The sequence below is a fragment of the Streptomyces sp. NPDC033180 genome, from assembly GCF_055577645.1.
The window spans coordinates 334,146-382,641 of record NZ_JBVIPU010000006.1; the positions used below are offsets into that span (position 1 = coordinate 334,146).

The 48,496-nt window shown below is 70.0% G+C and carries 49 protein-coding genes and 1 pseudogene (1 of these 50 running past the window's edge); 18 read left to right on the plus strand and 32 right to left on the minus strand.

Annotated features, from left to right (window positions below; all coding sequences use genetic code 11):
- Positions 1-11, plus strand: partial view of an NAD(P)-binding domain-containing protein gene (locus ACZ5WE_RS20090; RefSeq protein WP_467693714.1) — the end only. Its footprint begins 784 nt before the window's first position; only the last 11 of its 795 coding nucleotides appear in the window; its start codon lies off the left edge, out of view; it ends in the stop codon at positions 9-11.
- A gap of 79 nt (positions 12-90) precedes the next feature.
- Here the strand turns inward: ACZ5WE_RS20090 and ACZ5WE_RS20095 are convergent, their stop codons facing one another.
- From ACZ5WE_RS20095 to ACZ5WE_RS20115, 5 genes are all read right to left on the minus strand, one after another.
- Positions 91-492, minus strand: coding sequence for a nitroreductase family deazaflavin-dependent oxidoreductase (locus ACZ5WE_RS20095; protein ID WP_467693713.1), 402 nt, complete (start codon positions 490-492; stop codon positions 91-93).
- 619 nt (positions 493-1,111) lie between these two features.
- Positions 1,112-2,050: a sigma-70 family RNA polymerase sigma factor gene (locus ACZ5WE_RS20100; RefSeq protein WP_467693711.1), complete on the minus strand. Its 939-nt coding sequence runs from the start codon at positions 2,048-2,050 to the stop codon at positions 1,112-1,114.
- Between the two features lie 10 nt (positions 2,051-2,060).
- Positions 2,061-3,290, minus strand: coding sequence for an NAD(P)/FAD-dependent oxidoreductase (locus ACZ5WE_RS20105; protein ID WP_467693710.1), 1,230 nt, complete (start codon positions 3,288-3,290; stop codon positions 2,061-2,063).
- A gap of 80 nt (positions 3,291-3,370) precedes the next feature.
- Entirely contained in the window at positions 3,371-4,711 is a 1,341-nt protein-coding gene (locus ACZ5WE_RS20110; protein WP_467693708.1) for an AMP-binding protein, read from the minus strand.
- A gap of 103 nt (positions 4,712-4,814) precedes the next feature.
- Complete coding sequence (locus tag ACZ5WE_RS20115; RefSeq protein WP_467693707.1) at positions 4,815-5,201, minus strand: MerR family transcriptional regulator; 387 nt, start codon at positions 5,199-5,201, stop codon at positions 4,815-4,817.
- On the opposite strand from ACZ5WE_RS20115, the gene ACZ5WE_RS20120 reads away from it, so the two are divergent.
- Complete coding sequence (locus tag ACZ5WE_RS20120; protein WP_467693705.1) at positions 5,136-5,810, plus strand: NAD(P)-dependent oxidoreductase; 675 nt, start codon at positions 5,136-5,138, stop codon at positions 5,808-5,810. The genes ACZ5WE_RS20115 and ACZ5WE_RS20120 overlap by 66 nt on opposite strands.
- A gap of 25 nt (positions 5,811-5,835) precedes the next feature.
- Here ACZ5WE_RS20120 and ACZ5WE_RS20125 read toward each other — a convergent pair whose 3' ends face one another.
- The 10 genes from ACZ5WE_RS20125 to ACZ5WE_RS20170 all read right to left on the minus strand — a co-directional run bounded on the left by ACZ5WE_RS20125 (position 5,836) and on the right by ACZ5WE_RS20170 (position 18,668).
- On the minus strand, positions 5,836-6,732 hold the full coding sequence (locus ACZ5WE_RS20125) for an ANTAR domain-containing protein (protein ID WP_467693704.1): 897 nt from the start codon (positions 6,730-6,732) through the stop codon (positions 5,836-5,838).
- A 128-nt stretch (positions 6,733-6,860) separates the two neighbouring features.
- Positions 6,861-8,819, minus strand: a complete 1,959-nt coding sequence (locus ACZ5WE_RS20130; protein WP_467693702.1) for a TOMM precursor leader peptide-binding protein — start codon at positions 8,817-8,819, stop codon at positions 6,861-6,863.
- Positions 8,812-10,689: a hypothetical protein gene (locus ACZ5WE_RS20135; protein WP_467693701.1), complete on the minus strand. Its 1,878-nt coding sequence runs from the start codon at positions 10,687-10,689 to the stop codon at positions 8,812-8,814. The genes ACZ5WE_RS20130 and ACZ5WE_RS20135 overlap by 8 nt, the downstream gene beginning before the upstream one ends.
- Positions 10,686-12,068 (minus strand): SagB/ThcOx family dehydrogenase, encoded by a 1,383-nt coding sequence (locus ACZ5WE_RS20140; protein ID WP_467693699.1) that lies wholly within the window; start codon positions 12,066-12,068, stop codon positions 10,686-10,688. The genes ACZ5WE_RS20135 and ACZ5WE_RS20140 overlap by 4 nt, the downstream gene beginning before the upstream one ends.
- On the minus strand, positions 12,065-13,180 hold the full coding sequence (locus ACZ5WE_RS20145; RefSeq protein ID WP_467693697.1) for a thiopeptide maturation pyridine synthase: 1,116 nt from the start codon (positions 13,178-13,180) through the stop codon (positions 12,065-12,067). Before ACZ5WE_RS20145 ends, ACZ5WE_RS20140 begins: the two co-directional genes overlap by 4 nt.
- Positions 13,177-14,082: a thiopeptide-type bacteriocin biosynthesis protein gene (locus ACZ5WE_RS20150; protein WP_467693695.1), complete on the minus strand. Its 906-nt coding sequence runs from the start codon at positions 14,080-14,082 to the stop codon at positions 13,177-13,179. The genes ACZ5WE_RS20145 and ACZ5WE_RS20150 overlap by 4 nt, the downstream gene beginning before the upstream one ends.
- Positions 14,079-16,700 carry a lantibiotic dehydratase gene (locus ACZ5WE_RS20155; RefSeq protein ID WP_467693693.1) on the minus strand — a complete coding sequence of 874 codons (2,622 nt, stop codon included), beginning with the start codon at positions 16,698-16,700 and terminating at the stop codon, positions 14,079-14,081. Before ACZ5WE_RS20155 ends, ACZ5WE_RS20150 begins: the two co-directional genes overlap by 4 nt.
- Before the next feature lie 93 nt (positions 16,701-16,793).
- Positions 16,794-16,961, minus strand: coding sequence for a thiomuracin/GE37468 family thiazolyl RiPP peptide (locus ACZ5WE_RS20160; protein ID WP_467693691.1), 168 nt, complete (start codon positions 16,959-16,961; stop codon positions 16,794-16,796).
- A 604-nt stretch (positions 16,962-17,565) separates the two neighbouring features.
- Positions 17,566-18,084 carry a hypothetical protein gene (locus ACZ5WE_RS20165; RefSeq protein ID WP_467693689.1) on the minus strand — a complete coding sequence of 173 codons (519 nt, stop codon included), beginning with the start codon at positions 18,082-18,084 and terminating at the stop codon, positions 17,566-17,568.
- A complete protein-coding gene (locus ACZ5WE_RS20170) occupies positions 18,081-18,668 on the minus strand; it encodes a TetR/AcrR family transcriptional regulator (protein ID WP_467693688.1) in 588 nt (195 codons plus the stop codon). Before ACZ5WE_RS20170 ends, ACZ5WE_RS20165 begins: the two co-directional genes overlap by 4 nt.
- Positions 18,669-18,804: 136 nt before the next feature.
- Here ACZ5WE_RS20170 and ACZ5WE_RS20175 point away from each other — a divergent pair, with 136 nt between their 5' ends.
- From ACZ5WE_RS20175 to ACZ5WE_RS20185, 3 genes are all read left to right on the plus strand, one after another.
- Entirely contained in the window at positions 18,805-20,265 is a 1,461-nt protein-coding gene (locus ACZ5WE_RS20175) for an amidase (protein WP_467693686.1), read from the plus strand.
- Between the two features lie 65 nt (positions 20,266-20,330).
- Positions 20,331-20,651: a DUF3291 domain-containing protein gene (locus ACZ5WE_RS20180; RefSeq protein ID WP_467693684.1), complete on the plus strand. Its 321-nt coding sequence runs from the start codon at positions 20,331-20,333 to the stop codon at positions 20,649-20,651.
- Between the two features lie 22 nt (positions 20,652-20,673).
- Positions 20,674-21,171 (plus strand): SRPBCC family protein, encoded by a 498-nt coding sequence (locus tag ACZ5WE_RS20185; protein ID WP_467693682.1) that lies wholly within the window; start codon positions 20,674-20,676, stop codon positions 21,169-21,171.
- 74 nt (positions 21,172-21,245) lie between these two features.
- Here the strand turns inward: ACZ5WE_RS20185 and ACZ5WE_RS20190 are convergent, their stop codons facing one another.
- The 3 genes from ACZ5WE_RS20190 to ACZ5WE_RS20200 all read right to left on the minus strand — a co-directional run bounded on the left by ACZ5WE_RS20190 (position 21,246) and on the right by ACZ5WE_RS20200 (position 23,987).
- Complete coding sequence (locus ACZ5WE_RS20190; RefSeq protein ID WP_467693680.1) at positions 21,246-22,133, minus strand: SigB/SigF/SigG family RNA polymerase sigma factor; 888 nt, start codon at positions 22,131-22,133, stop codon at positions 21,246-21,248.
- Positions 22,134-22,166: 33 nt separating this feature from the next.
- The gene (locus ACZ5WE_RS20195) at positions 22,167-23,090 is read right to left on the minus strand and encodes a VOC family protein (protein WP_467693678.1); all 924 of its coding nucleotides are present in this window, start codon (positions 23,088-23,090) and stop codon (positions 22,167-22,169) included.
- 159 nt (positions 23,091-23,249) lie between these two features.
- On the minus strand, positions 23,250-23,987 hold the full coding sequence (locus tag ACZ5WE_RS20200) for an alpha/beta hydrolase (RefSeq protein ID WP_467693677.1): 738 nt from the start codon (positions 23,985-23,987) through the stop codon (positions 23,250-23,252).
- Positions 23,988-24,063: 76 nt separating this feature from the next.
- On the opposite strand from ACZ5WE_RS20200, the pseudogene ACZ5WE_RS20205 reads away from it, so the two are divergent.
- Positions 24,064-24,261, plus strand: a pseudogene (locus tag ACZ5WE_RS20205) (YciI family protein); the annotation flags it as partial.
- 126 nt (positions 24,262-24,387) lie between these two features.
- Here ACZ5WE_RS20205 and ligD (ACZ5WE_RS20210) read toward each other — a convergent pair.
- Entirely contained in the window at positions 24,388-25,401 is a 1,014-nt protein-coding gene (gene ligD, locus ACZ5WE_RS20210; RefSeq protein WP_467693675.1) for a non-homologous end-joining DNA ligase, read from the minus strand.
- The gene (locus tag ACZ5WE_RS20215; protein ID WP_467693673.1) at positions 25,398-26,069 is read right to left on the minus strand and encodes a DNA polymerase ligase N-terminal domain-containing protein; all 672 of its coding nucleotides are present in this window, start codon (positions 26,067-26,069) and stop codon (positions 25,398-25,400) included. Before ACZ5WE_RS20215 ends, ligD (ACZ5WE_RS20210) begins: the two co-directional genes overlap by 4 nt.
- Before the next feature lie 275 nt (positions 26,070-26,344).
- Here ACZ5WE_RS20215 and ACZ5WE_RS20220 point away from each other — a divergent pair, with 275 nt between their 5' ends.
- Genes ACZ5WE_RS20220 through ACZ5WE_RS20230 form a run of 3 tightly spaced genes read left to right on the plus strand, consistent with a single transcriptional unit; the run spans position 26,345 to position 29,437 of the window.
- Positions 26,345-27,226, plus strand: coding sequence for an SDR family oxidoreductase (locus ACZ5WE_RS20220; protein ID WP_467693671.1), 882 nt, complete (start codon positions 26,345-26,347; stop codon positions 27,224-27,226).
- Between the two features lie 54 nt (positions 27,227-27,280).
- A complete protein-coding gene (gene ligD, locus ACZ5WE_RS20225) occupies positions 27,281-28,192 on the plus strand; it encodes a non-homologous end-joining DNA ligase (protein WP_467693669.1) in 912 nt (303 codons plus the stop codon).
- Between the two features lie 60 nt (positions 28,193-28,252).
- On the plus strand, positions 28,253-29,437 hold the full coding sequence (locus tag ACZ5WE_RS20230; RefSeq protein WP_467693667.1) for a zinc-dependent alcohol dehydrogenase: 1,185 nt from the start codon (positions 28,253-28,255) through the stop codon (positions 29,435-29,437).
- Between the two features lie 10 nt (positions 29,438-29,447).
- On the opposite strand, the gene ACZ5WE_RS20235 is transcribed toward ACZ5WE_RS20230, so the two are convergent.
- On the minus strand, positions 29,448-30,248 hold the full coding sequence (locus ACZ5WE_RS20235; RefSeq protein WP_467693666.1) for a VOC family protein: 801 nt from the start codon (positions 30,246-30,248) through the stop codon (positions 29,448-29,450).
- A gap of 256 nt (positions 30,249-30,504) precedes the next feature.
- Between ACZ5WE_RS20235 and ACZ5WE_RS20240 the strand changes: the two genes are divergently transcribed.
- Complete coding sequence (locus ACZ5WE_RS20240) at positions 30,505-30,750, plus strand: DUF6479 family protein (RefSeq protein ID WP_467693665.1); 246 nt, start codon at positions 30,505-30,507, stop codon at positions 30,748-30,750.
- On the opposite strand, the gene ACZ5WE_RS20245 is transcribed toward ACZ5WE_RS20240, so the two are convergent.
- Positions 30,741-31,013, minus strand: coding sequence for a WhiB family transcriptional regulator (locus ACZ5WE_RS20245; protein WP_467693663.1), 273 nt, complete (start codon positions 31,011-31,013; stop codon positions 30,741-30,743). The genes ACZ5WE_RS20240 and ACZ5WE_RS20245 overlap by 10 nt on opposite strands.
- 195 nt (positions 31,014-31,208) lie before the next feature.
- Between ACZ5WE_RS20245 and ACZ5WE_RS20250 the strand changes: the two genes are divergently transcribed.
- A complete protein-coding gene (locus ACZ5WE_RS20250; protein ID WP_467693661.1) occupies positions 31,209-32,228 on the plus strand; it encodes a Gfo/Idh/MocA family protein in 1,020 nt (339 codons plus the stop codon).
- Positions 32,229-32,342: 114 nt separating this feature from the next.
- On the opposite strand, the gene ACZ5WE_RS20255 is transcribed toward ACZ5WE_RS20250, so the two are convergent.
- Positions 32,343-33,326, minus strand: a complete 984-nt coding sequence (locus tag ACZ5WE_RS20255) for an NADP-dependent oxidoreductase (RefSeq protein ID WP_467693659.1) — start codon at positions 33,324-33,326, stop codon at positions 32,343-32,345.
- 69 nt (positions 33,327-33,395) lie between these two features.
- Between ACZ5WE_RS20255 and ACZ5WE_RS20260 the strand changes: the two genes are divergently transcribed.
- Both ACZ5WE_RS20260 and ACZ5WE_RS20265 read left to right on the plus strand, forming a co-directional pair.
- Complete coding sequence (locus ACZ5WE_RS20260; protein ID WP_467693657.1) at positions 33,396-34,382, plus strand: GlxA family transcriptional regulator; 987 nt, start codon at positions 33,396-33,398, stop codon at positions 34,380-34,382.
- 53 nt (positions 34,383-34,435) lie between these two features.
- On the plus strand, positions 34,436-34,648 hold the full coding sequence (locus ACZ5WE_RS20265) for a hypothetical protein (RefSeq protein ID WP_467693655.1): 213 nt from the start codon (positions 34,436-34,438) through the stop codon (positions 34,646-34,648).
- A gap of 12 nt (positions 34,649-34,660) precedes the next feature.
- Here the strand turns inward: ACZ5WE_RS20265 and ACZ5WE_RS20270 are convergent, their stop codons facing one another.
- The 4 genes from ACZ5WE_RS20270 to ACZ5WE_RS20285 form a co-directional block, all read right to left on the minus strand.
- On the minus strand, positions 34,661-35,299 hold the full coding sequence (locus tag ACZ5WE_RS20270) for a disulfide bond formation protein B (protein ID WP_467693653.1): 639 nt from the start codon (positions 35,297-35,299) through the stop codon (positions 34,661-34,663).
- Positions 35,299-35,463 carry a DUF5993 family protein gene (locus ACZ5WE_RS20275; protein WP_467693651.1) on the minus strand — a complete coding sequence of 55 codons (165 nt, stop codon included), beginning with the start codon at positions 35,461-35,463 and terminating at the stop codon, positions 35,299-35,301. The genes ACZ5WE_RS20270 and ACZ5WE_RS20275 overlap by 1 nt, the downstream gene beginning before the upstream one ends.
- A gap of 101 nt (positions 35,464-35,564) precedes the next feature.
- Entirely contained in the window at positions 35,565-36,017 is a 453-nt protein-coding gene (locus tag ACZ5WE_RS20280; RefSeq protein WP_467693649.1) for a hemerythrin domain-containing protein, read from the minus strand.
- A gap of 160 nt (positions 36,018-36,177) precedes the next feature.
- Positions 36,178-36,789, minus strand: coding sequence for a dihydrofolate reductase family protein (locus tag ACZ5WE_RS20285; RefSeq protein ID WP_467693647.1), 612 nt, complete (start codon positions 36,787-36,789; stop codon positions 36,178-36,180).
- Positions 36,790-37,013: 224 nt separating this feature from the next.
- Here ACZ5WE_RS20285 and ACZ5WE_RS20290 point away from each other — a divergent pair, with 224 nt between their 5' ends.
- Together ACZ5WE_RS20290 and ACZ5WE_RS20295 are read left to right on the plus strand one after the other, a co-directional pair.
- Entirely contained in the window at positions 37,014-38,165 is a 1,152-nt protein-coding gene (locus ACZ5WE_RS20290; protein ID WP_467693645.1) for a hypothetical protein, read from the plus strand.
- A 71-nt stretch (positions 38,166-38,236) separates the two neighbouring features.
- Positions 38,237-38,737 carry a DinB family protein gene (locus tag ACZ5WE_RS20295; protein WP_467693643.1) on the plus strand — a complete coding sequence of 167 codons (501 nt, stop codon included), beginning with the start codon at positions 38,237-38,239 and terminating at the stop codon, positions 38,735-38,737.
- On the opposite strand, the gene ACZ5WE_RS20300 is transcribed toward ACZ5WE_RS20295, so the two are convergent.
- On the minus strand, positions 38,722-39,768 hold the full coding sequence (locus tag ACZ5WE_RS20300; protein ID WP_467693641.1) for a helix-turn-helix transcriptional regulator: 1,047 nt from the start codon (positions 39,766-39,768) through the stop codon (positions 38,722-38,724). The genes ACZ5WE_RS20295 and ACZ5WE_RS20300 overlap by 16 nt on opposite strands.
- 101 nt (positions 39,769-39,869) lie before the next feature.
- On the opposite strand from ACZ5WE_RS20300, the gene ACZ5WE_RS20305 reads away from it, so the two are divergent.
- The 3 genes from ACZ5WE_RS20305 to ACZ5WE_RS20315 all read left to right on the plus strand — a co-directional run bounded on the left by ACZ5WE_RS20305 (position 39,870) and on the right by ACZ5WE_RS20315 (position 42,246).
- Positions 39,870-40,475, plus strand: coding sequence for a DinB family protein (locus ACZ5WE_RS20305; protein WP_467693640.1), 606 nt, complete (start codon positions 39,870-39,872; stop codon positions 40,473-40,475).
- An 83-nt stretch (positions 40,476-40,558) separates the two neighbouring features.
- Positions 40,559-41,740, plus strand: a complete 1,182-nt coding sequence (locus tag ACZ5WE_RS20310) for a winged helix DNA-binding domain-containing protein (protein ID WP_467693638.1) — start codon at positions 40,559-40,561, stop codon at positions 41,738-41,740.
- Between the two features lie 98 nt (positions 41,741-41,838).
- On the plus strand, positions 41,839-42,246 hold the full coding sequence (locus ACZ5WE_RS20315) for a RidA family protein (protein WP_467693637.1): 408 nt from the start codon (positions 41,839-41,841) through the stop codon (positions 42,244-42,246).
- Between the two features lie 60 nt (positions 42,247-42,306).
- On the opposite strand, the gene glgB is transcribed toward ACZ5WE_RS20315, so the two are convergent.
- The 4 genes from glgB to ACZ5WE_RS20335 form a co-directional block, all read right to left on the minus strand.
- On the minus strand, positions 42,307-44,616 hold the full coding sequence (gene glgB / locus ACZ5WE_RS20320) for a 1,4-alpha-glucan branching enzyme (RefSeq protein ID WP_467693636.1): 2,310 nt from the start codon (positions 44,614-44,616) through the stop codon (positions 42,307-42,309).
- A gap of 31 nt (positions 44,617-44,647) precedes the next feature.
- A complete protein-coding gene (locus ACZ5WE_RS20325; protein ID WP_467693635.1) occupies positions 44,648-45,994 on the minus strand; it encodes a maltokinase N-terminal cap-like domain-containing protein in 1,347 nt (448 codons plus the stop codon).
- Positions 45,995-46,008: 14 nt separating this feature from the next.
- Entirely contained in the window at positions 46,009-47,730 is a 1,722-nt protein-coding gene (gene treS, locus ACZ5WE_RS20330) for a maltose alpha-D-glucosyltransferase (RefSeq protein WP_467693633.1), read from the minus strand.
- Positions 47,731-47,769: 39 nt separating this feature from the next.
- The coding region (locus ACZ5WE_RS20335; protein WP_467693632.1) for an alpha-amylase family protein at positions 47,770-48,496 on the minus strand (727 nt) is incomplete at its 5' end.

Genomic DNA, 48,496 nt, shown 5'->3' on the forward strand with positions numbered 1-48,496 from the left:
ATCTGAGGTAGCCCGGCCCCGGGGGCGGACGCGTACGCAACTGCTCGACCCACGCAACTTGCGTACGTATCCGCTCCGATGGCTTGTGCGTCAGACGCGTTCCAGGACGACTACCGGGATTTCCCGGTCGGTCTTGCGCTGGTAGTCGTCATAGGCAGGCCAGGTGGCGGCCATGGTCCGCCACATGTCCGGCTTCTCGTCCGGTCCGGCCGTACGCGCGCGGGCTGTGTAACGGTCGCCCTTCACCTGCACCTGGACCTCGTCGTTCGCTTCGATGTTGCGATACCACAGGGGAGGCTGGTCCGCTCCGCCGTTGGAGGCCACCACGAGCACATCGTCACCGTACGGCTGGTAGATCAGCGGAGTGCTGCGCTGCTCGCCACTCTTGCGGCCGACGGTGGTGAGGATCAGCACCGTAGTGTTCTGCCAGTCGTGACCTTCCGCGCCGTCAGTCGCCACATAACGCTCGACGTGCTCTTTACCGAACAGCATCTGCTGTCTCCTTCGTGTACGCGTGGGATTGTGCGGGTCCTGCCTTCGCTGACCAACTCTTCATGGTCACCCTGCGGTTTCCCAGCCGAACACGCGTCAATAGTCCCCGAACGACCCTGGGGTGTGACGGGGCCTGCCCGGTTCCGTACGTCCTCCAGCGCATCGACCTCCACCAGACGGCATGGACATCCGCGGCCTGGAGGTCATCGGGCACCTCTTCAACCCGTTCGCGGGCCACGAGGAGCCCAGTGAGAAATCGCCCCTTCTACCCGCTCTTTGCCGACTGAAGACACCGCAGAGGGAACTTCAGGCATATGGACGGCGTGCGGGGGTGGTGCGGCTGCCGCCCCCAAACCCCCGACCGTCAGGCCTCGTTGAGCGGAACATGGACGATGACGACATGAGGGATCTGCTTGCGGCTCCGGGCCAGGGACAACTGCTCACCGGTGCCTACTGGTTGGACTCTCCCGTACATGTGGGCGACGAATGCACGTGGTGCACGCAGTTGACGCAGGAAGGTGCCGCACACGTCCAACGGGCGCGCATGCAGGTCGAATGACGTATGTCCGCCCGTCCCGGTGACCCGGCACCGACGTTGTGGGGTGGTCCGGCCCGAGAGCTACCACTGGGCGATGACCGGTGCGTCGGGTTCGTGCTGATGCCACATCGCGGTGAGGCGGGCGAGTCGTTCCGCGGCGGCGAAGCCGTGCAGTGCTGCGACCCTGCCGTCGTCGATCTCGAACGCCACCGCGCCCACGACCCGGTCATCGAGCACGGCGAGCACCGCGGGCCAACCGTTGACCTGCCCGATGTGGATCGTGGGTGAACCGCCGGCCAGGCGCCGCTTCGCGGGGGTGGGTTTGAAGGCGTTGCGCATCATGCCGGCGATGCGCGCCGGGGTCTCGTAGCGCCACAGCGTCCGGGTGAGTCCCGCGCCGTCGGAGACCGCGGTCGCGTCGTCGGTGAGCAGCGCCACCAGGCGTTCGGTACGACCCGATGACGCGGCGGCGAGGAACTCCTCGAGGACCTTGCGCGCCGATGCCGGGTCGACCTCACCGCCGCCGCGGCGCGCGGCTGCGACCCGGCGCCGGGAGCGGTGGACGTGCTGCTGGCTCGCGGACTCCGAGATGTCCAGGATCCCGGCGATCTCGGAGTGCGGGTAGGAGAACACCTCGTGCAGGACGTAAGCGGCCCGTTCCACCGGTGAGAGCCGCTCCATCAGGGTCAGGAGCGCGAGCGACACCGATTCGCGCTGCTCGAAGGTGTCGGCCGGGCCGAGCATCGGGTCGCCGTCGAGAAGCGGCTCGGGCATCCAGGCTCCGGCCGCGCGCTCGCGGCGCACCGGTGCCGAACGGAGCCGGTCCAGGCACAGGTTGGTGACGACCTTGGCCAGCCACGCCTCCGGTACCGCGATCCGCTCCCGCTCCGCGGCGTGCCAGCGCAGGTACGCGTCCTGCACGACGTCCTCGGCGTCGGCCGCCGAGCCGAGCAGACGGTACGCGAGTGAGGCCAGCCTGGCCCGGCCGGCCTCGAAACGGTCAGCGACAGCGCTCTCCACGCGGACGACCCTATGCCGCGACGTTCTCGGGTGCGGCGCCAACTGCCCTGTCACCCAGGGCCGTTGCGTCGACAGCCGCTGTGTTCGCGGTCAGGCGGCGCTTGCGCTTCGGCATGCCGAAGGTCGGGTGCGAGACGGCCCACAAGCTGCCCCTGAGGATGCCCGCCTTGAGCCGCGCGGCCTTCCGGCCGCCCACGAACCAGGACTTCGCCCGTACGTCGCCATCGACCATCTGGAAGATCGCGTCGTGCCGCCCGAGGCTGATGTGGTTGCCGACGTAGGTCTTCTTGACGCTCGGAACCCGGCGTCCGGTCAGTCGTGCCGCGATCGCGTCCGTCGCCTGCATGTTGGTATGCCCCGCCGAGGCGCACGACATCGGCAGCGGCCGGCCGTTCGCGCCGATCGCGTACGCGCTGTCGCCCGCGGCGTAGACATCCGGGTGCGAGACCGAGCGCATGGTGTCGTCGACGACGATCCGGCCCTCCTCGGTGACCTCGAGACCGGCGGCTGCCGCGAGGGAGTCGACGGCGAACCCGGCCGTCCACACGACCGCGTCCGCCGGGTAGGAGGTGCCGTCCGCGCCGACCGCGCACGTCTCCCCGACGGACGCGATGCCGGTGTGCTCGTGGACGGTGATGGCAAGGCGGTCGAAGGCCTCGCGCAGATGGAGCCGGGCCGCCGGAGAGAGCCAGGCTCCCAGCTCACCGCGTGCGGCGAGCGCCACGGAGAGACCAGGATGCGACTCGGCGATCTCGGTGGCGGTCTCCATGCCGGTCAGGCCCTCGCCGACGACCAGTACGGTGCCGACTCCGCCCAGAGCGTCCAGGCGTGCGCGCAGCCGCAGCGCGGAGGGCCGGCCCGCGACGTCGAAGGCGTGCTCGGTCACGCCGGGGACGCCGTGGTCGGCCACCCGGCTGCCGAGTGTGTACAGCAGCGTGTCGTACCCGAGTTCGTCGTCGCCGTCCTCTCCGGTCACGGCGACGGTCCTGCGCTCCGGGTCGACCGAGGTGACCCGCGCCACGCGCAGCCGTACCCCTGTGCCCGCGAACACGTCGGCGAGCTGCTGGGTCGCGATGTGCCGACCAGCCGCGAACTGGTGCAGGCGCATCCGCTCGACGAAGACCGGCTCGCCGTTGACGACGGTGATGTCGGTGTCGGCGGGCGAGAGGCGGCGGGCCAGACTCCCGGCGGCGAAGGCCCCGGCGTATCCGGCGCCGAGGACGAGGATGCGGTGCTTCATGGTGTGGCTCCTGTCTGAATCGCTTGCCCCTTGAGCGGGACAGCGCGGCGATTCCTGACAGGAGTCGGGTGTGAGGTGGGTCACTGGACCCGATGGGTGCGCCCTTCGATGACGAGGTTGCCGCCCTCGGTGAGGTGGGCGTCGGCGCCGGTCTTGTGGAAACCGTCGGGGGCGAAGGCGCGGGTGTTCCGGTCGGGGGATTTGTAGTAGCCGCGCAGCGTGCAGGGGCCGCGCGTCCAGAGCTGCCCGGGGGTTCCCGTCGGGACGTCGTCGCCGTTCGGGTCGGTGATGCGGATCTCGTCCCCGGGAGAGAGCGGGCGGCCTTGCGTGTGCTGGATGACGTCGTCGGTGTCGGTGAGGCGGGTGAGGGAGAGCAGTCCCTCCGCCATGCCGAAGACCTGCTGGAGGCGGCAGTCGAGGGCCGCGGGGACGCGGGCCGCGAGATCGGGGTGGAGAGGTGCGCCGCCGATCTGGACGAGCCTCAGGCTGGAGAGGTCGTACCGGCTCGCGGGGAGGGCGTTCAGCCACAGGTGCGCGTCAGCGGGGCCGAGGGAGGTGATGGTGACCTTCTCGGTCTCGATCACGGGGAAGGCGCCGGCGGGGCCGGGGTCGTCGATCAGCACGACGGTGCCGCCGGAAGCGAGGGTGCCGACGATGCCGGGACAGCCGAAGGCGAAGTTGGACGCGGCCGGGAGGGCCGCGAGGTAGACGTCCTCGGGGCCGAGGCCGATGAGTTCGCCGGCGGCTCGGGTCTGATACGCGTAGTCGTTGTGGGTGCGAGGGATCAGATCGGGCCCGGGCGAGGTGCCGTCCGCCGGCAAGAGGAACGCGACGTCGTTGGGGTCGTACGTGCGGTCCGGGTCGCGCGGAGCGTCCAGGGAGCCGAGGGGGAAGAACAGGCATCCGCTGGGGGCTGTGGCGAAGCCTCCGTGCGTGCCATCGGGGCCGTCGAGGGTGAAGGCGCGGCGCAGACGAGGACGGTCGTCGCTGACCTCGGAGGCCATCTTGGCGTGGTCGTAGCCCTGGTGGACGGTGGGGCCCACGTAGGCGGCGGCCTCGGTGACATGGGCGAGTTGCCCGATATCTGCGGCGCGGTGCGAGGCGGGTGTCAGTACCGGGAGGGCACCGGCGCGCATGAGGGCGTAGACGGCGATGACGAACTCGGGCACGTTCGGAAGCTGGACGATGACCCGGTCACCCGCGCGGACGCCCCGGAGCGTGAGCCCGGCAGCCATGCGGTCGACGCGGCGGTTCAGTTCGCGGTAGGTGAGACGGCGTTCGCCGTGGACGAGGGCGGTGCGGGTGGCGTGCGTGCGGGCGTGCTCGGCGAGGAGTTGGGGCAGGGCGGCGCCCTGGTAGTAACCGCGGTCGTAATAGCGGCCTATGGTCTCGGGCAGGTGCGGGGTGCAGCCGTTCAGCATGGTCCAGACTCCTTCCGGGTGACGTGTGGAGATGTCGATCACGGCGGCTCAGACTTGCATGCCGGATGCGGAAGCGACAACCAACACTTGTTCCCGGAGTGCTTCAGGCGGGGACGGCCTCCTGGCCGGCTTCGTCGAAAGGGGGATAGCTCCCGCTGCGCGTCCGCTCGGCCGCGTCGATGTAGACGGCAAGAGCGTCGCGGGATTGAGCGAGCCTCTCCATCTGGTCGTCCAGCCGCTGCAGCCGTGACCGCATCGCTGCCAACAGCTCGGAACACCCGGGCAGCTCCGGGGCTTCTCCGACGGCGCAGGGCAGGACGTATGCGATGTCCTCGGAGGACAACCCGGCGCCGAACAGGTGCCTGATCTGCTTCACGCGCAGCACGGCGTTCTCGTCGTAGTCGCGGTAGCCGTTCGCCCTGCGGTGCGCCTCCGCGGACTCGGACTGATGGGTCAGGCTCTCGCCGGCGCGTTCCAGAAAGCCGGGCATCCCACAACCGTTTGGAACCGCACAGCCTCCAAGGCCGAGCAACTGGTGGACCAGGGCGCGCACTTGGCTCCAACGATCGGCGACGCGCTGAAGTCAGGGTCCTTGACGGTCATCTGCCTCACCGACTACGAGGCCGTGCACGCGTTGCTCGGCGCGAGCGATATCGCCCTGGGCGGCACGATGTTGGTCAATCTGACCTCGGGCGACTCGGCTCAGGCCCGCGAAGCCGCCCGTTGGGCGGAGCAGCGCGGTGCCCGTTACCTGGACGGCGCCATCATGGCCGTCCCGGCGGGGATCGGGACCGCCGATGCGGTGATCCTGCAGAGCGGGGCGGAGTCGGACTTCGAGACGCACAAGCCGATACTCGACGCGCTCGGTACCGTCACCAACCTCGGAGCGGATCACGGGCTGGCGTCCCTGTACGACGTGGCCGGCCTTGCCATGATGTGGAGCGTCCTGAACGCCTGGCTCCAGGGCACTGCCATGCTCAGGACGGCCGGTGTCGGCGCCGCGACGTACGCGCCGTTCGCGCAGCAGATCGCCGCCGGACATGGTGGGGAGCGATATCCCGTACTGATCGAGGAGTTCGGCAAACCCCGAACCGACTGACCGAGCCCGACACCGGGCATCGCTGCTACTGGTCGGAGGCGCGGGCCAGTTGGTGGAGGTCTTCCAGTGCGTCGACCAGGACGGTGTGCTGGTGCCACCTGATCCAGGTGCCGAGGGCGCGGCTGGTGGCGTCCAGGGCCTGGAGCTGCGTCTGGGTGAAGCCGATCAGGGGGCGGGCGTGGTGGGAGGAGATGACGCCGTGAACAGTGTCCTGTTCGTCGACGAGCGGGACACTGTGGCAGGCGCGGCTGCCGGCCATGAGGATCACTTTGCGCGTCTCGTCGTCGAAACCGGCCGATGACGCCACGTCCTTGACGGTGACCTGGTGGCTGGCGGCGGCGGCTCGTGAGCAGGCGGTGTTCCCGTCGACGAAGGCGAAGTAGTCGGTGAACTGCCGGGGCAGGCCCGCGTGCTTCGCCATCCGCAGAACTCCGTCCTCGACCAGCTGCACGTTCCCCATGTCCGTGCCCGTGACGGCCAGGACGCGATGCAGGGCGGCGCCGAGGACCTCGCCCTGGTTGGCTGCGTTGAGCGTGCCCGCCTCGAGCGCGGTCAGGTCGGGTATCGGATGCTGAGCCCGTCCGCCGAACCACCTCCTGGCCCCCGGCGCCGGTCCCGGTGTCCGGGCCACCGCGGCGGCCAGCTGGTGCAGCTTGATGTTGGCCCGCTGGGACGCCTGGCGCAGCAGCGTGAACGCCGCCTCCGCGTTCGCCAGGCGATAGCGCTCGACCAGGACACCCTCGGCCATGGCGATCCTGGGGCGCGCACGCGCCTGGACCTCCAGCTCGGACACCTGCTCGCGCAGCTGCTCGGCGGTGGCTCTCAGCTCTTCCGTCTCGCCCCTCGGGGAGGGCAGGTCCTGAGACGAGGGCTGGTCCTCGGGCGAAGGCGCAGCCGGAATGTTCGTCACGTCGTCTCCCATGGCGGCACCCTGCTCCGTCGTCCTCGTCGATCCTCACAACACCAGGGTGACCTTAACCCGGCGTGTGCGCGGTGTGACGACCCCCCTGAAACTCAGGGGTACGGAGAGGCCCCACCGGACTTCCCGGCTCAGGGAAAGGGATGGGGAAACGGGTTGAGTTCGGCCACGGTCGAGGGAGGAGCCGGGTCGCCGAGGAGACGTGGCACGTCGAGCAGCCGGGGCAGGCCGTCCACTCTGCGCATGTTGTGCCCGAACGTCATCGGCGCGGCACCGGGAACCACGACCTTGGCGCAGGCCAGCCCGCCGGCCCGCTGCTCCGAGGTGGTCTGGTCGACGACCAGCACGTCCAGGCCCGTCCGCAGGTACCGGTCGATGGCGTGCTCGACGTCCCGGGTGAGGTCGTCGCCGCTGATGGGGATGCTCCTGGCCGTCATCTCCTCCAGTGACCGTCGCTCGGGCGAGGAGAACAGGAACTCAAGCCGGGAGAAGACCGAGGGGTCGGCGTACAGCAACGAGTGGTCGCTCATGCTCTGCACGAGCGAGGAGTCCGCCGCCATCGCCTCCACCCGCTCGCGATGCTCGCCGTACGAGCGGTCCACGCTGGACAGGATCGGGCCCAGCTCGCACAGCGCGTTGAGCACGGCACGCTCGGGGACGAGATGGGAGCCGCCCGCGCACACGGCCCTGGCCCGGCCGGTGTTGTCCGTGCGGTCGACGGCGATGGCCCACACGCAGGGCAGCCCCTGCTCGACGGTGGTGTCAAGCACCGTTACGGTTCTCGACGTCTCTTCCTCGAGATGCGCGGCGAGCAGGCGGACCCGCGGATCACGGACCGAAGCCAGATCGATCCTGGGCAGTTGACGGCGCGCGTACCAGGCGGTCAGGAAGGCGTCGCGCTCCGCGACTTCGAGGAGACCGTAGAGGATGGCCTCTTCCAGACAGCCGCCCAGGGCGCAGCCGTTGGAGATCTCGTAGGCCAGTCGAGGTTCGTCCGGCCGCAGCAGATGGGCGCCGTAGTAGGCGTACGCCTCGGGCAGCAGCACGGGCCGGCGCCGGGCGAACGAATAGACCCAGACCCAGTGCATCGGCAGATCTTCGTGGAAGGGAGTGAAGGGGAAGCCGGGTGCCCCGTAACGCTCCGGCGTGTAGAGCCCGAGCGTGCGCGGGTCGACAGCGGTCTCCCGGATGTCGCGGTACGGGGCGTGGACGGTCGTCCGTTTGCCGCCCGCCTGCAGTCCACCCCACCGCTCCACAGCCTCCAGCACGGCGGTCGCCTCACTGGCGCGATAGCTGTCGCTGCGGCCCCACCCGGATTCCTCCGCCGTGTGTCCACGCATCGGCAACGGCGCCCTGGCGACGGGAAGCCCGCCTTCGTCCGCTGTGCCGACCTCTCTGATCAGGCCCGTCTCACTGTCGACGAAGGTGCTTACCAGCGTCCGGCGTTCGGCGGTCGCGTTGCGGATCCGGAAGGCTCCGGGCCGGGGCTTGGGCCTGGGACGCAGAGTGAGCAGGGCGCGCTCGGCAGTGTCCTGGGGGAGCTCTCCGCAGACCGGGCAGAGCGGTTCGGGCAACACCCGGTGGGTGCGCACGGTCAGGTCCGCCAAGGAGACGCGCAGCAGGGCCGACGCGGACCGGGGTGTGGTGCCGTCGACCAGTGCCGTGATCTCGTCGGCGACCAGCGCCGCGATGGCGTCGGCGGAGAAGGTGGTCAGCCACGGCGCCGGGCTGCGGGCCAGGGTGTCACGGTTGCGGTCCAGCACGGCGTAGCGGCCGGGGCGGTTGCGGCGCCGCCGCAGGTCGGCACAGGTCCAGCAGCCGGATGTGCCGGGGGCCGTCAGTGGTCCCACGACGACGTGGCCCAGTTCGGCGGTCACGGGAAGGGCGGGTACCGGGATGGCGGGCACCGCGCCGAGGGGCGTGTCCGTCCAACTGTCCGAGACAGGCACGAGCGCCACGAGGTCGTCGTACGCGTCCGGCCGCAGCTCCGCCGGATCGCGCAGCCGGACCTTCTTGTCCAGGGAGGCCGTCATGGCCTCCCGCAGGATGCCGTTCCCCAGCAGGCTCACGACCGGTGTCATCTCATGCATCGAGCAGCACCACCCTTCCGGCGCAGGGCAGGACCCGGGCCATCGCCGGGTCGTCGTCGAGGAGTTGGAGGATTGGCTCCCTGCCGGTGCGCCGCAGCGCGTCGATCACTGCGGCCGTGGTGACGTCCGCGGGCGGCGTCCACCCGCGGGCGCGGGCGGCCGGCTCCTCCAGGACCGCTCCGGGGAGCGTCCTCGACTGCGCTGCCGCCAGCAGGTGTTCGAGACCGTGGGACGCCGCCGCGGTCCAGCTCAGCGCGGTCTCCACATGGCGGATGGCCCCCTCCACCGCGCACCCCACGGTCGGCACCCCGGCGACACCCGTCAGGTCGTACAGACGGACGTCATGGCCGAGTGCGCCGAGCAGCCGGTGATACCTCCGGAGGGTGGGGTCCGAGGCGAGCGCCTTCTCGTCGATCGGCGTACAGGGCCGGTCGATCAGGTCAGACCGGCCGTCGGAGCCGGTGAACAGCTCGGCTCGGTGACGGGAAAGGACAGCGGCGGTCACCATCTGCGCCCAGTCGAGACCGGCCCCGACACCGGCTCCGAGGTCCCGCGCGTACGGGTGCGTGGCGCCGTGAGCGGCATCGTCGTCGACCAGCCGCGGTGCGTCGTCGCCCAGGCGCAGCCCCCAGCGCGGGCGGCGCCCAGCGGAATGCGGCGCGTGCGGTCCGGAGGCGAGCACCCCGTACCTGCCGATGGCCTTCAGGGCGGCCCGGTGCCTGGCCGAGGCGAAGTCCGGTCCGATTGCCGTCACCTCCACACGGTCGGCGGAGAACGGGTCCGCGACGACGGCACACATCTGCCGCAGCGGCACCTGGGGCAGGTCGGCCTCGCCCAGGTCTCTGATCGGCCCGAACCGCTCGTCGACGGCGGCCATCACACGGGTCGAGAACTCCTCCTCGGTCAACCTCCTTTCGGCGCGCAGTCGTCGTACGGACGCCCAGAACCGTTCACGCGATCGCTGCACCGGCCCCGCAGGCGGAGGGAGGGGCAGCACTCGGTGCGAGGACTGCTCCAGCGTGCCGGTGTCGAACACCTGGAGACGGGAGTCGCCGGACGCTGATGCCCCGGTGACGTCGCGATAGAGCCGGAACGCGAGGTGGTTGGCCAGTACGGGTGGACACGCACCCGATGTCGGAGGCGTACGGGCGGTCCGGAAGACCTGCCTGTCTCCGGGGGAGAACCGCCGCCACACCGTCTCCCAGTCCAGCGCGGGGCTCGGTCCGATGACGACCTCGGTCGCCGACAGGAGCGCCTGCACCAGGGGAACCCCTCGCCGCGCGCAGTGTGCGGCGAGCCGACGGGCCGGAGCGATGCCCTGACAGTCGAACAGGTGGAGCGCGAAGTCGATGCCTTCCAGGGCGTCGTCGTCCGGAGCGGCGCCCTGTGTGCCGCCGTCGCTCAGGTCATCGGCGACCTGGACGGGGCTGTCGATCAGTGCCGTCACTTTGCGTACCCCGCCGCGGGACAGCGCCCGTACGCATGCGGCGACCATGGGTCCCGGGCCGGCGACCAGCGCCCTGCCCCGCACGAAGCGCTCGTGGGAAGCGCCCCCGTCCCCGGTGAAGTACGTGGCGAACCCCCGCTCGGCTTCGCCCTCCATCGGCGCGGCCCGCTCCTCGGAGGCGTCCCGAATCAGATCCTTCGCAAGCAGTACGTCGATCAGCTCGACGACCAGGGCCCGGTGCCCGTGCGACAGGGTCGCGGTGAGCTCGTCCACGGTCCTGCGGCCGTCCAGGTGCGGGGCCAGCCGCTGTGTGACGGCCGCGATCGACGTCCCGTTGAGGGTGATCTCACCGGCGCTGCTCAGCCAGACCACACCGTGTGCCACCGGTGCGAAGTAGGCGTCCTCACGGAGTCGGGGCCTCACACTCCGCCTCCGTCTTCCCCGTCCTTCGACGAGGCAGGCCGTCCGAGCGCGAACTCCCCGACCCCGGTCTCCTCCAGGGCGCCGAGCCCGGTGGCGGCAGCGAAGGCGTCCGCGTCACCGACGCCCAGGGCGCACGGCGCAAGGCCCATCGCCGTCGCGGCCAGATACATGGTCTGCTGGAGCACACCCACGTGCTTGAGGGTCAGCGCGTAGGCCATCGCCCGGTACTTCCAGGACAGCCGGCCGTACCTGGTCGCGATCACGAAAAGCACCTGGGGCGTGGCACCCCCGTTCATGCCGGCCGCCGACGACATCATCAGCCAGCGCAGGGCGGTCGCGTTGGCCGGGATCTGGCTCAGACCGTGCTCGTGCGGGTCGTAGTGGTACAGGCCGGGGGGCAGACCGCGCACCGTGTGCACCAAGGGATACACCTCCAGTTCGTGGGCGGCGCCGCCCGCGGGCCACGGCCGGTCCGACACGTCCAGGCCGGTGTCCTGACCGGTCGCGCGCACCCGTGCGGTCCGGAACAGGAATTCGCCCAGCTCCTCGACGGTCAGCGGATCGTCCTCGTCGTACGAGCGGATCGACCGGCGCCCCTCCATCACCGCCGACAAGGGCGGATCCTGGGCGTGCAGCCGTTCGAGGTCGGGGCGCGGGAGCGCGACGTCCGCGGTCCCCCAGGTGGGGTGCCGGGCGGGCGGCGGATCGAAGCGGCCCTTCGCCCAGTAACTGCCGCCGAAATCCTCGCCGATCCGGTGATCGCGACGCAGCCTGCTGTCGTGGTGGAAGGCGAGCTCGTGCGGACTCCACTGGGCTCCCCGCAGCTCGTCGGTCTCCTCGGCGGTGGCCAGGAGCCCCGCGTCCGCCAGGTCGGACAGGATCCACCGTGCCGCCTCGTCCGGAAGGCCGCTCGGACCCTCGCCCGAACCAGCCGTCATGACGGTTCCCAGGAGCCGGGTGTCGGTGATCCGCACACTCCGTGCGGCGGTCGGCGACGCCACGAGCGCCGTGTCCCCGTCCCGCCTGACCGAAGCGAATCGGGAGAGCCGGCGCGGGCGGTCCGGCACGGGAGGACGGCGTGGCGGCCACCGGGTATGCGTGCTGTAGAGCGTCCGCTCGCCGCAGACGACGCTGGTCACCGCCCAACCGCCCCGGGTCAGTGCCGCCACCAGGGCCGCGGTGCTCTCGGCCGGGCAGAGCTCGGCGAGTTCCTCGATCGACCGGTCGTCGACGAGCTCGCGCAGCACGGCGCGCTCCGGACCGGTCAGCCTGCCGAACTCCTCGGCGTGGGGCCAGCGGAGGAGGGCGGTGGCTCCCGAGCCTGAGGTGAGGCACCGCACGCCGTCCGTGAGCCGGTACAGCCTGCGCAGCGCGGTCACGACGGCTCCCGGACCCGCGCGGAATCGGCCCTGGGCGACTGGCCGGGGGCGGGCAGCAGTACGTCGGTGGCGGACACCTGGAACAGATCCTCGGCGGCGTTCGCCGCCAGATGGCACAGCAGGAACCGCTCGACGGGAGCCAGTCCGAGCCGGGTGAGGTGCAGATAGGTGTAGTTGAGGGTGAGCCGGTACCCCTCGAACCAGACCTTGTCGACTTCGACTCCGGGCGGGCGCGGACGGTTGTGGAACGGGCTCTTCTGCAGCATGGACCGGGCCACTTCGTCGTTCTCGGCCGATCGATGCGCCCACGGCGGATCCATGCTCATGTCGCCGGCGGCGATCAGTTTCGCGCCGCGCCGCACCGGGTCGCCCGCGGCGTCCAGCCAGCCGCGTACGAGGGGTTCCGCCGCTTCCGCGTCGATGGCGGCCAGAAGCACTTCGAGCCGCCGCACGAGCTGGTCGCGGTGGGCGGCGTAGTGCCGATCCCATGCCTCGCGCAGCCCCTCGGCCTCCGGCCACCAGGACAGGAACGCCTCGGCATGGGAACGGAACGAGACGAACCCCTGTCGAAGGCCGGTGCCGGACAGGCCGTGGGCCGAGGCGATCATGGTGTCGAAGGCGAGCCCGGTGAGCCGGCCGCCGGTGCGCAGATGAGAGACCGTGTCGAAGGCGAGCGGTGTCGTCGCCGCGTAGAAGTCGGCGAGCAGCTCGGCGGCCCGGTGGCTGCCGAGGACATGCAGCCGCTGGTCGTACGGGATCTCCCGCACGGAGTTGTCGGGCAGCAGCGGAGTCAGCGGTCCGGGCTCGTGTTCGAGTTCGGCTAGCCGCTCATGCCGACGAGCCGTCTCCGCGGCGTCGACCGCCGCTGTGGACGGGTGCGCGGCCAGGTAGGCCTTGACCAACTCGTCGACCGTGGGACGGACGACGTCTTCGAACACCTCGGGCGCGGCGTCGACGTTGATGCGCACATGCGGGCCGCGGAGCCAGTGCAGCAGGTAGTGGACCGAGGACACGTGCGGCGCGATCCTCTCCACAAGGGGCTTCACAGCCTCCAGCAGCAGTCCACCGCGGTCCTCGTCGTAATAGGTGACACGGAACGTCCGCCACATCATTCCCCCTGGGATCCGTCCGGGTCGGTGACCGCACGTGCGGCCAGATAGCGCAGCACTCCCTCGGCGTCGACGCGTACGCCGACCCGGTTGGCGAAGAGGTGCGCGCACAGGTCTGCCGCGGACTCGGCGGACGGAGCGGTGGCATCCGCATTCAGCGCGTCCACTACCTGCGTCAGCGACGCCGTCCACCGCCGCAGGGTGCCGCCGTCGCCGGACATCCGACGCCATTGCCGTGCGGAGGCGCGCATGTCGGCCGCCAGGGCGAGCATCCGGTCCCGCTGTCGCTCGTACAGGGCCTCTTGTCCACCGCCCCGTGCGCCTGCCTTCGCGAGTTGGCGCCGGGCGAGGTCCGCTACGTCCTGGCTGCCGAGTGTCCAGGCGAGGAGGAGGCAGCAGAGTACGGCTGTCTCACGTCGCTGACGTCCGGCTCCGGAACGCAGCTGGGCGAGCGCCAGCATGCTGGACTCGGCGAAGTGCTCTTCCACGGTCTCGATCGTGGAGCCGCTGCCGTAACGGTGGTGTTCGCGGTGATACGGCAGGAAACACACCGAGTTGTTGGCGTACATGTGCTCGATGGGGGCGACGCCTTCCCATGCTCCGATCTCCCGGGCGGAGGCGAGATACTCCTCCTGGGTGAGTACATCGGGAGCCTGGAAGCGCTCGAAGTGCGCTGCGGCCCGGTGTTCGATCAGCTCGCGCACGTCGTCTCGCACCGCGTCGTCGCCGGGCAGGACGCGGAGCCTGATGTGCGGGCCGCCGTCCCAGTACCGCAGGAAGAAGCACCGGTCCGCCCAGGCACGCTCGCGCAGTTCACCGGCCAGCGGGTCCACGAGTCCGGTCAGCAACTGGTCCTGGTCTCCGTGGTGGAACAGATGCGCGCTGATCCACCTGCCATCGCTCATGGTGCGCCGTCCGCGGTGAGTTCGAAGACGATTTCGGCGACCCGGGGCTCCGAGCCTGCTACCGGGCGGGCGTGGGCGGGGTCCGGCAGCGCTTCCTCGAAGGCGACATGTCCGGTGAACGACTTGGTCATGTGCCGGAAGACGGCGAGCATGGAACTGCTGGACAGGTCCAGGAACATGGGCTTGCGGGACTTGGCGAACACGTTGTTCACCCAGTCCCCACCGGCCGTGTGCAGCCGGACGAAGGACCGCCGCGGGATGCCGTGGGCGCGCAGCCAGCCCGCAAGACGCAGGAGGTGTTCCGCGTCCGTCTCCCCGGCACGCTGCACCGGAACGTGGTCGATCGGGGCCCGCCACTCCGCCCGTTGCACGACGAGCCGCCCCACTTCCACCCGCGGCAGGAACTCCACGTCCTGGCTGCGGTCCGCGGGTGCGGGCTTGAGCAGGGACAGGCTCGGGTGCAGGAGATACGACTGTCCGAAGGCGGCGAGCAGCAGCCGTGCGGCGGGAGGCAGCAGCGGATCGGCCATCATGCCCAGATGGGCGGGCTGAATGCGGCGGCCCGTCGGCCCGGCCACCAACTCGAGTGTGCCGCAGCCGGGGTCGTGCCGGACGACGAGATCGCGCAGCGGGATGCGCTCGGCCGCGGGCCGGGCGGTCGTGGTGTAGGGATAGTCGATCTCGTACGGGGCCATGGGGGCACGCAGATTCACGGACACCCCGAAGGTCCCGGACAGTTCGGCGAGTACCGGTAGGTGTTCCGCGTCCGATGCGGGCCTGCCGGCGGGGAGTTGCCGTCCGCCTGCTCGGCGCAGCAGCCGGGACCAGCGGCCGGCGCCCTTGCCGTATCCGCCGCTGATGGTGTTGACCACGGCCGTCAGTCGACCGCCGCCGAGCTCCGGCTGTACGTAGCAGGCGACCGAGCCGGGAGCGCGGACCCAGTCCGGCCAGCCCGCGGCCAGGTCGGCGAGCACGGCAGGGTCGGTTCTGAGCACGGTGCCGTCACGCATGCCGGACAGTACGGTCTCCAGCGACTTCTGGCGCAGCCGGTGCAGCAGCGCGAGGTCGGGCACCGGGCTGTGCTCCAGCACCCTGGCCGGGACGGGGTTGCTGAGTTGCAGGAAGGGACGCAGCGCTCGCAGCCAGTCGGGGCAGTCGGCGTCCTCGCGGGCGAGGTCGAACTGGACCGAGGTGTGCAGGTCCAGGAACGCCGGCGCGGCTCCCGCACCGAAGCGGTGCCTGACGTACTCGCCGAGCGCCATCCGGACGGGCAGCATGCGGTCGTGCAGGGAGAGCCAGCGGCGCAGTACGTCCAGGTCGTCGAGGACCGGGCGCCACTCGGTCGTCGAGGCGGTGAGTGAACCGTGCGGCAGAACCGCGTTCTCGTGAAAGGCGACCTTGCCGAGCACGTCCGGCGGCGGCCAGTTCAGCTCCAGCCGTCTGCCGATCGCGGTGAGCAGTCGCGCGATGGCGGCCTGCCGCGTGCGGTAGCCGTCGACCTGCGTCGGGCGCAGTTCCCCGGTGAGTTCGTCGCGCAGGGCGGTGAGATCGGCCGTCAGGTCGCTGAGGCCGGGGGCCGTGGTGACGAGGTGCCCGATCAGGTCGTCCAGCGGGTTCTCGGACTGGTCGCGGACGGGACCGACGTACTCCAGCGCGCCGAGGGTCACCAGACGTGCGCAGAACCGTGCCACCGCGTCCATGCGCTCGGGCGCCTCGGAGGCGAGTGTGAGGCGCAGGTGGGTCAGCGAGCACTGCTCTCCCACGATGCGCAGGCATGCGGCGATCTGGGGAGTCGCCGGCACGGACATGAGCGGCTCGGCCGGACGACGGCCGAGGAAGGTGTAACGGCCGTCCACCTCTCGCAGGCTGGGGTTGGGGCGAACCTGGAGGCCGTGGGCGACCTCATCGTGTGTCAGCAGCGCGCCGACGAGCTGGTCCAGGACCATCCGGTCCAGTTCGAGGACGCAGGCGATGGTGTTGTCACCCGAGGAGGACAGCGCCGGGCCGTCGTCCGACCAGGTGCCCGCTGCCGTCGCCGTGAAGGTGCTGTACGGGCTGGTCTTCGTGGCGGCGCGGGAGAGGAACTTCGTCAGTCCGACGACGGTGCGTGGCTTGAGCCGGGCCTGGCTGCGCACCAGTTCTTCCAGCAGAGGGGGACTGGCCTGGGACAGCGCGTGCCTGAACATCGGATCGGCGGCGCTCTTGAGCAGCTTCACCATCTCGTCCGCGCGGTCCTCATCCACCGCCGCAGCGAGTTCGCGACGGCCTTCGCGCTGGCTCCGCAGGGTCTCCAGCCAGCGCCCGACGCGTTCCGCGGTCTCTGCGGGCAGCGCCCGGGCCAGTTCCTTGTCCCATTCCTTGCGGGCCGGAAGCCGTTTGCCGTGGATGCTGCGGCGTAATGCCACCAGCCTCGGCTTCAAGGAGAGGTCGCCGAGCTCACCGATCGCCGTATAGAGCAGATCGCTCAGCTCTTCCGCATCCTTCGCCAATTCATCGTCGAGCGACAGAATATCCTGGGCCAGTTGCCAGGATCGACCGCCCGCCAATTCATCGGGCAGAGTCGCGGGAAGTCCGCAGAAACGGGCGAAGAAGTGCGTTCCGAAGGAGGAGGAAGTCACATGCAGCCCTTGCCTGGAATTAGTTGGCGGGTGCGCAGGTCGCCTGGCCGCGGCGCCGCGGAGGACTCCCTCCCCGGCGCCGCGGTTTTCTGACTACGGCAGGGAGGAACAAGAGCTACCGCAGCTCGGCCACGAGGCGCCGTTCTCAACGAGGCCGTGGCCCGCCGTCAGAGACTCCACCGTGAGCCCGCTGTCAGCCAGATCGAAGACATCCGCGGGGATGTCATCGAGGTCGAATTCGATTTCCATGCCGTTTTCCACTGCATCTCCTGTGGTTGCGGAAATTGGACTGCTGGCAAATGAATGCCGGCACATTTTCGAGCCTACAGCGACCAGTGGGGCGGCTCCACCGGCACAGTGAGGTTGGCCGATTATGTCGCCGCCATTCACAGGAATTTGTCATTCGGAATTCAAAATTCGGAATCTATCGCTCCATTTGAATTCCCGTCCCGGGCGTTCTCGGGCAGCGTGAAATGCCCTCCGAGCAGTTGGTGCGGCGTTGTGTCGAGCCGGCCCCAGGAGGATCGCCGACATCCGAGCTCCGGCCGGCAGCCGGTGAGGATCGTTCGCGCAAGGGAGCGAACAGGCCGCCTGGCTCGAACAGCCAAGGCCGACTGGAGCCGCATCACCGACAATACGGCCCCAGCCTCCGCCCTCCAGGCGCGGCGGCGAGGCAACTCCCGCAGCCTCGCACCGCCGGGGGCATTTCGCGCGAGAGCCGATCAAGGGGGAGCCTCGGTCCCTCGCGCCCCGGACGCTGCCGCACTCGGGCAGCAGCGCCGGACACTCCCAGCGTCCCACTACGAGCGCGGCCTGTCCCCATGCCTGCGCATTCCCGGGCGGACCGTACCGATGGCCCGTCCGCTCAGTGCCCCTCCGGCAGCCGCTGGACCGCTCTCCAGCGCGGGGCCGTCTCGTCGGGGGTGTCCGGTGAGGCGAAGTGGAACGGCACGCCAAGGTGGTGGGCCAGCGCCCGGCCGGCTTCGGCGGCAGCGTCTGCGGGGGAGCGGTCGGGGCGACGGTGGACGGTCGCCAAGTGGCCTTCCCCGCAGGGGTCGTCCAGGACGGCGACCAGCTCCACGAACCAGTCGTGCACGGTGTCGCCGTCCCAGAGAGCCTCGACCGCGGCCACGCGGCCGGGGAGAGCATCGGCACGGGCTGCGAGGGACGGAGTGTCGAGCGGATCGGGTGGTCTGCTCTGCACTCGGTCGCCGAGAGCCTCGTATCGCGACTGGACCACATGCTCCGCCTCGTGCAGCCCCAACCCCATGGTGCGCAGGGCCTCCCACACGGTCCTGACTGCTGCGATCCGGCGGTCGCGCAGCACGTCCGCATCGACTTCGCTGCGGGCCCGTTCCTCCAAGTGCGCCCACCAGTCGGTCATTTCGCCACGATCCCCTCGACGATTCTCAGCAGTCGGTCCCCCGCCCGATCGACGCTTCCGTTCTGCGTGCTGACCTGCGCGCCTTCGAGTACGAAGGTGATTTCGGCCGCCGTCTGTTCGGGATCGGGCAGCCCGGCCTCGGCGCACATGCCGACCAGTCTGCGGGTCTGGTGTGTCTTGTGCGCCTCGATCACCTGCCGTGCGGGATGGTCGCGGTCGGGCAGCTCGGCGATGGAGTTGATGAACGGGCAGCCCCGGTGCGAGATCGCCGGCAGTCCCTCGGCGATGAAGCGGGCCAGGCCCAGGATCTGCTCCCTGGGGCGGTCGGGGTGCTCGGCCTCGACCCGGTCGAAGGCCGCTTGGTAGTCGGCGGCGACGATCCGCAGCCACTCCACGACCAGCGCGTCCTTGGTCTCGAAGTGCCGGTAGATCGCCATCTTGGTGGTCTCGGCCCTCTCGGCGATCGCCTGGACGCCCACCCGCCGGATCCCCTCGCTCTGGAAGAGCTCCTCTGCCGCGTCGAGGATGCGCTCGCGAGGCGGCAGCTTCGCCACCCTGCTCGGCCTGCTGGCGGTCGATGCCATAACCACTCCGTGACGTCCGGTCAGTTGGGGGTGCTGCGGGGTCCTCGATTCCTGTTACGGTACCAGTCCGTGCCGGACGATACCGCTTGGTATCGTCCGCCACTCGACGGTATCGCTTCTTCCGCTGGGAGTGACAGTGAGAGTTACCGAGTACGTGAACTTCGACGCGGTCGGGCTCGCGCGGCTTGTGGCCACGGGCGAGGTGACCCCCGCCGAACTGGAAGCAGCCGCACGCGAGGCCGCACAGACGGTCGGCCCGCGGATCAACGCCATCGCGGAGACCTGGCCGGCCGATGACGTGCCGAACTCCGGCAGCGCCCCGCTGGCGGGGGTCCCTTTCCTGGTCAAGGACATCGGAGTCGCCATGGCGGGGAGGCGAACGGAACTGGGCAGCCGTCTCGCCGCCGGCAACGTCGCGGGCGCCGACTCCTCCCTGATGCTGCGCTTGCGCCGCGCCGGCCTGGTGACGTTCGGGCGAACCGCGACACCGGAGATGGCCTACAGCATCACCACGGAGCCAGTGCTGTACGGGGCGGTCCGCAACCCGTGGGATCCGGGCCGGAGCGCGGGTGGTTCCAGCGGGGGAGCGGGCGCGGCTGTCGCGGCCGGGGTGGTCCCGATCGCCCACGCCACCGATGCCGCGGGCTCGCTCCGCATACCCGCGTCCTACAACGGCCTCTTCGGGCTGAAGCCCACCCGGGGCCGGGTATCGATGGGCCCCGACGTCGACGAAGTCTTCAACGGCCTCGCCGTGCACGGCAGCGTCAGCCGCACGGTGCGCGACAGCGCCGCACTGCTCGACCAGATACGCGGCCCGGAACCGGGTGACCCCTACTTCGCGACGGAGCCGCACCGCCCATATACGGAGGAAGTCACCCGCCACCCGGGCTCGTTGAGGATCGGTGTCCTCAACCAGGCATGGGGCGGACGCCGTACGACCGCACCAGTGGCCGACGCGCTCACTCGCACCGTGCGTCTGCTCGAATCCCTCGGCCATCGAGTGGAGGAGGTCGAGGTCGACCTCGGGGCCGACTGGGAGGAGTTCGTCCTGGCCAACGCCCGTCTGATGACGGCGAATCTCACGGCTTTGGTCGACGGTCTTGCTGCCGCCTTCGACCGGCCCATCGACACCTCGACCCTTGAGCCGGAGACCCTCGCCGGTTACCACTACGGGCAGCGGGTCAGTGGAAGCCAACTCGTCAGCGCTCTCGGCCACCGGAACCGGGTCGCTCGAAGCCTGGCACGGTACTTCGACGCTCACGACCTTCTGCTCACCCCGACGTTGCCGGAGCTTCCCATGCGGTTGGGGGCCTATGCCGAGGGCGGGGAGGCGCTGGACGGCCTCGGCTGGATCGACCGGCTCAACGACCGCTCGCCCTTCACCACGGCGTTCAACATGGCGGGCACGCCCGCCATGTCCGTACCGGTGACGGCCGACGCCGAGACGGGGCTCCCGATCGGCATGCAGTTCGCCGCCGGCTACGGGCTCGAAGGGCGTCTCTTCCGCCTCGCCGGACAACTCGAACAGGCAAGCCCGTGGGTGGGCCGGACTCCACCGGTGTGGGCCGGGGGGCCGATGGTTGCCCAATCCGCTTGAGTACGGCACAAAAGTCCGCCCCGCCGCCCTGCCCCACTGATGCAACCGACTCATCCGCACCGCGGATGGCACGCGGCACATTGACCCCCGGGGTCTCCCGGTGTCCGCTCTGGTTCGAGCGGCACGTCGAGGCGCACATGGTCCTCTGGTGGGTCCCCGCCGGCCACCTCCCGACGGTCGGCGAGGCCCTGGAGCGGCTGGCGGACCTGCAGGCGCACGGGCCGTCCCCGCGCGCGTTCACCTTCGCCTCCTCCTTCACCGCGGCCGAGGCCGCGCAGCACCTTCAGGCAGGAGAGCGCCTTCGGACCGCCCGACCGATGAGTTCCGCATCGCCGGGTCGTCTGCATGTAGAGGACGTACCTTCCGCCACCGCGGAGGCTCGATGAGGTGACAAGGAGCGTGCACATCGTGGCCCAGGAGAACGTGAGCGCCACCCTGACCGTCGCAGCGCCCGCCGCGAGGGTGTTCGCGGTGCTTGCGGACCCGACGACCCATCCCGCCATCGATGGCACCGGCTGGGTCCAGGAAGCCGCCGACCGGGCGCCGCTGACCGAGGTGGGGCAGATCTTCCGGATGGACATGTATCACCCCAACCATCCGAACGGTGACTACCAGGTGGCCAACAGAGTCCAGGTGCTCGACCCGCCGCGCGCCATCGGCTGGCTGACGGGGGAGGAGAAGGAAGACGGCCACCTGGAGTTCGGCGGCTGGGTCTGGCGTTACGACCTCGTGCCGCTCGGCCCGTCGCAGACGGAGGTCACGCTCACTTACGACTGGTCGGCGGTGCCGCAATTCATCCGCGAGTACCTCCAGTTCCCGCCTTTCGGCCCCGAGCACCTCACCCAGTCGCTGCACCACCTGGCGAAGCTGGTCCCGGGCCACCGGGCTGATACGACGCGCGACTGAAAGAGCCGGTCGACCGACGAGCTTCGTGGTCGGTGCGGGTCCGGGCAGCATGCTGCCCGGACCCGCACCGAGTGCTAGTCGCAGGTGAGCAGACCGGTGCGGAGGGCGGCGAGGGTGGCCGACAGGAGTCGTGAGACGTGCATTTGCGAGAGCCCCAGAGCGGCACCGATCTGCGCCTGGGTCATTTCCTGGCCGAAGCGCATCTCGATGATGCGGCGTTCGCGTTCGTCGAGTCCGGCCAGGAGCGGGGCCAAGGCGTGCAGGTCCTCGAACACCTCGATGGCCCGGTCCTCCTCGCCCATGACGTCGGAAAGGGAGCGGCCGGTGGTGTGGGCGCCGCCTTCCTCTCCCTCGCTGCGCGGGCTGTCCAGCGATCCGGCCGCGTAGCCGTTGGCGGCCACGATCACCTCCAGGACCTGTTCCTCGGTCACCGAGAGGTCGGCCGCCAGTTCCGCGACCGTTGGTTCGCGGCCGAGTGTCGAGGACAACCGCTCCTGGGTCTTGACCAGTTGGAGACGCAGTTCCTGCAGTCTGCGCGGGACGTGCACGGCCCAGCTGGTGTCACGGAAATAGCGCTTGATCTCCCCGAGGATGTAGGGGACGGCGAAGGAGACGAACTCGAAGCCGCGGCTGATGTCGAACCGGTCGATCGCCTTGATCAGGCCCACGATGCCGACCTGGACGATGTCCTCCAGCTGGCCGTTGCCGCGGTTGCGGTAGCGGCCGGCCACGTAGTGCACGAGGGAGAGGTTCATCTCGATCAGCGTGTTGCGTGTGTACAGGTAGGTGGGGGAGTCCTCCTCAAGTGCCTTGAGCTGCTCGAAGAAGAGCTTTGACAGCTCCCGGGCATCCTTCGGCGCGACTTGGTCGGCTTCCTCGATCCACGGCAGCCCGACGCTGTCGCCCCGTGCCCGTCCGCTCGGCTCGGCGACCTCGTCCACGTCCGGCGCCTGCAGAAACATCGTTTGACTCCTCACTCTCTTGTTCTGTACTGCTCAGCTCGCGACGACCGTGAAGGGGTTGCCCTCACGGTCCGCCAGCACGGCTTCGCGCCGGCCGCGGGGCCCTTCGGGTGGTGAGATGACCCGTCCGCCCCACCCGGCGGCCGCCACAGCGGCCATGCCGACGTCGGCCACGCGAAAGCACGGATGCCAACCGGACGTTGTGGCATCCCTGAACGCGGCGACGGTGCGCAGCCCGTCGCGCACCTCGATCTGTCCGTGGGTGTACTCCACCTCGCAGCTGTCGCCCGATGTGCCGGCCCAGCCCAGTACGTCCCCGTAGAAGTAGGCGGCGGCGAAGATGTCCCGGGTGTGCAGTTCGAGCCGGGCGACGGGGCCCGGGCCCACCATCCACCGCGGGTCGGGTGCTTGCTGGCGCAGCCCGAACACCGCTTCCTGCGGACCCGCGGCCACCGCCAGCCGGCCGGTTTCCGTGGTCAGCGGCCCTACGGCGACGGTGGCGCCGCGCTCACGCAACCGGCCCACCATGGCGTCCACGTCATCGACGCCGAAGTACGGAATCCATCCCGCGGAGACGCCCAGGTCGCATGTGGCCTGGCTGAGGGTTCCCGCCGGCGCCCCCATCCGCAGCGCGAGGAAGCGCGCTCTGCCCGGCGGCCCGAGCAGCGGGACGTGGCACCAGCCCAGAACCCGGGCGTAGAACTTCTTGGCGGCCAGGACGTCACCGGAGGCCAGGCTGAGCCAGCACGGTGCGCCGCGCGCCTTCTCCGAAGCGTGCGGCAGCAGGCTCCTGCCGGGCACGGCAGGCCGCCGCTCACCGGACGGCGGGACCAGGCGCAGTCCTCCCGCCCGCCGGAACGGCCTGACGCCGGTCCACGCTCGCGCCGCTTCCCGGCCCTGCCCCCTGGCGCGCGGAGCAGGCCTCTCTCGCCGCTGCTGCTCGCGCTCGTTGCTCACACCGATGTCCCTTGGCATAGCGCCCTCTCCCCATCTGGTTCCGGCGGTCTCGCCAGTGGTTCCGCAGACGGAGGGCGCCATACCGGGACCTTCCTCACCCATTCAGGGGACCAAGGCCCTGAGCTGACCGGTGCCAAAGCCCTGCAAGGAACGGAACGCCTACGAGGACGACAGCGCCGTGCCCGCTATCAAGCGGGCTGTCTCCCGCCCGATGTGCGAAACGGACGGCTCGTCCGTCGGCAGGCACCGGTGCGCGGCCGGGTCGTACACACAGCCGAGCACCCCGGCGTGGTCGCTCACCGGCTCGGACAGTTCGCAGTCCCAGCCGTGGGCGAGCAGGGCTTCGTGCAGTTCGCGCGAGGATTCGACGGGCACGACCTCGTCTCTGGTGCCGTGCACGAGCCGTACGGGTATCGGCGCCACCGTCCGACTACCCACTGCTTGGAGGGGCGCGGTGCCCGTAGTGCGTGCCGGGCGCCGGTAGCCGCCCGCTACGCCCACCACCGCGGCAGGTCTCCAGCCGTCGAAGACGTCCGGCTGCAGAGCGACGCCCAATGCGGCTCCCGCCCCTGCCGACCAGCCTGCCAGGACCAACTGACCGGATCCGCCGGTGAACTCGCGCACATGGTCGCGGGCGAACCGCAAGGCGTCGGTGAGATGTTCCCGGCCGCCGTCGGGCCGGTCCGCACGCCAGTCGGGGACGAGGACGGTGGGGCCGAACCCGGCGATCTCCCGAGCCAGCGAGGCCATCACGTCTCGTTCATCGGGCCCCATTCCGTGCCAGAGCAGCACGCACCGATCGTCCTGCTGCCCGGGGTTACGGATGGCGGCATGGATGTCGATTGGTTTGCTGTCGCCACCGGTGGCGTAGCACGCGGTCCGGGTCGTGATCGTCAAGGCCGTTCCTCCGAGTCTCCGGGGCCGGGCGCTCCTCGAGGGAACAATGGGTCGCACAAGGACCGAGGAGAACACCATGGCGAAGTACCTGCTGCTGAAGCACTACCGTGGCGACCCGAGCGCGGTCAACGACGTGCCCATGGAGCGATGGACGCCCGGGGAGATCTCGGCCCACGTGCAGTACATGCGCGACTTCGCGGACCGGCTCGAGAAGACCGGGGAGTTCGTCGACGGCCAGGCCCTCGCTCCCGAGGGGACGTTCGTCCGGTACGACATGAACGCGACGGCGACCTGACGACGGCGGCACGGCTCTACGCCGAGGCGGCCCACAAGGCGCCCAACCTCCCCGAACGCGACCACCTGACGCGCCAGGCGGCCCGGCTCAACGCGGCTACGGAGGTCAGGGCTCCCCGCGCTCCCTGACCACATCGGCCGGGCTCTTGTCCTCCCGCAGCCCCTGATAGCGGGGGTGGCGCAGCATTCCGTCGCGCGTCCACTCCGTGAAGGCGACCTGCGCCACGAGACGCGGCCGCGCCCAGTGGGCGGTCCTCCGCTCCGGTACCGCGTCGGCGAACGGCGACTCCGTCACCCGGAGTTCGTCGAGTTGCCGTCGCAGGGACAGCAGGGTGCGCCCGTCGAACCCGGTGCCGACCTTCCCCGCGTAACGCAGCCGCTCGCCCTCGTAGTAGCCGATGAGCAGCGCGCCGATGCCGGTCCGGCTGCCCGTGGGCTCGGTGAAGCCGCCCACCACGAACTCCTGGCCGCGGGAGCACTTCAGCTTGAGCCAGTCGCCCGAGCGGCGTGCCTGGTAGGCGCCGTCGGCCCGTTTGGCGATGAGGCCCTCCCAGCCGCGCCGGCACGCGTCGGCCAGGAGCTCGGGCCCGCCTTCGTTGCGATGGGTGTTGAACCGCAACGGCGCGGTGAACGCGATCGAGCGCCGCAGCAGGGACTTGCGCGTGCGCAGCGGCAGCCGCCGCACGTCCATGCCGTCCAGGCGCAGCAGGTCGAAGAGGTAGTAGGTCACCGCGACCTTGCTCGCCGCCACGTCGGCGGGCCGGGTGAGCCCCATGCGCTGCTGCAGTCGCGCGAAGTCGGTCCGGCCGTGCGAGTAGGCGACGATCTCCCCGTCGACCGTGAAGTCCGCGCAGTCCTGTCCGGCGAGCGCGTCGATGATCTCCGGGTACGTCGCGTCGAGCCGTCGCCCCGACCGGGACCGGAGCGTCAGCGTGCCGTTCTCGCGCACCGCGAGCGCCCGGATGCCGTCCAGCTTCCGCTCGAAGATCCAGCCGTCCGCGAAGTGACGCCGGTCGGTGAGCGTCGCCAGCATCGGGGAGGCCGCGAGGTCGATGCCCGGCGCCGCCGTGCGGGTGCGGGCGACCAGATCGGGCGGCAGCGTGTCGAGGAGGCCGGTCATCCCTGCTCACCGCCGTGGGAACGCCATGTCGGCGCGTCCGGCGCCTCGGCGACCTGACGCAGCGTACGGCCGCTGCGGGCCGAGCGGGCCCGCCGTGGATCGGGGGTGCCGCCGCCCGAATGGTGGCCGGTCCGCACGAGCAGCCATGTCGGCTTCGCGGATGACCCTCCGCTCTTCTCCTCGCGGCTGTGGAAGCGGGTGAGCGCGTACTCCCCGCGCAGTTTCTCGCCGCGCAGGACGAACGTGGCGTGACCGTTCTCCAGGGCCTGGTCGAAGGGCACCGGCCGGTTCCGCTTGTCGTGACTGGTCGGCCGGTACGTGCCGTGGTCCCAGACGATGACGGTCCCGCCCCCGTACTCGTCCTGGGGGATCACCCCCTCGAAGTCCCGGTACTCCAAGGGGTGGTCCTCGGTGGGGATGGCGAGCCGCTTGTCGTGCGGGTCGGTGGAGGGGCCCTTCGGGACCGACCAGGACTTCAACACGCCGTCGACCTCCAGGCGGAAGTCGAAGTGCACCGTACTCGCGTCGTGGATCTGCACCACGAACGCGGGCTCATCGGCTGGAGTCCGCCCGGCGGCGTCCCGCGTCCCGCGCTCGCCGTGCGGCTCGCTCGTACGCTCGAAGTGCCGCTTGTCCCGATAGGTCCGCAGTCCGTCCTTCTCGCTCACCTCAGGTCCCTTCTGCCGACTGGTCCGGAGGCCGCGTACAGGTTATGCACCCCCGATCCCACCCGCATGGCGAGCGCCGCGTGGCGACCGGGCGAGCGGCCCGGACCGGCCCCCCGCGCGGACCGGCATGTGTGGAACCGCGGCCATCGGGACACCCGGTGCCCCGATGGCGCGCGTTCACGCAGGTCGTATGCCGTGAGCGCCGTCAGGCGTTCGCACCCCCGAGCGGTGCGGAGCAAGCTGGAGAGAGTGGATCCGAGGAAGGAAGCGCACTGATGAGTGACACCCCGCAGGACCCGACGACCAAGCACCCGCAGCCGGAGTTCGCCCAGCAGGACCAGCAGACCCCGGGCTGGACAGGACCCATGGACCCGCCCCCGGACCACGGCGAGGAGTCCTACCGGGGGAGCGGCCTGCTGCAGGGCCGGGCGGCGGTCGTGACCGGCGGTGACTCCGGCATCGGCCGGGCCGTCGCTCTCGCCTACGCGCGCGAGGGCGCGGACGTCCTGTTCACCTACCTGCCCACGGAGGCGGAGGACGCCCAGGAGACGGTCCGCCTCGTCGAGAAGGCGGGGCGCCGCGGGCTGGCCGTGCCGTGCGACATCCGGGAAGAGGAGCAGTGTCGTCGCCTCGTCGAGCGCGCCGTGGCGGAGTTCGGGCGCATCGACGTGCTGGTGAACAACGCGGCCTACCAGATGTCGCAGCCCGAGGGCATCACGGAGATCTCCACGGAGCAGTTCGACCGTGTCGTGCGCACGAATCTGTACGGCATGTTCTGGCTGTGCAAGATGGCCGTGCCGCACATTCCGTCAGGCGGGTCCATCATCAACACCACGTCCGTGCAGGCCTACAAGCCGAGCCCGCACCTGCTCGACTACGCCATGACCAAGGGCGCCATCGTCACGTTCACCCAGGGCCTCGCGCAGATGCTGGTCGAGGACGGTATCCGCGTCAACGCCGTCGCTCCGGGGCCGGTGTGGACGCCGCTGATCCCGGCCACGCTGCCGGACACCAAGGAGTTCGGAAAGCAGGCCCCGATGGGCCGTCCTGCCCAGCCCGCCGAGATGGCGCCCGCGTACGTCTTCCTGGCCTCGGAGCACGCGAGCTTCATCACCGCGGAGATCATGAACGCCACCGGAGGCACGCCGCTCCCGTGATGCGGCCGGGGGAGTGAGGGGCAGCACGGGCATCTCGGCGAAGGAGGCGGCGACGTGAGTTCCACCGTTGAGCTACAGGTCGGACGACGCAGGATCGAGGTGAAGCGAGCCGAGAAGGAACTGTTCCCCGAGGACGGCATCACCAAGGCCGACCTCGCCGAGCACTACCGGCGTGTGGCACCGCGCATGCTGCCCGAACTGCGCGGCAGGCCTCTGATGCTGGAGCGGATGCCCGACGGGATCGACAAGGACCGCTTCTACCAGAAGGAGGTCTCCGACTACTTCCCCGACTGGATCCATCGCACCACGGTGGCCAAGGAGGGCGGCGAAGTAACCCATGTGGTCTGTGACGACACGGCGACCTTGGTCTATCTCGCGAGCCAGGCGTGCATCACTCCCCATCGCTGGCTGAGCCGTGCCGACCGGCCGCGCCGCCCCGACCGCCTCGTCTTCGACCTCGACCCGCCCGCCGACGACTTCGAGCCCGTGCGCCGAGCGGCACACCGCCTGCGCGAGCTGCTCGACGAGCTGGAGCTTCCGTCGGGCCTGATGACCACGGGCTCACGCGGTCTGCACGTCGTCGTGCCGCTGAACCGGCGCGACGACGCCGACGACGTGCTCGCGTTCGCCCGTGCCGCCGCTCAGGAGCTGGCGGCGCGGCACGAGCGGGAGCTGACGACCGAACCCCGCAAGGACGCACGCAAGGGGCGGCTGTATCTGGACGTCGCGCGCAACGGCTATGCCCAGACCGTGGTCGCCCCGTTCGCCGTCCGGTCCAGGCCGGGTGCCCCCGTGGCCGCGCCGTTGAGCTGGGACGAACTGGACGCACCCGAGCTGACCGCCCGCCGCTGGACCGTCGGCGACCTCGGCGACCGCCTCGACAAGGATCCGTGGGCCGGACTCGCCCGTCACGCGCGTGGCGTGACCGCGGCTGCCCGGCGTCTGCGAGAACGTACCCACGCATAGCGAAGCCCTCATGGGAGACCCGCAGGGGGCCGAGCGTCACCGCTACCGAAGGAGAGCCCGATGCGCGCACTCACCTGGCACGGCAAGCGAGATGTCCGTGTCGAGACAGTCCCCGACCCCGTGCTCCAGGAGGCGACCGACGTCATCGTGCGGGTGACGTCCACCGGCGTCTGCGGTTCCGACCTGCATCTGTACGAAGTCCTGGGGCCCTACCTCGACCCCGGTGACATCCTGGGCCACGAACCGATGGGGATCGTCGAGGAGGTCGGCCCGGGGGTCACCGAACTGTCGGCGGGCGACCGAGTCGTCGTGCCGTTCAACATCTCCTGCGGGCACTGCTTCATGTGTGACCGAGGCCTGCATTCGCAGTGCGAGACCACCCAGGTCAAGGAGCGCGGCACGGGCGCCGCCCTCTTCGGCTACACCAAGCTCTACGGGCAGGTGCCCGGAGGGCAGGCGGAACTCCTGCGGGTGCCGTTCGGCAACACCCTGCCCATCAAGGTGCCGACGGGCCCTCCGGACGACCGGTTCGTCTTCCTCTCCGACGTGCTGCCCACCGCCTGGCAGGCCGTGGAGTACGCCGACATCCCGCCCGGCGGCACGGTGACCGTCCTCGGACTCGGGCCGATCGGCGCCATGGCCGCGCGCATCGCACTCCACCGGGGCGCGAGCCTCGTCGTGGGGGTGGACCTGGTGCCCGAGCGGCTGAGCCGCGCATACGGCGACGGCGTCAAGGCCCTGGACCTGCGCCGCTACGGCAAGGACCTGGGCAACGCGATCCGGGACCTGACGGACGGGCGCGGCACGGACGCCGTCATCGACGCCGTGGGGATGGAGGCGCACGGCGCTCCCCTGGCCAAGGCGGCCCACTGGGGCGTGGGCCTGTTGCCGAACGCCGTGGCCGAGAAGCTCATGGACCGAGCCGGCGTCGACCGTCTCGGCGCCCTCCACGCGGCGATCGACATCGTCCGGCGCGGAGGCACCATCTCCATCTCCGGTGTCTATGGCGGCGCGCTCGACCCCATGCCGCTCCTGACCATGTTCGACAAGCAGATCCAGGTCCGCATGGGGCAGGCCAACGTCAGGCACTGGGTGGACGACATCCTGCCGCTCCTCACCGACGAGGATCCGCTCGGAGTCGACGACTTCGCCACCCACCACATGACTCTGGAAGACGCTCCCAAGGCGTACCAGATGTTCCAGGACAAGGAAGACGGGATGATCAAGACGCTGCTCAGGCCTTGAGCCGCGTCTGTCACTGTGCCGGTTGTGAGTTCACCACGAAGCGCGCACCGTCGGGATCGCTCAGGACCGCCTCCGTCGCCCCCTGCGCGCCTTGGAGGACACTGCCGCCGTGGGCCAGCGCGGCCCGGACGCAGGCGTCCACGTCGGCGACCGTGAAATGGATCTTCCAGCGCGGCCGGACCGCCGGGTCGGGCGCGGATTCCACCGCGCCCGAATGGATGTGGGCCACGACGTCGCCCTGGCTGCGCAGGACGACCTTGTCGTCCTCGTAGTGGACCTCGCAGCAGCTGGAGGCCGTGGAGGCCCAGCCGAGGACCTCCGCGTAGAAGATGGCCGCGTCGAAGGCGTCCCGGGTGTAGAGCTCCACGAAGACCGGAGCCGCGCGGCGCCATTCCTCCCAGTCGGACACCAGCTCGCCCTCCCAGATGCCGAAGACCGCTCCCTCGCGGTCGGCAAGCAGCGCCGCCCGCCCCGGAGGGAACGAGATCGGGCCCACGGCGGTCGTCCCTCCACGCTCGTGGCTGCGGGCCACGGTCTCGTTCGCGTTGGACGCGGCGAAGAAGGGGGTCCATGCCACAGCCGTCTGTCCCATGGCCTCCACGGCGGAGACTCCCGCCACCGGCACGTCATTCACACTCGCGAATCTGTACTGGTCGCCCAGCTTTCCGATGCGCCAGTCCCACCCCAGTACGGCGTGGTAAAACTCCTCGGCGGCCTCTAGATCCCGCGTGGTCAGGCTGACCCAGCAGGGCGCTCCGAACACCGAGCTGCTGGCTACGCTCCGGCTTGCAGGTGCCTTGTCGCTGTTCATCTTCGTACCGTTCTGAGGTCGATGGACGCTTTCCCCCCATTGGGCTACTGGCGCCCGACCGCGTGAGGCCGGATGACGACCCGCGTCAGCGGCCCGCGCCCGTGATCCCTTCGGCTCCATCATCCCCACCGACGGGCCTCACGTCGCGCTGTACTGCCCGCTTCGGGCGGGGCCCCTCGCGACAAAGCGGTCAGGAACCCGCGACCCCATCCCCCTGGAGAGAGCTTTTTCTCCCCAGATGGGGTACATGATCGGTATGCGTACTCACAGCTATACCGTTCTGGCCGTCGAGGGCGGCGGCTCGCTGATCTTCATCATCGTCGGCCTCGCCGTGGTCATCGGTCTGCTGGCCATGTTCGTCAGCGGCCGGCGCCGCGCGGCCCGCCGCACCGAGCCCACCACACCCCCGCACCACGCCGACCCTCCCAGCGGCGAAGCCCAGCGCGGCACCACCTGGCAGACCCCCGACGACGACCCCGACCAGGGACACCCTCACCCCTGAGCGGATCGCGACGACGACACCGGCCGCAGAGCCTTGCGGCGGCGCAGCATCGCCGTGCGCTCCCTCTCGTCGGTACCGCCCCACACGCCCGACTGCTGCCGGGTGTCCAGGGCCCACTCCAGGCATTCGGTCCGCACGCGGCAGTGCCCGCACACGTCCTTGGCGTCCTCGGTCTGCGTCGCCCCAGCGCCGAGGCCGCTTACGGGGAAGAAGAGTTCGGGGTCCTCCTCCGCGCACGCCGCGTCCTGCCTCCACCACTTCATTGCCCCTGCTCCCGTCCTGACGTCGTGATTTCCTGATGTCCCAGGTGGGCCGAGTGACCAGCCGGGCGGGTCTGTAAACGGGGTCGGCCGGGCTCGTTGGGGCGCGTGGCGTTGACGGTGCGGGGCGACGGAGGGTTCTCTCGCCGGGGACGAGGTGCGGGAAATGCCTTCACCAGGAGGGGAGACACCACAGTCATGCCATCTCAGCGAGGACTCGGAGTGGCCGTCATCGGCACCGGGAAGATGGGCGCGGACCATGTACGCCGGCTCCATGAGGTCATCAGCGGGGCGCGGGTGGCGGCCGTCGTCGACATCGAGGCGGAGCGGGCGAAAACCCTGGCCGCCACGATCGACGGGTGCACGGCCTACACCGAACCGGCGGCCGCCATGGCGGCGGGAGAGGTGGATGCCGTACTCATCGCCTCTCCTGGCCCCGCCCACGAGGCGGCCCTGATCGAAGCCCTCGGACGCGATCTGCCGGTGCTGTGCGAGAAGCCGATGACCCCGGACACGGCCTCTTCGCTGCGCGTCCTCGAGGCGGAGCAGCGGCTCGGGCATCGGCGGGTCCAGGTGGGCTTCATGCGGCGTTACGACGCCGAGTACGCCAGGCTCAAAGGGCTCCTCGACAGTGGCGAGCTGGGCGCGGCGCTGATGCTGCACCAACGCCACCGGAATCTGGCCATGCCCGCGGGGTTCACCGACGAGATGCTCATCACCAGCTCGGTCGCCCACGAGGTGGACGTGACCCGCTGGCTGCTGGGCCAGGAGATCGCGGCGGTCACCGTACACAGACCGACGGCGTCGTCCCTCGCCCCGGCAGGCATGAACGACCCTCAGTTCGTCCTCATCGAAACCACATCGGGCGCGCTCGCCGATGTCGAGATCTTCGGTCACTGCGGTTACGGCTACCAGGTCCAGGCCGAGGCGGTCTGCGAGCGGGGCACCGTGCGCATCGGGGACGAACAGGGGCTCCGGGTCAGCGCCGACGGCCGCTGGGGAGGCCACGTCCCCCCGGACTACGTCGAGAGATTCGAGGACGCCTACGACCGCGAGGTGCAGGCCTGGGTGGACGCCACCCGCAGGGGCGAGACCACAGGGCCGAATGCCTGGGACGGCTATGCGGCCGCCGCCGTGTGCGAGGCGGGAGTGGTGTCCCAGCGGGAGGGCGGGCGCATCGAGGTTGAGCTGGTCGAGCGACCGGAGTTCTACGGGTAGCGAGTGATCCGAGTTCCACGGGTGGACCGTGCGGCTTCTCCGGGCGAACCGTGCGGCGATGGCGGGCGGCGCCGAATCGGTGCCGCCCGCTCTGTCGCGTAGCCGCCGTGGGGCCTACGGGCGGACCGTGAGGACCAGCTTGCCCGTGACGCGGCCCGTCTCGCCCTCCGCGTGCGCCTTGGCCGCCTCGGCGAGGGGGTACGTCTCCGAGACGTGCACCCGCAGCTGTCCGGACTCGGCGAGCGCCGCGATCGCCGCCATGCCCGTCTGATCGTGCTCCACGATCATGTCCGTGGCCCGCACGCCCAACTCGGCGGCGCGCTCGGCCACTTCGTCGAAGTTGCCCGGCAGGATCGACACCAGGATGCCGCCGGGGCGCAGTACTTCCAGGGAGCGCAGCCGGTCATCGCCGCCCAGCGGGTCGAGGACCACGTCGATGTCGCGGGCTTCCTTGACGAAGTCGGCGGTGCGGTAGTCGATGACCTCGTCCGCGCCCAGGCCGCGCACGAAGTCGTGCTTGGCGGCGGAAGCCGTGCCGATGACGTACGCGCCGCGCGCCTTGGCGATCTGAACCGCCGCATGGCCCACGCCACCGGCCGCCGCATGCACCAACACCCGCTGGCCCGGCCTCACTTGGGCGTTGTCGACCAGGGCCTGCCAGGCGGTCAGCGAGACCAGCGGCAGGGCGCTCGCCTCGACATGGCTCAACCCCGCGGGCCGCGGCACGAAGGCGCGGGTGGGTCCGGTCACGTACTCGGCGTGCGAACCGGTCCCGTGCGGGTACGGCAGCATGCCGAACACCTCGTCGCCCGGCTCGAACAGCGAGACGCCGATGCCGACCGCCTCGACGACGCCCGACACGTCCCAGCCGAGCGTGAACGGCGGCTCCCCCAGGAAGGCGCCGAACCTGCGGTGCTTCCAGTCGGTCGGGTTCACGCCCGCCGCGTGTACGGCGACGAGGACCTGGCCGACGCCGGGCTCGGGGCGAGCGACCTCGATCTCCTTCAGTACGTCGGGGTCACCCAGGACGTCCTGGCTGATGGCCTTCATGGTCGGCTTGGTCGGTCCTGTGGGCTGAGATGCGGTGGTGTTGGTCATGAGTCCAGCGTGCTGCAAGCGTCTGACCTGGGCAATGGCAAGATTGCCATTAAGCGATAGAATCGTGCCATGGCTTCGATGGAATTCCTCGCAGATCGCCCGCACCGCGTGGTCGTCCTCGCTCTCGACGGCGTCTACCCCTTCGAGCTGGGCATCCCGAACAGGGTCTTCCCGCTGGTCCCCGGGGGCTACGAGGTGGTGACCTGCGCGGCGACGGAGGACCGCACGGTGGCCACCAACGCCGATTTCAGCATCACGGTCGGGCACGGACCCGAGGCACTCGAGAGCGCGGACACGGTGGTACTGCCGCCCTACGACCTGCGGCTTCTTACTGCCGAGCTGTCGGCGCCGGTGCGCGACGCGCTGGCCCGGATCAGGCCCGGCACGCGGTTCGTGTCCATCTGTTCGGGAGCCTTCACGCTTGCCGCGGCCGGCAGGCTCGACGGACGGCCCGCGACGACGCACTGGGCGCTCGCGGAGCACTTCCGGAAGATGTTCCCCCAAGTCGACCTGGATCCCGATGTGTTGTTCGTCGACGACGGTGACGTGCTCACCTCCGCGGGGGCCGCGTCCGGCATCGACGTATGCCTGCACGTGGTGCGCTCCGACCACGGCAGCGCGGTCGCCAACAGCGTCGCCCGGCACTGTGTCGTGCCCCCGTGGCGAGAGGGCGGCCAGGCCCAGTACATCGAGCAGCCGATCCCGGATTTCGGCGCCATCGGCACCGCCGCCACCCGCGCCTGGGCCCTGGAGCACCTCGACCGGCCGCTCGCCCTGCGGGAGTTGGCCGAGCACGCCCGGCTGAGCCCGCGCACCTTCGCCCGCCGCTTCCAGGAGGAGACGGGCACGAGCCCCGGTCGTTGGCTGATCCAGCAGCGGGTGCACCGGGCCCGGCATCTGCTGGAGTCCAGCGACCTGTCGGTCGACCGGGTCGCCGCCGAGGTCGGTTTCGCCACCGGCACGTCGCTGCGGCAGCACCTCCAGGCGGCCATCGGAGTCTCGCCGCAGGTGTACCGGAAGACGTTTCAGGCGGGGGCGGCGGCGGGCGGCGCGTAGGCCGCGCCATCGCTCGGAGTGCTGATGTGAGCGACGCGGAGCACCCTGGAGACATGCAGACCGCGCCGATCACCGTCCACGCGCTCTCGCCGACGGGCGGGCGCAGAGTGACGGCGCGCGGGGAGATCCTCGGCCTCGCGCACTCGGATGCGGACGTCATCGAGTTCCTGCGCCGGGCGGGGCTGCCGGACGCGGAGGTTCTGCTCGACGATCCGGCGTGGGTGAAGTGGCGGGGCGGCCGGGCTCACCATTACGAGGCGGCATAGCGGTGGGGCGCCTCAGTCCATGATCCCGACGTCGTAGAAGAAGCGGTAGCGGTCCGGGTCGTCCGGCAGGAACCAGTGGAAGCCCTCCAGGAGGAAGACCGCGACCAGGTTCACCGCGATCACCAGGGCGAGGAAGCCGAGCACGATGCGGCCCGCCATCCCGTACACCCCCCGCTTCGGCACCGTCGTGTCGGCCGTGGAGTGGGCGAAGGCCATCACGACGCCGATCGCCACCACCGAGGCCATGAAGAGGATCCAGGCCCAGACGTACATGTGCAGGCCGAGCACGGGGGCGCCGTAGCCCTTGTCGCCCGGCAGGATGTGCAGCATCGTCTGCCGCCAGGACGCGAAGGCGCCGCACATCACGGCGACCAGGGCAAGACCCCAGCCCATCATGTAGTCGCGGCCCGTGACCGTGCCGGTCATGCCGCGGCGCACGATGTACGCGGCCCCGAGCGCGGCAAGCAGCATGAACATGCGCTGCACCATGCACAGCGGGCAGGGATAGTCCCAGGAGATGAACTGCACGCCGAGCCCGCCGCAGACCACACCGGTCCAGCCGACAGCGAAGAAGCAGGCGAACCAGTACTGGACCCTGCCGAGCACGCTGAAGCGCTCGGTCCCCGGCAGCGGGGCCGTCAGGGTGCTCATCAGTAGCTCAACCCCAGCTTGAGGCCGCTGGTGATGTGGTGAGCCAGGAGAAGGATGGTGAGCACGAGCATGATCCACCAGCCGCCGAGCAGCACGGCCCGTGACCGCTGCCGGTGAAGCGCGTACAGGGTGGCCAGGAGGCCGCCGAAGATGAGGGTGTCCATGGCCGCGGAAGGTATCCGGGGCGACGGCCTCACACCGGCAGGATGCCCGGGACGCGCCACCGGTCCACGGGAAGGGACCAACCCGTGCTCCCCCCTGACACTCACACGGGGTGTGCCGCGCGCCAGGCCGCCATCGAGAGGTTCCACTCCTCGCCGTCGAGCGCGGTGAGCGAGGCCGGAAACAGGCCGTCCTCCTCCTTGGCGATGTGCCGGTGCAACTCGTCGACGGCTTCGGTGAGCGTACGCACGTCGTCGGCGTCCGCCAGGTCGAGAGCGGGCAACAGGGCCGCGAGCTCACGGTGTTCGCGCTCCAGGCTCGCGATGTAGTCCGCGTACTCGGGGTCCTTACGCATCACCGTGAACAGGCCGTTCTCCTCGCCCCGCCAGTGCGCGTCCAGCTCGCGGGCCATGACGTCCACGAGCGTGCGCGCATGGGCGGTGTCGCCCCGCTCCAGGGCCCGGACCGCGTCTCCCGCGGCATCGGTGACGCGCTCGTGCTCGGCGATGAACTCCTTGATCAGAGGGATCTCTCGGCAACCGCAGTAGTGGCACATGGAGCCGTTTCTAGGCGAAGCCCCGGCCCCCGCCCGAAACGCCACGCGCGCGTGCCGGACAACTCGCGGACCGGCCACCCTTGTGCACAGCCGCCCCGCTACCGAGTCGTCGGCGCAGGCGCCGTTGCTGCTGCCGTAGCCATCACCGAAAGGCCGGCTGCTACGTGTCGGCGCCGTACGTTCCGTACTCCGGGCCTCCCGTCGATTCGTAGAGGTGAATCGCCAGCCCGCCCGGTGTCGTCTCGTTGCTCAGGAGCCGCAGGCCGGCGGGCGCACCGCCGTCCGGCAGCAAGCGGCGACCCGTGCCCACGACCACGGGTGCGATCGCGAGGCGCAGTTCGTCGACCAGGCCGGCTGCCAGCAGGGACTGGCCGAGGCGTCCGCTGCCGTGGATCTGCAGCTCGCGTCCGGGCTGCCGTTTCAGCTCGGCGACCTGGGTGGGGATGTCGCCGGACAGGATCGTGGTCGGGTCCCAGTCGGCCGTGGTCAGACTGTGCGAGGCGACGTACTTCGGCAGACCGTTCAAAATGGCGGCCGACGGGTGCTCGGTCATCTTCGGCCAGTCCCGCGCGAAGTTCAGATACGTACGGCGGCCGAACAGGAACGCGTCCGCCCGGCCGAGCCAGGTGCCGACCAGCCGTTCGAACTCCTCGTCCAGGTGCGGCACGAACCAGCCGCCCCGGGTGAACCCGTCACTGGTGTCCTCGTCCGGCGACCCAGGGCCTTGGTAGACGCCGTCAAGGGACAGAAACTCCTGCAGTACCAACCTCATCGCGCACCACTCTCCGGAACGGGGGACTGAACCGCGGATCGAACGAGGGATCGAACGGGGGTGTGTCCGTCCCTCCCACTCTTCAGACATCGTGCGGCACGAATACTCATCGGTCCTGTCGCTGCCGGCTCGCGTTCCCGGCGGAGACCGAGGCGGGGTACCGCTTCCTTCCTCAGGTCCAAGGGCCATACTGGTCGGGCCCCGACCACTCACAGAACGACTCCATGGCCAAGAAAAGCAGCTCCTCGACCACCGTCCCCGACACCGCGTGGCTGGGGCGCGGGCGCCACATCGGGCCCGAGCCCGAGCAGGACGTCCGGCGCAACCTGATCGCCCTCAAGGCGGCCGGGGTGCTCGACGACTTCCTGGACCTCGATCCCGTCGAGGCGGCCCGCTCGACCGTCCTGCATCCGCGGGACGAGTCCGCCGACCCCGGCCCGTCGGCCCGCCGCCTCTTCGAGGCCCGCTGGCGCGTGGCCGACGACGTCACGGTCCGCGCGCAGCTGACGCTGTACGCCCCCGAGGCCCGCCGCAAGGAAGGCGAGGGCGTCACCTGGGTCCTCGCCGCCGAGGCCGAGCGGACGTGGGAAACACACTGGCCCTCGCCCGCCCTCATGTTCTGGCCCGACAGCGACCGGGTCGCCTGGGACCACGACACGGTGCCGGGTGTGCGCCTGCGGACGACGAATCACCTGCCGAAGGACGACGACGAGCTGCGCCACCGGCTGCGGGACTGCACCCGTCAGAACTGGTTCATCCACCTCGTGGTGCACGAGGCGATGACGCCGGACGAGATCGGGCAGCAGCCGATCTCGACGTTCCTGCCGCCGAGCCTGCGGCACCGGGTGGTCGAGCACCGGGGTACGCCGGAGCAGGCACAGATCGCCGACTTCGCGATGAAGCGGGAGCTGCGTGTACGGATGCCGCGCGGCGGCGCCGTCGTCCTGCCCACGGAGCCGAAGACCGAGGGTTACGACGCGGAGCGCTTCTCGGTGCGCACTGTCTTCCTGGACGGTTCGGAACCGACCGAACTCCTCGACAGGATCAAGGAGTTCGCCGCGCTGCCGCGACCGCTGTCCGCCGAGGCCGAGCGGGCCCTGACCCGGCTGCGGCAGGGTTGGCACCTGCTCACCCCGGACGAGGAGCTGACCCACGCCCAGGGCATGGTCACCAAGTACGCCGAGGCCCTCGAGGCCATGACCAACTCCCGTGACCTGTACCAGCAGGCGGCCGAGGCGGCGCAGGCCGCGCTGGACGAGGTGACCGGCGGCGACGGTGTGCCCCGGCCGTCGACGCCCGGGCACGTCAAGGCGGACGGCTCGCCGCTGAGCGCCCTGACAAAGGCGTTCGGCCGCTTCCGGGACCCGAACAAGTAGGCCCGCGCCGGCGTCGCTGCTGCGCATGAGACGCCGGCTGCCGGTCGCGGAGGCCCGTTAGGCTTCCGTGCATGGTGACGAACGTGCCGTTCATCGGCGGCGAGAAGGAGAGCCTGCGCGCCAGCCTCGACCGGCACCGCGATGCGGTGCTGTGGAAACTCGACGGCCTCGACGACGAGCAGCTGCGACGGCCCATGACGCCGTCGGGGACGAGTTTGCTCGGCCTGGTCAAGCATCTCGCCGTCGTCGAGTACGGATGGTTCTGCGAGACCTTCGGGCGCGAGATGGAGCCTTTTCCGTTCGATCCGGAAGACGAGGGCGCGGACCTGCGAGTGGAGGCGCACGAGACCACCGCCGACATCGTGCAGTACTACGGGCGGGCCCGGTCCGCCGCCGATGCGGTGATCGCCGAGGTCGGGATCGAGGAGCTCGGCACGGCGCGGTTCGGCGCGAGCATGTCAATGCGGTGGGTGCTCATCCACCTGATCGAGGAGACCGCACGGCACGCGGGCCACATGGACATCCTGCGCGAACTCATCGACGGCGCCACGGGCGATCACTCCGCGAGCTGACCCGGATCGTCAGTGGCGGGGCCGCCCTGGCGAGTAGGCGAACCTGCCGCGGCGTTGGCATAGCGTCGGGCCAAGTGCGCGAAGGCGTCCTTGAGTTCACTCGGTCCGATGACCTCGATGTCGGCGTCGAATCTGCCGATGGCGGCGGCCAGACCGGGCCATGACCACGAGCCCAGGACGAGTCGGCAGCGGTCGGGGCCGAGTTCCTCCACGATGCCCTCGCGGCTGTAGCGGGACACCGCGGCCGCCGGCAGATCGAGGATCACCTCGCCGCGGCAGGGCCAGTCGCCCGAGCCGTCGAAGCCCTGGAACTTGCCGGCGACGAAGGCGGCCACCTCACCGCCGGGCACTTCGCGCGGGGTGAAGCGGGGCCCCGTCGGGGTGCGCGGGGTGATCCGGTCCGCGCGGAAGGTGCGCCAGTCCTCGCGGTCGAGGTCCCAGGCGACGAGATACCAGCGCGAGCCCCAGGTGACGAGGTGGTGGGGCTGTACCCGGCGCGCAGGGCGATCGGTGCGGTCGCCGTCGGTGGCTTCCGGCGGGGAAACGGGGGCGTAGTCGAAGCGCAGCACTTCGCGGGCGTGCACGGCGGAGCTGAGCGCCATGAGGACGTGGCCGGAGACCTGCGGGTTGGGCGGGACGGATGGCCGCTCGACGGCGGTCACTTGGAGGGTGTCGATGCGGCGGCGCAGCCGGGCGGGCATGACCTGCCGGACAGTGGTCAGCGCACGCGCCGCGGCTTCCTCGATGCCGGCGCCGGTGGAGGTGGCGATCTGGAGGGCGACCGCGAGGGCGACGGCTTGTTCGTCGTCGAACAGCAGCGGGGGCAGTTCCGCGCCCGCTTCCAGTCGGTAGCCCCCCTCGGGCCCCTTGACGGCCACCACGGGGTAGCCGAGCTCGCGCAGGCGATCGACGTCACGGCGTACGGTGCGCGCGCTGATGCCAAGACGCTCGGCCAGCAGTGCCCCCGGCCAGTCCCGGCGTGCCTGGAGCAGCGAGAGAAGCGCGAGCAGTCGCCCTGAGGTCTTCGGCATGACTTCATGGTGCTAGGAGAAGCGGCCACAACCTGACCGCTTCTCCTGCGAGGGTCGTAGCTGCCGACAACGAGCACGACGCGACCGGAAGGCCGATCACTGTGACCACCCAGACCACGCCCGCCACACCCGCCACATCCACCAACCCCACCTCGGCGCTCGACGACGAGCGGGCCGACCTGCTCGCCGGGCTCGCGGCCGCGCGATCGGCCCTGCTCAACACGGTGCGTGGGCTCAGCGACGAGCAGGCCGGCCGTCAGCCGACCGTCAGCGCGCTGTGCCTGGGTGGGCTGATCAAGCATGTCGCGTCCGTCGAGGAAGGATGGCTGCGCTTCGTCGTCGACGGCCCGTCGGCGATGCGTTACGACCTGCCCGACGGTGTCACCTGGGAGGACCTCGCGGCCGGTACCGCCCGCGAGGTCCCGCAGTGGGCGATCGACCACCAGAACGACTTCCGGATGCTGCCCGGCCAAACGCTGGCCGAGATCGTCGCGTGCTACGAGGAAGTCGCCGCCCGCAGCGAAAAGACCATCGCCTCCGTACCCGATCTCTCGGTGACGCACCCCCTGCCGGAGGCCCCCTGGCACGAGCCGGGAGCCGTACGCAGCGTGCGCGGGGTACTCCTGCACGTCATCGCCGAGACCACCCAGCACGCCGGCCACGCGGACATCCTGCGCGAGGCGCTCGACGGTAGGAAGTCGAGCTGAGCGACCCGTAACGCACTGCGTTCACCCTCGCGGGTCCACCATGAAAAATGCTACTGGTCCGAGCACGCCGCAGGAGGCAGCCGATGACCGTTCTCGACAACCGGGCACTCAACCGCGCGACACTCGCCCGGCAGCTGCTCCTCGAGCGGGCCGACGTACCGTCCCTCGACGCCGTCGCACACCTCTGCGGTCTGCAGGCGCAGGAACCGCAGGAGCCGTTCTTCGGCCTCTGGTCGCGGCTGCGGGCCTTCGACCCGGCGGAGCTCTCGGACCAACTCGTCCAAGGTCGAGTGGTGCGCACCCACCTCATGCGCCGCACCGTGCACCTCGTCACCGCCGACGACGCCCTTGCCTGGCGTGCCCGTCACGACATGATGCTGCGCCAGCGCGTGCTCGGGGTCTACCGCAGCGAACTCGACGGGACGGACCTCGACGAACTCGCGGCAGCGGGCCGGAAGGTCATGGCCGACGGCGAGCCGCGCTCGATGACCCAACTGGCTCGTGCGCTCGCCGAGCGCTGGCCGGAGCCGGGGCCGCGGGCGCTGGGGGAGATGCTGATGGCCGTCGTCCCGATGGTGCAGCTGCCGCCGCGCGGGCTCTGGCGTACGAAGGCAGGGGTGCGGAACGTCCCGCTGTCGTCCTGGCTGGGGCGCGAGATCGACCCTTCCTCCTCGGACGGCTCCGATCCCGTGGGACAGGCGCTGCTACGGCGCTACCTCGCCGCGTTCGGCCCCGCCGCCTCGGCAGACCTGCGCGCTTGGTGCGGACTCGCCGGACTGCCGGCCGCCGTCGCCGCGCTGCGCGAGGAGCTGATCACCTTCCGGGACGAGCGAGGCCGAGAACTCCTCGACCTCCCCGACGCACCGCGGCCGGACCCCGACACGCCCGCTCCGGTGCGGTTCCTGCCGGCGTTCGACAACGCGATCCTCGGCTACCACGACCGCACCCGGATCATCGACGACGCCCACCGAGGCTTGTCGGTCGCCGGGGCCCGGGTCGTCCTGGTCGACGGCAGGGTCGCCGCCACCTGGACCGTTGAGTCAGGCACCGTGACGGTCGCCCCGCTGGGCCGCTTCTCCCGCGCCGAACACACCGCGGTCACCGAAGAGGGACAGGCGCTTGCGGCGTTCCTGTCCGACAACTCCGACAACTCCGAGGACTCCGATAACTCCGACAACTCCGGGATCAGGGCCGGGTCATCCAGGGCTCCGCGGTCACCAAATGGTTCCCCAGGCACTGGAAAGTGCGTTCTTCCACGTCAGTAGCCACTCTCCTAGAGTTTCCCAGTAACCACCGGAGACCAAGGGCGACTTGGGCCGGAGGACGCGAGCCCGCAGGTTCTCGAGGCAGGGAGACATACAGCATGGCCATCACTCTGGTGAATCCCGACAGGTTGCCGAAAATCGACGCCTACCGGCAGGTGTCGGTCGCGACGGGGGCGAAGCTGGTGTTCCTCGCCGGGCAGGTCGCCTGGGATGCCGAGGGCGTCACGGTCGGCGAGGGTGACCTCGCCGCTCAGGTCGAGCAGTGCTACCTCAACGTCGCCACCGCCCTCGCCGCGGTCGGTGCTTCCTTCGATGACGTGGCGAAGCTGACCGTGTACGTCGTCGACTGGGCTCCCGACAAGATGCCCCTCTTCGGTGAGGGAGTCGCGCGGGCGGCCGCGAAGCTGGGGGGCACGCCGGTGCCGCCGGGCACACTGGTCGGCGTTGCCGCGCTGGACGTCCCCGACCATCTGGTGGAGGTCGAAGCCACCGCTGTCATCAACTGAGCTCAAGCACGCCGTACCCCATGTTCGCCCTGCCCCGCGCCGCCAACCCGCCCGAACTTGTCACGCAGTTCCTGAGCGGGGACCCCCAGGGGCAGCAGCCGCAGGCCTGAGCGGTCTCAGCCAGAGGGCCGCCAGTGGTGGAAGAGTCAACGTGATGGATGCGGCGAAGCCGTGGCGGGCCTCCGGCTCCCGCCGGCGGGGACCGTCGTTCTCGATTCCGCTGCCGCCGTAGCGCGACGCGTCGGTGTTGAGGATCTCTTCCCAGGCACCGTCCGCCTCGGGGGGCACGCCGAGCCGGTAGTCGTGGCGGACCACCGGCGAGAAGTTGAAGACGGCCATGAGCGGGCTGCCGTCGGAGGCATGGCGGAGGAAGGCGAAGACATTGTCCTCGGCGGCGTCGGCGGTGATCCAGGTGAAGCCGGACGGGGAGGTGTCCTGCTCCCACAGGGACGGCGTCGCGAGGTAGTGGTGGTTCAGATCGGCTACGAGATGCCGGACCGCGCGGTGTTCCAGGTGCGCCGGGTGGTTCTCCTCGAGCACCCACCATTGAGGGCCGTCAGCCTCCGACCACTCGGCGCCCTGGGCGAACTCCTGGCCCATGAAGAGGAGTTGCTTGCCCGGGTGTGCCCACATGTAGGCGAGGTAGGCGCGGTGGTTGGCGCGCTGCTGCCACCAGTCACCCGGCATCTTGTCGACCAACGCCCTTTTGCCGTGCACGACTTCGTCGTGGGAGAGAGGCAGGACGTAGTTCTCGCTGTAGGCGTACACCATCGAGAACGTCATCTCGTCGTGGTGGTATTTGCGGTGCACGGGCTCGTGGGAGATGTAGGCCAGGGAGTCGTGGGACCAGCCCATGTTCCACTTGAGCCCGAACCCCAGCCCCCCGAGCCCGGCCGCCGCGGGGTGGTCCGTGGCCCGGGTGACCCCGTCCCACGCGGTGGACTCCTCGGCGATGGTGACGACCCCCGGACACCGCCGGTAGACCGTCGCGTTCATCTCCTGCAGGAAGGCCACCGCGTCAAGGTTCTCCCGTCCGCCGTGGGCGTTGGGCGACCACGCCCCCTCTTCGCGTGAGTAGTCCAGGTAGAGCATGGAGGCGACGGCATCCACCCGGAGCCCGTCGATGTGGAACTCCTCGCACCAGTAAGTGGCGTTGGCGACAAGGAAGTTGCGGACTTCCTTGCGGCCGTAGTCGAAGACGAGGGTGCCCCAGTCGGGATGCTCGGCCTGCCGCGGATCCTGCGGTTCGTACAGCGGTCGGCCGTCGAACGCGGCCAGTGCCCAGTCGTCGCGAGGAAAATGACCGGGGACCCAGTCCAGGAAGACGCCGATGCCGGCCTGGTGCAGCGTGTCGACCAGGAACTTGAAGTCGTCGGGAGATCCGAAGCGTGCCGTGGGGGCGTAGAAGCCGGTGACCTGGTAGCCCCAGGAGCCGCCGAAGGGATGCTCGGCGACCGGCATCAGCTCGACATGGGTGAAGCCCAACTCCACTACGTAGTCGGTGAGTTCCGTCGCCAGTTCACGGTAGGTGGATCCCTGTCTCCACGAGCCGAGGTGAACCTCGTACACGGACATGGGAGCCTCGTGGGCCGGGCGGTCACCCCGGTGCTCCATCCATCGGGCATCGCCCCACACGTGGTGGCTGCTCGTCACGACGGAGGCCGTCGCCGGCGGGGTCTGCGTGCGGCGTGCCATCGGGTCCGCGCGCTGCGTACGGGAGCCGTCTCCCCGGGTGATCTCGAACTTGTACATCGCCCCTTCGCCCAGGCCGGGCACGAAGAGCTCCCACACACCCGATGACCCGAGGGACCGCATCGGCAGCGCGGTTCCGTCCCAGTGGGAGAAGTCGCCGCAGATCCGCACGCCGAGCGCGTTCGGGGCCCACACGGCGAATCGTGTGCCCCGGACCCCTTGGTGCTCTCCCACGTGCGCGCCGAGCGCCGTCCAGAGTTCCTCGTGGCGGCCCTCGGAGATGAGGTGCAGATCCAGCTCGCCCAGGGTGGGAAGGAACCGGTAGGGGTCCTCCACCTCCAAGACGGCCTCCGGGTAGTGCACACGCAGCTTGTAGGACGGTGGCCCCTGGCCGATGACCGGAATGCCTCCTGAGAACAGGCCTTCTCCCTCGTCGTGCAGCTCCCACGCGAGACCGTCCATCACGACGGACACCGCCTTCGCGCCGGGCCGCAGGCAGCGCAGATGTACGCCGTGGGGCACGGGATGCGCACCGAGTACGGCGTGCGGGTCGTGGTGTGCGCCGCGCAACAGCCGCTCCCGGTCGGCGGCGTCCGGAGGAGGCACCGCGCACGCACCGCGGACGGCTGTGGCGGCTGCGGTGACTGTTGCGGCTGGGGACACGTCGGTGACGGCCATGTGTGTTGCTCCTCGAACCGGGGGCGGGCGGTCAGTGGTGGCGGGCGAGACGTGCGACGGCCCGCAGGGGGACGGTGATCCAGTCGGGGCGGTGCGTCGCCTCGTAGAGGACCTCGTAGACGGCCCGGTCGGCCTCGTGCGCGCGCAGAAGCACCGGGATGTCCTGCGGATCGAAGAGCCCCGTATCGCCGTATCCGTCGCAGAAGGCCGCGCGGCAGCGCGCCGCCCACTCCGGCCGCGCCCCCTTCTCGACGTGGGCGGCGTAGTCGAAGGAGCGCAGCATGCCGGCGATGTCATGGATGGGAGAGCGATCGGCCCGCCGTTCCGCCAGGGGTTTTGCGGGCTCACCCTCGAAGTCGACGACATGCCACCTGCCGCCGGCGCGCAGCACCTGACCCAGATGGAGATCGCCGTGGATGCGCTGCAGGTGCAGACCGCCGTCCGCGGTGGCGAGCTTGATGAAGACCTCCCGCAGGCCCGCCACGTGCGAGCGCAGGGCCGGCACGGTGGCCGCCGCGTGCAGCAGCCGGTGGGTCATCTGGTCGGCCAGGCGTGTGTGGTGCTCGGCGGTCGGCTCGCCCACGGGGAACGATTCGGCGAGTGCCACGTGCAACTCACCGGTCAACCGGCCGAGTTCCCGGGCCTGATCGGAGAAGTCGCCCTGGTCGAGCGTCGATTGCAGGGCCAGGGTCCAGCCGTCCGTCGCTCCGCGGAGGAAGCGCTGCACGACACCGAGCGTGCCCCAGAACGGCTGGGAGGTGTGGAACCAGGCGACGGGCGCGGGCACGCGGGTGTACCCGTGCCGGGCAAGGACCCCTGGGATCTCCAGGTCCGGGTTGATGCCGGGCTGGACCCGGCGGAACAGCTTCAGGATGATCTCGTCGCCGTACACGATGGACGTGTTCGACTGCTCGGCGTCCAGGACGTGGGGCATGAGGCCCGCGGGAACCGCGGAGCGGGGGAACGACTCGAAACGGAGCGCTCCCATGACGCCGCCGCGCCGTATCCGGTCGAGGAGCAGGATCGTCGCTCGAGGGTCGTACAGCGCGTCGTAGACCAGGAGGTCCTGACCGTGGGAACCCTCCATCCGGCCAAGGAGACTGCCGTGCAGACGAGGCGGCAGATCGGTGACGGCGCCCAGCAACAGCTGGTAGCAGGCGGAGTCCTGAGGGAGGCCGTCCTGTTCGACCCGCACCAGCAGGTGAAAGATGTCGGGGGCCAGCTCCGTCGCGGCCGTCACGGAGACGCCGGTGACAGCACGCTCCCGGTGAGCGAACCATCTTTGCCGTGGCAGCCAGCGGCTCAACAGGGCCGCCAGCGTCGGGCCGGCGATGGGAAGAGGTTCGGTGTCGTACGACAGCAGCAGAGGCGAAGACATGACGTCACGTCCGATCACTTTGTGGAACGCACGGTCCGAGGCGCTCTTTCGCAGAGTCGGAACCAGTAGGAGCCGTGTCCGGCGAGGGTGAGGAGATAGGGCAGTTCGCCGATGGCGGGGAAGCGCACCCCACCGATGAGTTCGACGGGGTGGCGGCCGTCATAGGCCCGGAGGTCGAGCTCGGTGGGCTGCGCGAAGCGGGAGAAGTTGTGCACGCACAGGACCAGGTCGTCGTTGTACTCGCGCAGGAAGGCGAGGACGGCGGCGTTGGAGGAGGAGAGCTCGAGGTACGAGCCGAGGCCGAAGGCGGGGTTCTGTTTGCGGATCTCGATCATCCTGCGGGTCCAGTGCAGGAGTGAGGAGGGGGAGGACATGGAGGCTTCGACGTTGGTGACCTGGTAGCCGTAGACCGGGTCCATGATCGTGGGGAGGTAGAGGCGTCCTGGGTCGCAGGAGGAGAAGCCTGCGTTGCGGTCGGGTGTCCACTGCATGGGGGTGCGTACGGCGTCGCGGTCGCCGAGCCAGATGTTGTCGCCCATGCCGATTTCGTCGCCGTAGTAGAGGATCGGGCTGCCGGGCAGGGAGAGCAGGAGTGCGGTGAAGAGTTCGATCTGGTTGCGGTCGTTGTCCAGGAGGGTGGCCAGGCGGCGGCGGATGCCGATGTTGGCGCGCATGCGGGGGTCTTTGGCGTATTCCGCGTACATGTAGTCGCGTTCTTCGTCGGTGACCATTTCGAGGGTGAGCTCGTCGTGGTTGCGCAGGAAGATGCCCCATTGGCAGCCGGAGGGGATGGCGGGGGTCTTCGCGAGGATTTCGGAGACGGGGTAGCGGGATTCGCGGCGGACGGCCATGAAGATGCGGGGCATGACGGGGAAGTGGAAGGCCATGTGGCATTCGTCGCCGCCGTCTTTGAAGTCGCCGAAGTAGTCGACGACGTCTTCGGGCCATTGGTTGGCCTCGGCGAGCAGGACGGTGTCGGGGTAGTGGGCGTCGATTTCGGCGCGGACGCGTTTGAGGAGGTGGTGGGAGCGGGGGAGGTTTTCGCAGTTGGTGCCCTCTTCGGCGAAGAGGTAGGGCACGGCGTCCAGGCGGAAGCCGTCGATGCCCAGGTCGAGCCAGAAGCGCAGGGCGGAGATGATTTCTTCCTGGACGGCCGGGTTCTCGTAGTTGAGGTCGGGTTGGTGGGAGAAGAAGCGGTGCCAGAAGTACTGTTTGCGGACCGGGTCGAAGGTCCAGTTGGAGGCTTCGGTGTCGACGAAGATGATGCGTGCGTCCTGGTACTGCTTGTCGTCGTCGGCCCAGACGTAGTAGTCGCCGTAGGGGCCTTCGGGATCTTTGCGTGATTCCTGGAACCACGGGTGCTGATCGCTGGTGTGGTTCATCACGAAGTCGATGATCACGCGCATACCCCGCTGATGCGCGGCGTCGACGAATTCGACGAAATCCCCGAGGTCGCCGAACTCGGGCAGCACGGCGACGTAATTGGCCACGTCGTAACCGCCGTCCCGCAGTGGTGACGTGAAGAACGGCGGCAGCCACAGGCAGTCGACACCCAGCCACTGCAGGTAGTCCAGCTTGGCGGTGATGCCCTTGAGGTCGCCGATGCCGTCGCCGTCACTGTCGTGGAAGGAGCGGACCAGGACCTCGTAGAAGACGGCGCGCTTGAACCACTCGGGGTCGCGGTCCTTGGTGGGGGTGTCCTCGAACAGGTCGGACACAGGCTTGTTGATGGTCATGCATCCTCCGTTGCCGCACGGCTGGGGGCGCGTGCTTCCTCACTCGACCGCGCATACGTGCGCGGGGGACACACCCGGCGTCAGGCGGACGTATATGGCCTCGCCCCACGTGTAGGTCGCTTCGCCCAGTTCGTCGCGCACGCGGAACGAAGAGCCGGGCGCGATGCCCAGGCGTGCGCAGTCGAGGCGTACGGTCGCTTCCTGGGTGTGGTGCGGGTCGAGGTTCACGACCACCAGCACCGTGTCGCCGGGCTCATGACGGCTGTACGCGATCACCCGATCGTTGTCCACGGGATGGAAATGCACGTTGCGCAGCCGGTGCAGAGCCGGATGACGTCGACGGATCGCGTTGAGCGCGGTGATGAGGGGCGCGATGGTGGAGCCGGTGCGCTCTGCCGACTCCCAGTCGCGCGGGCGCAGTTGGTACTTCTCCGAGTCGAGGTAGTCCTCGCTGCCGGGCTGGAGAGGCGTGCCCTCGCAGAGTTCGTATCCGCTGTAGAGGCCCCATGTCGGCGAGAGGGTCGCGGCCAGCACCGCGCGCAGCTCGAAGGCCGGGCGCCCGCCGTTCTGGAGGAACTCGGGCAGTATGTCGGGGGTGTTGACGAAGAAGTTCGGCCGCATGTACGCGGCTGTGTCACCGGCCAACTCTTGTACATAGTCGGTGAGTTCAGCTTTGGTGTTGCGCCAGGTGAAGTACGTGTAGGACTGCTGGAAGCCGATGGCGGCCAGGGTGCGCATCATGGCCGGGCGGGTGAAGGCCTCCGCC

Bases quoted from the DNA above. Each gene is read 5' to 3' on its own strand.
- ACZ5WE_RS20230 (WP_467693667.1), top strand. From the start codon at position 28,253: ATGCGCGCACTCACCTGGCACGGCAAGCGAGATGTCCGTGTCGAGACA.
- ACZ5WE_RS20115 (WP_467693707.1), bottom strand. From the start codon at position 5,201: ATGCCCGGCTTTCTGGAACGCGCCGGCGAGAGCCTGACCCATCAGTCC.
- ACZ5WE_RS20170 (WP_467693688.1), bottom strand. From the start codon at position 18,668: ATGGCATCGACCGCCAGCAGGCCGAGCAGGGTGGCGAAGCTGCCGCCT.
- ACZ5WE_RS20110 (WP_467693708.1), bottom strand. From the start codon at position 4,711: ATGCTGAACGGCTGCACCCCGCACCTGCCCGAGACCATAGGCCGCTAT.
- ACZ5WE_RS20325 (WP_467693635.1), bottom strand. From the start codon at position 45,994: ATGTCTTCGCCTCTGCTGCTGTCGTACGACACCGAACCTCTTCCCATC.
- ACZ5WE_RS20300 (WP_467693641.1), bottom strand. From the start codon at position 39,768: ATGCCGAAGACCTCAGGGCGACTGCTCGCGCTTCTCTCGCTGCTCCAG.
- ACZ5WE_RS20295 (WP_467693643.1), top strand. From the start codon at position 38,237: ATGGTGACGAACGTGCCGTTCATCGGCGGCGAGAAGGAGAGCCTGCGC.
- ACZ5WE_RS20220 (WP_467693671.1), top strand. From the start codon at position 26,345: ATGAGTGACACCCCGCAGGACCCGACGACCAAGCACCCGCAGCCGGAG.
- ACZ5WE_RS20235 (WP_467693666.1), bottom strand. From the start codon at position 30,248: ATGAACAGCGACAAGGCACCTGCAAGCCGGAGCGTAGCCAGCAGCTCG.
- ACZ5WE_RS20275 (WP_467693651.1), bottom strand. From the start codon at position 35,463: ATGGACACCCTCATCTTCGGCGGCCTCCTGGCCACCCTGTACGCGCTT.
- ACZ5WE_RS20145 (WP_467693697.1), bottom strand. From the start codon at position 13,180: ATGATGTGGCGGACGTTCCGTGTCACCTATTACGACGAGGACCGCGGT.
- ACZ5WE_RS20240 (WP_467693665.1), top strand. From the start codon at position 30,505: ATGCGTACTCACAGCTATACCGTTCTGGCCGTCGAGGGCGGCGGCTCG.
- ACZ5WE_RS20095 (WP_467693713.1), bottom strand. From the start codon at position 492: ATGCTGTTCGGTAAAGAGCACGTCGAGCGTTATGTGGCGACTGACGGC.
- ACZ5WE_RS20290 (WP_467693645.1), top strand. From the start codon at position 37,014: ATGGCCAAGAAAAGCAGCTCCTCGACCACCGTCCCCGACACCGCGTGG.
- ACZ5WE_RS20280 (WP_467693649.1), bottom strand. From the start codon at position 36,017: ATGTGCCACTACTGCGGTTGCCGAGAGATCCCTCTGATCAAGGAGTTC.
- ACZ5WE_RS20260 (WP_467693657.1), top strand. From the start codon at position 33,396: ATGGCTTCGATGGAATTCCTCGCAGATCGCCCGCACCGCGTGGTCGTC.
- ligD (WP_467693675.1), bottom strand. From the start codon at position 25,401: ATGACCGGCCTCCTCGACACGCTGCCGCCCGATCTGGTCGCCCGCACC.
- ACZ5WE_RS20125 (WP_467693704.1), bottom strand. From the start codon at position 6,732: ATGGGAGACGACGTGACGAACATTCCGGCTGCGCCTTCGCCCGAGGAC.
- ACZ5WE_RS20285 (WP_467693647.1), bottom strand. From the start codon at position 36,789: ATGAGGTTGGTACTGCAGGAGTTTCTGTCCCTTGACGGCGTCTACCAA.
- ACZ5WE_RS20250 (WP_467693661.1), top strand. From the start codon at position 31,209: ATGCCATCTCAGCGAGGACTCGGAGTGGCCGTCATCGGCACCGGGAAG.
- ACZ5WE_RS20130 (WP_467693702.1), bottom strand. From the start codon at position 8,819: ATGCATGAGATGACACCGGTCGTGAGCCTGCTGGGGAACGGCATCCTG.
- ACZ5WE_RS20255 (WP_467693659.1), bottom strand. From the start codon at position 33,326: ATGACCAACACCACCGCATCTCAGCCCACAGGACCGACCAAGCCGACC.
- ACZ5WE_RS20315 (WP_467693637.1), top strand. From the start codon at position 41,839: ATGGCCATCACTCTGGTGAATCCCGACAGGTTGCCGAAAATCGACGCC.
- treS (WP_467693633.1), bottom strand. From the start codon at position 47,730: ATGACCATCAACAAGCCTGTGTCCGACCTGTTCGAGGACACCCCCACC.
- ACZ5WE_RS20190 (WP_467693680.1), bottom strand. From the start codon at position 22,133: ATGTTTCTGCAGGCGCCGGACGTGGACGAGGTCGCCGAGCCGAGCGGA.
- glgB (WP_467693636.1), bottom strand. From the start codon at position 44,616: ATGGCCGTCACCGACGTGTCCCCAGCCGCAACAGTCACCGCAGCCGCC.
- ACZ5WE_RS20165 (WP_467693689.1), bottom strand. From the start codon at position 18,084: ATGACCGACTGGTGGGCGCACTTGGAGGAACGGGCCCGCAGCGAAGTC.
- ACZ5WE_RS20270 (WP_467693653.1), bottom strand. From the start codon at position 35,299: ATGAGCACCCTGACGGCCCCGCTGCCGGGGACCGAGCGCTTCAGCGTG.
- ACZ5WE_RS20105 (WP_467693710.1), bottom strand. From the start codon at position 3,290: ATGAAGCACCGCATCCTCGTCCTCGGCGCCGGATACGCCGGGGCCTTC.
- ACZ5WE_RS20265 (WP_467693655.1), top strand. From the start codon at position 34,436: ATGCAGACCGCGCCGATCACCGTCCACGCGCTCTCGCCGACGGGCGGG.
- ACZ5WE_RS20310 (WP_467693638.1), top strand. From the start codon at position 40,559: ATGACCGTTCTCGACAACCGGGCACTCAACCGCGCGACACTCGCCCGG.
- ACZ5WE_RS20150 (WP_467693695.1), bottom strand. From the start codon at position 14,082: ATGAGCGATGGCAGGTGGATCAGCGCGCATCTGTTCCACCACGGAGAC.
- ACZ5WE_RS20180 (WP_467693684.1), top strand. From the start codon at position 20,331: ATGGCACGCGGCACATTGACCCCCGGGGTCTCCCGGTGTCCGCTCTGG.
- ACZ5WE_RS20245 (WP_467693663.1), bottom strand. From the start codon at position 31,013: ATGAAGTGGTGGAGGCAGGACGCGGCGTGCGCGGAGGAGGACCCCGAA.